Source organism: Erwinia sp. PsM31 (assembly GCF_030433775.1).
GTDB lineage: Bacteria > Pseudomonadota > Gammaproteobacteria > Enterobacterales > Enterobacteriaceae > Erwinia > Erwinia aeris.
In genome coordinates, this window is sequence record NZ_JARUWZ010000016.1 from 1 (window position 1) to 57671 (window position 57671).

The window sequence follows — 57671 nt, forward strand, 5'->3', positions numbered from 1 at the left end:
ACCTCTTGCTTGAGAGTTTACTCACTTAGTCGCGTGTCCACTATTGCTGGGTAAGCTCAGTGAGCTTCGCCAGCCATGCTTTGTGTACCTGCTTACGAAGTAAAACGACGACGGCCTCATCGCGCATCAGTATGACGTGCGGAGCAACATGGACTCGATCATAATGCCGTACGGACGGGTGCGAGCTGAGCTGCATGCGTTATGGCACCGGGCATATGCTACAGATGAACCTGAAGCACAACGGCAAACTTCAGGAAATCGCTGGTGTGAATCCTGAGACCGGCCGAAGCCAGAGCGTGCTGCATCAGGAAACGCACTACGACCTGACGGGACGCATTGTGATGTGGCTTAATGGCTTCAGCGGGCGCAACATCGTAGTTGTGTGAGCGCCATTACTGCTCAGATCGTCCCAATAAGGTGATGCGTCAGCTAGTGACGGACAGCAGCAGTGAGCAGCGAAAGTGACAGGACCAGCAGCCAGGTGACGCACGGGGTGCGGTCTTTTAAGGAAGGGCACTTCATGTGGGATGCGGCGGGTAACCAGACCGATGAACCGGGCGATATCATCTGGCACAATCTGTTGAAAAGCTGAAGGGCGCGTACTGGCGCTATGACGGCCTTGGCCTGATAAAGTGCGCAAGGCTGTTGAAGACATCTCCTAACATATGACTGATACACTGTGAAGTAGTGTGGCGCGGACGTTTCTCCACCTGGGGCGAAACGGAGCGCGAAAGCGTGACCGGCTTCCAGGCGGTACAGCGGAACCTCAGATTCCAGGGACAGTACCTGGATCGTGAAAGCGGGCTGTACTACAGTCTTTTCCGATATTATGACCCGGTCAGCGGACGATTTACCCAGCCCGACCCAATAGGTTTGGCTGGCGGGATTAATACTCATGCCTATGTGACGGATCCTATAACATTTGTAGATCCGTTTAGGTGGAAGGGTTGTAGTGTTCGTGAAGGTGACGGTATAACTCATGACATTCAGCTTGTACTAATGCATAAGCATTATAAACAGACATTTGTTCATATTAAAGATGTCATTATAAGTGTGCAGAAAAATATATTTACGATACAACGCACAATGGCGGCTGCCAACAATTATGGGCTTGCGAATTAGCTCATCTGAGCCAACAGCGCCTGCCGCCTGACCCGAGCAATCTCCCGCTTCTACTGTTCAGGCGCAGCCACCATCTATCGGCGCCTGCTTATTTAATTTGCGAGCCGTCTCGCAAGAAAGAGTATCAACTATTTTTATTTAATGCAGCGGCAGTAATATAGCCCTCAGGAATAGCAAGCATTGAGGGAACAATATGAAAGTAATCACAGCCGTTCATCCGGGGATTATCCTGCGGGAATATCTGGGCGAGATAACGGTTTCTGAAGCCGCCGCCGCGCTGGATATCACCTGCGAGACGCTTTCCAGCCTGCTAAGCGGGCGGTCAGGTATTAACGCCGATATGGCGCTGCGGCTGGAGGTCGCGTTGGGAACCAGCCCCGTTATGTGGTTAGCGATGCAGGCTGGATATGATTTGCTGATAGCGTCTCAGCAGCGCCGGCCCTATATTAAGCCCCTGATAAAACCCGTGCAGTGTCATTAGGATTGCCGAATTTTAATAATTGAATAAAGCCGGGGGATTTAAGGGGTAATTAAAGGTATAATTAAAGGGTAATTAAAGGGTAATTAAAGGTGTAATTAAAGGGTAATTAAAGGGTAATTAAAGGGTAATTAAAGGGTAATTAAAGGGTGGTTAAGGGGTAATTACAGGGCTGATTGCTAAGTGACTGCTCCGTTATAGCTGGTTTATCTTTATTATTTATTGTATTTTTTATTATTTTTAGCAGGTTAATATTTAAGTGTATTTGCGCCGTATACCTTATAGCGTTCCTGATAAGATCAATTAGTAAAAATATTTTTCAGGTTGCTAACTGCTAAATTATAGCCACGAAAAGATGCTTGCATATTAAAATAACGCGCTGACTGGTCATTGGCTGCAAAGCGACCCGTAGCGCTGTAATAATCTGCGCGCTACGGGCCTGGCCTGTTACTTCGCCAGCTTGTCTTCGGTACGCAATTCAAAATCAGAGGCATCGTGGCGCTCGTGCAGCTGTTCGGCTGGCTCGCCCCAGGTGCGGTTGACGATGCGGCCACGCTGAACGGCAGGGCGCTGTGCAATTTCATCGGCCCAGCGTTGCAGGTTCTTATACGATCCTACATCCAGGAACTCGGCTGCGTTGTACAGATCGCCCCGAACCAGCGCGCCATACCATGGCCAGATGGCGATATCAGCGATGGTGTAATTTTCACCCGCAATATAGCGGTTCTCCGCCAGCTGGCGATCCAGCAGATCGAGCTGACGTTTGGCTTCCATGGTAAAGCGGTCGATGGCGTATTCGATTTTTACCGGCGCGTAGTTATAAAAATGACCAAAGCCACCGCCCAGGTAAGGTGCAGAGCCCTGTAGCCAGAACAGCCAGTTCAGCGTTTCGGTACGGCCTGCCGGATCTTTTGGTAAAAAGTGGCCATATTTCTCTGCCAGATAAAGCAGGATGGCGCCGGATTCAAACACGCGGGTCGGTGGCGTGGTAGAGACATCCAGCAGCGCCGGGATTTTAGAGTTCGGGTTCACTTCTACAAAGCCGGAAGAGAACTGATCGCTGTCGCCAATGCGGATCAGATGCGCATCGTATTCGGCATCGTTAACGTTCAGCGCCAGCAGCTCTTCCAGCAGGATAGTAACCTTCTGGCCGTTAGGCGTACCCATAGAATAGAGCTGCAAAGGGTGTTTGCCGATTGGCAGAATAGCTTCGTGGCGCGAACCGGCGGTCGGGCGGTTAATGCTGCCCCAGGTGCCGCCTGCGTTTTTGTTCTCCGACCAGACTTTAGCCGGCTGATAATCGTTGCTGCTCATAAAATTTTCCCTTTTCACGGTTGGATGGCGTAGCGGGACTGACTTCTCGCTGTTAATGGTCTAAAAATAGCGTCGATTGCCGCACTGCACCAAAAGCGGTTGTTACAGCTGATGTCAGGTATAGCACCGCTACCGCGCAGACGTTTATCTGGAAAGAGCGATCGCTACGGTAATTCAGATACTTCCGTAAGGAGAGAGAATGAAGCACGACAAAGCCGCATTAAAACAGGCGGGGCTGACGCTGTCCGAGGATGGTCGCGTGTGCTGTTACTGGCAACCGTCAATGCCGGACTATCACGATAATGAATGGGGCAGGCCGGTTGTGGACGATCGTCGTCTTTTTGAAAAAGTCTGCCTTGAAGGCTTTCACTCGGGGATGTCGTGGCAGCTCATCTATAACAAACGGGAAAATTTTCGTCGGGCCTTTGCCGACTTCGATTTTCATCAGGTGGCGACGTTCACGGAAGACGACGTCGCCAGGCTGATGGCGGATAAAAGCATTGTGCGCAATCGGGCGAAAATTCTTTCCACTATTAACAACGCGCAGCGGGCTATTGAGCTGCTTAACGAGGCGGGATCGTTGGCGGAGTGGTTCTGGCAGTTTGCGCCCGGGCCTGATGCCCGACCGGAAATTATCGATCTGGCGTACTGGCAGCAAACCAAAACGTCGCCGGAAGCGACAAAGATGTCAAAAGCGTTAAAAAAGCGCGGCTGGACATGGGTCGGGCCGGTAACCGCCTATTCGCTAATGCAGGCGCTGGGCCTGGTGAACGACCATCTGACAGGTTGTGAATGCCGTAGGGCGGTAGAGGCGGCAAGGGAAAAGGCCTGCTTGCCTTGTGCTAACCAGCACGAGTTAACATCGTACTCTGAAAAAGAATAAAAGGTACGGACCGATCAGGAGAGTGAGAAAATTGTCTGGTAAGCCGCCATCGCCGCTAGACGTAAAAAGAGACTTCGTCCTTTAGCGCCGCTGGCTTCCGCTGACGGGCGCACTTTTACGCCGCGCTTTGCGGCCTTTCTTCCATTTACGCCAGGCATTCGCCGTTGTGGATTGTGTATAGCGTCCGAATCGGCGAAAATGCCGGCCATTGATGATTAATCGCCTGTGTCTTCCTGCGCAAACCGCGCAGCGGCGGCACAGCACCAAACAGAGTTTTTTCATGTCAAATGCACCTTTTATGCAAGAGGTGGCTCGTCGCCGCACTTTTGCCATTATCTCGCACCCGGATGCCGGTAAAACCACCATCACCGAAAAGGTGCTGCTGTTCGGACAGGCGATCCAGACCGCCGGTACGGTAAAGGGACGCGGCTCCAGCCAGCACGCGAAATCCGACTGGATGGAGATGGAAAAGCAGCGTGGTATTTCGATCACCACCTCCGTGATGCAGTTTCCCTATCGCGACAGCCTGGTCAACCTGCTGGATACGCCGGGACACGAAGACTTCTCGGAAGATACCTACCGCACGCTGACGGCGGTCGACTGCTGCCTGATGGTTATCGATGCCGCTAAAGGCGTTGAGGATCGTACCCGCAAGCTGATGGAAGTCACCCGCCTGCGCGATACGCCGATCCTGACCTTTATGAACAAGCTGGACCGTGATATCCGCGATCCGATGGAAGTGCTGGACGAGGTGGAAAGCGAGCTGAAGATTGCCTGCGCGCCGATCACCTGGCCAATCGGCTGCGGCAAGCTGTTCAAGGGCGTTTATCACCTCTATAAAAACGAAACCTATCTTTATCAGTCCGGTAAAGGCCACACCATTCAGGAAGTCCGTGTGGTGAAAGGGCTGGATAACCCGGAGCTGGACGCCGCCATTGGCGAAGAGCTGGCGGCACAGCTGCGCGAAGAGCTGGAGCTGGTCCAGGGCGCGTCGCACGAGTTTGAGAAAGAAGCGTTCCTGAACGGCCAGCTGACGCCGGTGTTCTTTGGTACCGCGCTGGGCAACTTCGGCGTGGATCATATGCTGGATGGCCTGGTGGAGTGGGCGCCGTCGCCTATGCCGCGCGCCACCGATACCCGTACCGTTACCGCCGCAGACGAGAAATTCACCGGCTTCGTGTTTAAGATCCAGGCGAATATGGATCCGAAACACCGTGACCGCGTGGCCTTCCTGCGCGTGGTTTCCGGCAAGTATGAAAAGGGCATGAAGCTGCGTCAGGTTCGTCTGGGCAAAGACGTGGTGATTGCCGACGCGCTCACCTTTATGGCGGGCGATCGCTCGCATGTTGAAGAGGCGTATCCGGGCGATATCATCGGCCTGCATAACCACGGCACCATTCAGATCGGCGATACCTTTACCCAGGGCGAGAACATGAAGTTCACCGGTATTCCGAACTTCGCGCCGGAACTGTTCCGTCGTATTCGCCTGCGCGACCCGCTCAAGCAAAAGCAGCTGCTGAAAGGGCTGGTGCAGCTGTCGGAAGAGGGCGCGGTACAGGTGTTCCGTCCCGTGCACAATAACGATCTGATTGTAGGCGCGGTCGGCGTGCTGCAGTTTGACGTGGTGGTGGCGCGACTGAAAAGCGAATACAACGTCGAAGCGATCTATGAGTCGGTCAACGTCTCTACCGCCCGCTGGGTGGAATGCAGCGATGCGAAGAAGTTCGACGAGTTCCAGCGTAAAAACGAGGTAAACCTGGCGCTGGACGGCGGCGATAACCTGACTTATATCGCGCCGACCATGGTCAACCTGAATATTACCCAGGAACGCTATCCTGACGTGGTGTTCCGCAAAACGCGCGAACACTAACAGGCAGCCTACATACGGTTACCCTGACAGGCGGCGCTTCGGCGCCGCTTTTTTTTGCCCGCTGTTGTTCAGATCCCACCTTACAGACTCATCTTAAAAAAATCCGCTTTTGCCCATTTATCCGCCATATCAACCACAAAGGGCAGCAGAATTCAGATCAGCGTCTATATTTATTTCAACAGGACGCAAAATATGTGGCGCGGTTGCTACAAAGCCTGACTACTGCAGTCACGCCGTTTGTGACTGAAAGCTCACAGTTGTGGGTGCATCAACCTAAGAAGGAAGAGATCGATGAACAAGACTAAGATTGCTAAAACTCTGATGGCTGCTCTGGTAGGTTCTGCACTGGTTAGTGGCGCTGCGATGGCAGAAGACACCACTACGCCAAAAGTACAGTCCACGACCGACAGCGCGGGTTCTAAAATCGATAGCTCTATGAAAAAAGTCGGTGGATACATGGATGACAGCGGCGTGACCGCCAAGGTGAAAGCTGCCCTGGTTGATAACGACGCTATTAAAAGTACGGATATCTCAGTCAAAACTCATGAAGGCGTCGTGACGCTGAGTGGTTTTGTCGCTTCTCAGGATCAGGCTGAACTGGCCGTTTCCGAAGCGAAAAAAATTGAGGGCGTAAAATCCGTCAGCGATAAACTACACGTTAAAGACAGCGCAAAAAGCAGCGTCAGCGGCTATGCCGGTGATGCAGCAACAACCAGCGAAATTAAAGCTAAACTGTTAGCGGATGACATCGTACCGTCCCGCAACGTGAAAGTTGAAACCACCAACGGTGTGGTTCAGCTTTCCGGTTCGGTAAAAACCCAGGCACAGTCAGATCGTGCTGAAGGCATTGCCAAAGCGATTGAAGGCGTCAAGAGCGTGAAAAACGATCTGGCGGTGAAATCGTAATACCGGCGCGGGCTGGCTATTACGGCCAGCCCGTGACGGCGCCGTCGTCAGGCAGAAATCAATAACAGATGATGTTCGATTTTAATATAGGGTAAGGAGAAGCTTATGTTTCGTTGGGGTATTATCTTTCTGGTTATCGCACTGATCGCCGCTGCATTAGGTTTCGGTGGTCTGGCAGGTACGGCAGCATGGGCAGCGAAAATTGTCTTCGTTGTCGGTATCATTATCTTCCTGATCAGCCTGTTTACCGGCCGCAAGAAGTTATAGCTTTAACGCTCTCCACGGCAGCGTCAGCGCTGCCGTGGGAAGAAACGTCTCGCCCGTCTGCACTTCCTCTCTTTTCCCCGTTTACTTCTCGCTGCATTTTTTTCCCACGTTCATGTCACGCTGCATTTTTTTCCACGTTCATGTCACGCTGCATTTCGTCACTTTTTACCTGCGTTCATTTCACGCTGCATTTCATTACCTTTTTGCCCCGCGTTCATTTCTCGCTACACTTCGTCACGCTTTTCACTCCCCGCATTAACACTCATAGCAATAAGCGCCAAACCGCCGCCACTACGTGAGCGTATCCTCACCGCATTAGCTATCAGAGGGAGGGAGAAAGGTGGGCAGACGCATTCCGATTACGCTCGGCAATATTACGCCGCTGGCGCTGGCACCTTTTCATCCGGGCAAGCTCGCTCTGGTCTGTGAAGGCGGCGGACAGCGCGGGATTTTTACCGCAGGCGTACTGGACGAGTTTCAGCGGGTTGGTTTTAATCCTTTTGACCTGATGATTGGTACTTCCGCAGGCGCGCAGAACCTCTCTGCATTTATCTGCGGTCAGCCTGGCTATGCCCGGCGGGTGATCACGCGCTATACCACCAGCAAACTTTTCTTCGATCCGCTGCGCTTTGTGCGCGGCGGCCATCTGATCGATCTGGACTGGCTGGTGGATATTACCGCCAAAGAGTTTCCGCTGGCGATGACGGCGGGCGAAGAGGCGTTTTCCCGGGGGCGCGAGTTTTACATGTGCGCCTGCCGCAGCGACGACTATTCGCCCGGCTACTTTGCCCCCACCGCAGCGAACTGGCTGAACATCATCAAAGCCTCCAGCGCCATTCCCGGCATGTACCGACCCGGCGTCGATCTGGAAGGCATCAGCTACCTGGACGGCGGCATCAGCGATGCGGTGCCGGTACGCGAAGCGGCGCGGCGCGGTGCCGACACCATAGTCGTCATCCGAACCGTGCCGTCGCAGATGACCTATACGCCGCAGTGGCTGAAGCGCGTCGAGCGCTGGCTGGACAAAGGCGCGCTACAGCCGCTGGTTAATATCATGCACCTGCATGAAGAGAGCTACCGCCAGACCCAGCAGTTCATTAACGAGCCGCCTGGCGATCTGAATATCATTGAAATTTTCCCACCGCGCGCGCTGGCAAGCATGGCGCTGGGCAGCCGCATCGCCTCGCTCAATCAGGACTATCATCTGGGCCGTCGCTGCGGCCGTTATTTTTTGGCTACAATAGGGCAGTGGTTGCAGGGTGAAGCACAGGCTACTGCGCCAGTGGTGCCGGACGTGCCGCCCGCCAATGAACCGGCGATCGTACCACCGGCGAGCAATGATGATGATTTTCCTGAAGGATCGCTGGCATGACTTTTGTCGATACGCACTGTCACTTTGATTTTCCGCCCTTCTGCGGCAACGAGGCGGAAAGCCTGCGGCTGGCGGCGGAAGCCGGGGTGGAAAAGATCATTGCGGTGGGCGTTTCGGCGGATCGTTTTGCCGGGGTGCTGGCGTTGGCGGAAAAGTATGCGCCTTTATACGCGGCGCTGGGTACGCATCCGATGGCGATTGCCGGCCATCAGGAAGCGCATCTGCAACAGCTGGAAGACTATCTACGGCAGGGGTCGTCGAAGCTGATAGCGATCGGCGAGATCGGGCTGGATCTTTATATTGAAAACCCGCAGTTCGACAAGCAGCAGGCGGTGCTGGAGGCGCAGCTGCGGTTGGCAAGGCGCTATGATTTACCGGTGATCCTGCATTCAAGGCGCACGCACGACAAGCTGGCGATGCAGCTGCGCAAGCTCGACTTGCCCGCGCGCGGCGTGGTGCACGGCTTTGCCGGTAGCGAGCAGCAGGCGTTAGCCTTTATCCGCGAAGGCTTTGCCATTGGCGTCGGCGGCACTATCACCTACGAGCGGGCCAGCAAAACCCGCAATGCTATTGCACGTTTGCCGCTGACCTCGCTGCTGTTAGAAACCGATTCGCCCGATATGCCGGTGCAGGGTTTTCAGGGCCAGCCAAACCGTCCCGAAAGAATCAAGCACGTCTGGCAGAGCCTGTGCGAGATCCGCGATGAATCGCCGCAGGAGATTGCCGACACGCTTCGCGAAAATACCCGCCGACTGTTTCGGATCTGACGCTGGTATGTACAGTAGGTCATTAACCGTCCATCCTGGCTAATGTACGGTTTCGAAACCTTTCCCGGCAGACCGGGCTGCTATCGCTGTGATACGTCAGGCCACCCTTTCACGGCACAATAATTGTGATTGCCATCATATTAATTCAGTTATTGCCGATCGTGTATTCCATATCCCACCTGATATCGCGCAAAATTAATCCCCAATCCTTTGTTTGATAATGTCTTTAGTCTTTATTTTTGACGAAAATTTCGCTGCTTGACGGTTTCCTGAATCAGGTGTAAAACTTTCTTTGCCTTGTTAAGACGTGAAAGGAAACTAATTATATTTCAGGTTGAAGTTAAAAGGATTTTATTATGGCTATTCGAGAAATTAGTGCTGAACTTTGAGGGCTATTTCAGGGGGTAATGAACATAGCAATTATGAGGCTGGTGGTGCAGGTAAAAAAAATTCACGGCAATCAACTATACAGCGGGGAGCTGGCGTAGATATTTACAAAGATGTTAATGTTGACTGCCTGGTAGACACAGGAATGGGTATAATTGGGGGAGTTAAAGAAGGCCCGGCGGGTATGACAGGCGGCATGTTGCTAACAGCTATAAATCATGTGTGAGGGAACCTAACCGAAACTCAAACGGAGGGGGGAGCATTTCCCCGGGGCAATGTACCTGGTAAAGAAAGAATCCTTAATAAAAATTGGGCATATAATTGTTATTATCGTGGGGTTTCAATTTGCATCAGCCATATTAAGTGGGATGGGCATTGTGTCCGCCTGGTGCCCGCTACCGCAAAGCTTTTCTCGCTGGGCAGTGATAATAATAACTTCTTTGGGCAGCATTCGGCTTTTAGATGATATCTTTGTTTTTCTTCTTAACAGATTAAATAAATCCGGTAGGGACAGTAATTATTGAAATGCCTGAATGAATCAGCCCATATCGCTCAAGGTCGCTTTGATTAGCGGCCTTATTTATTGAAAGGGCCATAAATAGCAGCACCATTAATGCTAACATTGATGCGGGCGGCGCGCAGTGTCATAACCTGTGACGTAGTTATTTCATAATTCGTGGATCCCATGCTGCTGGCAGAGAGGTTTATCAGGCAGGGCATCCATAATTATCGTCTGAAGAAATATGCCTGATGTTATTCTCCGCCAGTGAATAACGTCGTTTCTCAATGTTACTATCATAACATTTTGTGATGTCCGATCGGCGGGCCTGTACCCTGTATTCCGGCAGTCTGGTGTGATTTCTGTCCGGTTTGCGCTACAATTACGGCAACAGCAGCGGCCTCAATGTGAAAGCTATCACAGACGAAGCCCGGAACGAATGTTACTATCCTAACATTGTCCCTGTGCTGCGCCCACGCCAACCGCCTTTTCGGAGAAAACCATGACTGATTTAACCACCGCCGCCGTTCGCGCGCTGAAGCTGATGGATTTGACCACCCTGAACGACGACGATACGGACGCCAAAGTGGTTGCGCTGTGTCATCAGGCCAAAACGCCTGTTGGCGAGACGGCGGCCATCTGCATCTATCCCCGTTTTATTCCGATTGCGCGTAAAACGCTGCGCGAGCAGGGCACGCCGGATATTCGTATCGCTACCGTGACTAACTTCCCGCACGGCAACGACGACATCGAAATCGCACTGGCGGAAACGCATGCCGCTATCGCCTACGGCGCTGATGAAGTGGACGTAGTTTTCCCTTACCGCGCGCTGATTGCCGGTAACGAAGAAGTCGGCTACGACATGGTTTACGCCTGCAAAGAAGCCTGCGCCGACGCGGGCGTGCTGCTGAAGGTCATTATCGAAACCGGCGAGCTGAAAACAGAAGAGCTGATCCGTAAAGCGTCTGAAATCGCTATCGATGCCGGTGCAGACTTTATTAAAACCTCTACCGGCAAAGTCGCGGTTAACGCCACGCCGGAAGTGGCGGAAATCATGCTGCGGGTTATCGCCGAAAAAGGCGTAAAGCACCAGGTTGGCTTTAAGCCGGCGGGCGGCGTGAAAACTGCTGAAGACGCGGCTATCTACCTGAAGCTGGCGGACGATATCCTGGGCGAAGAGTGGGCCGACGCGCGGCATTTCCGCTTCGGCGCCTCCAGCCTGCTGGCCAGCCTGCTGAACGCGGCCGGTCACGCTGGCGCAAAAAGCGATTCCGCTTACTAATCCACCTTCATAAACGGGTCAGCCCGCCTGCCGAAATAAGCGGGCGCCCGTCAACCCAGCCCGGACGCGACGGCCGGGCCATCAAACCTCACCAGGGGGTAACGTGTTTCTGCCACAGGAAATTATTCGTAAAAAAAGAGATGGTCAGGCGCTGAGCGAGGAAGAAATTCGCTTCTTTATTAACGGTGTACGCGATAATGCGGTATCGGAAGGACAAATTGCCGCGCTGGCGATGACCATCTGGTTCCATGATATGACGCTGCCGGAGCGCGTGGCGCTGACGATGGCAATGCGCGATTCCGGCTCGGTGCTGAACTGGCAGAGCCTGGGGCTGAACGGGCCGGTAGTGGATAAGCACTCAACCGGCGGCGTGGGCGATGTCACCTCGCTGATGCTTGGCCCGATGGTGGCGGCCTGCGGCGGCTATGTGCCGATGATCTCCGGGCGCGGCCTTGGTCACACCGGCGGCACGCTGGATAAGCTGGAGGCGATCCCCGGCTTCGATATCTTCCCGGAAGATCACACCTTCCGTAATATTATCAAAGAGGTTGGCGTGGCAATTATCGGCCAGACCAACTCGCTGGCGCCGGCCGACAAGCGCTTCTACGCCACGCGCGATATCACGGCGACCGTTGATTCCATTCCGCTGATCACCGCCTCGATCCTGGCGAAAAAGCTCGCCGAAGGGCTGGATGCGCTGGTGATGGACGTTAAAGTCGGTTCAGGCGCTTTTATGCCGACTTTTGAGCAGTCTGAAAGCCTGGCACAGGCGATTGTCGGCGTGGCCAACGGTGCAGGCTGCAAAACTACCGCGCTGCTGACCGATATGAATCAGGTACTGGCCTCCAGCGCGGGCAACGCGCTGGAAGTGCGCGAGGCGGTGCGCTTCCTGACCGGCGAATACCGCAATCCGCGCCTGCTGGAAGTGACGATGGCGCTCAGCGCCGAAATGCTGCTGTCAGGCGGGCTGGCGGCCGATCGCGATGAAGCCATGCGTAAGCTTCAGGCGGTGCTGGATAACGGCCGCGCGGCGGAAGTGTTTGCGCGCATGGTGGCCGCGCAAAAAGGCCCAACCGACTTTATCGACAGGCTGGACAGCTACCTGCCCGCGCCGATGCTCAGCAAAGCGGTGTATGCCGACCGGCCCGGCATCGTCAGCGCAATGGATACCCGCGCGCTGGGGCTGGCCGTAGTGGCGATGGGCGGCGGTCGTCGTCGCGCCAGCGACAGTATCGACTACAGCGTAGGGCTGAGCGAGATGGCGCAGCTGGGCGACAGCGTGGACGGCCAGCGGCCGCTGGCGGTGATCCACGCCGCCAGCGAAGCGAGCTGGCAGGAGGCCGCCGCCGCAGTGAAACAGGCGATAACCCTGGCAGAAAAATCACCGCAGCCGACGCCAGTTATTTATCGCAGAGTGACGCAATAAACGGCATACTGTTCCGATCGATAAAATTTAGCTCATCGCGTTAACAACGCAGGAGACCACGATGAAACGTGCATTTATTATGGTGCTCGACTCTTTCGGCATTGGGTCAAGCAAAGACGCTCATAAGTTTGGCGATGAAGGTTCCGATACGCTGGGGCATATTGCCGAAGCCTGCTTTAAAGGCGAAGCGAATATCGGCCGCAAAGGGCCGCTGCATCTGCCCAATCTTACCGCGCTGGGCTTAGGCAAAGCGGCGGAGGCCTCTACCGGTAAGTTCCCATTGGGGCTGGATAAAGACGCTGAAATTATCGGCGCCTACGCCTATGCCAGCGAGCTGTCGTCGGGCAAAGATACGCCTTCCGGCCACTGGGAAATCGCCGGCGTGCCGGTGCTGTTTGACTGGGGCTACTTCACGGAAAAAGAGAACAGCTTCCCGCAGGCGCTGCTGGACGAGCTGGTAGAAAAAGCGGGCCTGCCTGGCTATCTGGGCAACTGCCACTCTTCCGGCACGGTGATCCTTGACCAGCTGGGCGAAGAGCATATGAAAACCGGCAAGCCGATTTTCTATACCTCTGCCGACTCGGTGTTCCAGATCGCCTGTCATGAAGAAACCTTTGGCTTACAGCGCCTGTACGATCTCTGTGAAATCGCCCGCGAAGCGCTGACCGAAGGCGGCTATAACATTGGCCGCGTGATCGCACGTCCGTTTGTGGGCGACAAAGCGGGGCACTTCGAACGTACCGGCAACCGTCACGATCTGGCCGTTGAACCGCCTTCGCCCACCATCCTGAAAAAGCTGGTGGAGGAAAAAGGCGGCGAAGTGGTCTCCGTGGGCAAAATCGCCGATATCTATGCGCACGTCGGCATCACCAAAAAAGTGAAGGCGACCGGGCTGGACGCGCTGTTTGACGCGACCGTGCAGGAGATGAAAACGGCGCCGGACAACAGCATCGTCTTTACCAACTTTGTGGATTTCGACTCCACCTGGGGCCACCGTCGCGACGTGGCTGGCTACGCGGGCGGCCTGGAGCTGTTTGACCGTCGTCTGCCGGAGCTGATGGCGCTGGTACAAGAGGGCGATATTCTGATCCTCACCGCCGACCACGGCTGCGATCCAACCTGGCAGGGCACGGAACATACCCGCGAGCACATTCCAATTTTGATTTACGGCCCGAACGTTAAGCCAGGCTCGCTGGGATACCGTGACACTTTTGCGGATATCGGTCAGACTGTCGCAACGTATTTTGGCCTGTCCGCAATGGAATATGGCAAAAGCATGCTGTAATCAGCGCAACGTAACACGCCGGTGCAAGCCGGCAAAAAGTAAATAAGGATAAAAGATGGCTACCCCTCATATTAACGCAGAAATGGGTGATTTCGCTGACGTGGTGCTGATGCCGGGCGATCCGCTGCGCGCAAAGCACATTGCGGAAACCTTTTTGCAGGATGCCGTGGAAGTCAATAACGTGCGTGGGATGCTGGGCTATACCGGCACTTACAAGGGCCGCAAAATCTCCGTGATGGGCCACGGCATGGGCATTCCTTCCTGCTCAATCTACGCCAAAGAGCTGATCACCGAATTCGGCGTGAAGAAGATTATTCGCGTAGGCTCCTGCGGCGCGGTTCGTGAAGACGTGAAGCTGCGCGATATCGTGATCGGTATGGGTGCCAGCACCGATTCCAAAGTGAACCGCATGCGCTTTAAGGATCACGATTTCGCGGCCATCGCCGATTTCGATATGGTGCGCGACGCGGTAGACGCGGCGAAAAACCTGGGCGTGGAAGCACGCGTCGGCAACATCTTCTCCGCCGATCTGTTCTATACGCCGGATCCGCAGATGTTCGACGTGATGGAAAAGTACGGCATCCTGGGCGTGGAAATGGAAGCAGCGGGCATCTATGGCGTGGCGGCGGAGTTCGGCGCGAAAGCGCTGGCTATCTGTACCGTTTCCGACCATATCCGCACCCATGAGCAGACCTCGGCGGCCGAGCGTCAGACCACGTTTAACGACATGGTTGAGATCGCGCTGGAATCCGTTCTGCTGGGCGATAAAGCCTGATTTAAGCGGCCGCTGCCCTCAGCGGCCGTTGGCTAAAACCGGTCGGAGAATCGACCGGTTTTCCCGTAAAAGTATCTATTCATCTTTCCCGCTCGTTTTTTGCTATTGTCCTTTATCCTCAGACAATTAAGTGATAAGTATCTATTCATGAATCTATTCATGGTGGGTCATTATGTCTGCAATAACGTCACTTTTGCTGCACGGCCCGCTTGATGCCGCCACGCTGATCCAGCGCTCAGGCGTCAGCCAGGCCACGCTGTCACGCACGCTTTCCGCTCAGCCGCAGGTGCTGAAGTTTGGCCGTGCGCGCGCCACGCGCTATGCGTTGCTGCGACCGGTGCGGGAAGAGTGCGTTTTTCCGCTCTGGCAGATTGATGAGCAGGGCCGTGCGCAGGAAGCCGGGCGGCTTTACAGTATCTGGCCCGCAGGAAGCTGCCTGATAGAAGATATGCAGGGAGACTGGCAGCAGTTCGACGGCCTGCCCTGGTATCTGAGCGATATGCGGCCACAGGGTTTTCTGGGACGCGCGTGGAGCAAAGAGTGTGCGTTACAGCTCGGATTGCCGGAAGACAGCCGACAGTGGAATGAAGACCATTGCCTGCTTGCGTTAACGAGACGCGGCAGCGATATTTCCGGCAACTGGCTGATCGGCACCCAAAGCTATCAGCAATGGTTACAGCAGCCCGTGCCGCAGCCCATCAGCCCGCAGGAAAAACGCTATCGCTATCCGCAGCTGGCGGAGAAAGTGCTGACCGGCGAAGATATCGGCTCCTCTGCGGGCGGCGAACAGCCGAAATTCGCCTGCTGCGTTGAACGGGCCGACGGTAGCGGCGTGCATCTGCTGGTAAAATTCACGCCGCCGCAGCGTAACCAGAACAGCCAGCGCTGGTGCGATCTGCTCAGAGCAGAGGCGCTGGCATTGCAGCTGCTGGCTGAAAATGGCCTGGCGGCGGCGCAGGGCAGCATCTTCAGGGCACCGGACGGCCAAACCTTTCTGGAAGTCGTGCGTTTTAATCGTATTGCCGATCGGGGCAGAAAAAGTCTTGTTTCGCTGGAGGCGGTACAGGCTGAATATCTCGGCAGCCAAACCCGCTGGCCGCAGGCGTTAGCCATGCTGGCAGAGCAACGGTTGATATCCCTGGAGGATGCAACGCGCGGTACGCTACAGTGGGCGTTTGGCCGACTGATCGCCAACGGTGATATGCACAGCGGCAACCTGTCGTTTTTCCGGCAGGCCGCCGGGCTTAGCCTGACGCCCGCTTACGACATGCTTCCCATGAGTTTTGCGCCGAACAGCAGCGGGCACATGCGTGATAAGCCGCCGCAGATTGCCCTCGATCCCGCCGTGCCGCGCGAGGTGTGGTTTCGGGCATTAGCTATGGCGCAGCGCTACTGGCAGATGATTGCCGCAGGCGCTGAATGGAGTAATGAGTTTTGCCGGATTGCGGCGGCTATGCAGCAGACGCTGAACGCGCTGCCGCCGCAGATTGAGCGAATGGCGTAAGAGGTGAAGGCCGCCCGGAAAAAAGCGGCCGCTAACTTTTTTCCGCAGGCGCGTCGTCGCCGTTATCTTCTTTTACCGGACGGTTAGCGGTAAGCAGAAAGGGCGACTGCTGCCAGCGCGTGCGGCGATCCCGCAGCAGCGTACGGGTAAGGATAATGCCGATAGCCAGCGCCAGCAGCATCATCAGGCGCAGGATATTGGTGGTGTTATCGACCTGACGCGAATCCGTCACCAGCACGTGGGTATCCAGCGTGACGCGTAGAAAACCGCGCGGCCCGTCAGCGCTGGCCAGCGGCTCCACCAGCTGATGGTTGAAGTAGCTGCCGGCCCGTTGTCCGTCCAGCGCCAGCCGGTCGCGCACGTTAATGGTTTCGCCGCTGCGCGCCAGCAGCGTGCCGCTGTCGTCATAGACCGATGCGTCCAGAATGCGGCTCTCTTTGGTCAGCTGTGCGAGAACATCGATAATCTTCTGATGGTTGTCATCGCTGTTTTCCATCAGCGGCGACAGGCTAAAGGCGACCTGGCGAGTCAGCGTGCGCGCCAGCTCCTCCACCTGCTCCGAGCGGGCCATCTGATGGCCCATGCTGAACCATGATGCGCCCTGCATCAGCACGACCAGCAGCGCCAGGCAGATCAGGACGATTACCGTGCGGTGCAGCCGAAATGTTAGTTTGGCTTTTGCCATTTTTGCCCTTCACCTATTGTCCGGAAACGGAACCGCATTTATGTTGCCAGAAGCGGGCGAGACAGGGTAGCCTCTTGCGTGATTAAACTGTCCCCTACAGGAGCTGTAATGCCAAATAGTCTGACCTGGTGCGACCTGCCTTCGGATGTCTCTCTCTGGCCGGGTTTACCTCTTTCCCTCAGCGGCGATGAAGTGATGCCGCTGGATTATCGCGCTGGCCGCACCGGCTGGCTTCTGTATGGGCGCGGCCTGAATAAAGATCGCCTGACGGCGCTACAGCACAGGCTGGGGGCGGCGATGGTTATCGTCAGCGCCTGGGCGGTGGAGGACTATCAGGTTATCCGGCTGGCGGGCTCGCTGACGCCGCGCGCGGCCAAACTGGCGCACGAAGCCGGGCTGGACGTGGCGCCGCTGGGCCGTATTCCGCACCTGAAAACGCCGGGTCTGCTGGTAATGGATATGGATTCCACCGCTATCCAGATTGAATGTATCGACGAGATCGCCAAACTGGCGGGCAGCGGCGAGCTGGTGGCGGAAGTGACCGAACGCGCGATGCGCGGCGAACTCGATTTTACCGCCAGCCTGCGCCAGCGCGTGGCTACACTTAAAGGCGCCGACGCCAATATTCTGGCACAGGTCAGGGCGGAAATGCCGCTGATGCCGGGTCTCAGTTCGCTGGTGCACAAGCTCCAGGCGCTGGGCTGGCAGGTGGCGATCGCTTCCGGCGGCTTTACCTATTTTGCGGAATACCTGCGCGATAAGCTGCGCCTTTCCGCGATTGTGGCGAACCAGCTGGAAATCCGCGACGGCAAGCTGACCGGCGAAGTGCTGGGCGATATCGTCGATGCGAAATACAAAGCCGAGACGCTGCGAAAGCTGGCGAAGCGCTTTGAGATCGCGCCGGAACAAACCGTGGCAATTGGCGACGGCGCCAACGATCTGCTGATGATCCAGGCGTCCGCGCTGGGCATCGCCTATCACGCCAAGCCGAAAGTTAACGAAAAAACAGAAGTTACCATCCGTCATGCTGACCTGTTAGGCGTGCTCTGCATCCTGACCGGCAGCCTGATCCATGAAGAACGCTAAGGGGTAGATTTGGCCAAAGCGGTAAAGCGCGCCTTTGTTTGTAATGAATGCGGCGCAGATTATCCACGCTGGCAGGGGCAATGCAGCGCCTGCCAGGCCTGGAACACCATCACCGAGGTGCGCCTGGCGGCGTCGCCAACGGTGGCGCGTAACGAACGTCTGACCGGCTATGCGGGCAGCGCCGGCCCAAGCCGCGTGCAAAAACTGTCGGAAATCAGCCTGGAGGCGCTGCCGCGCTTCAGCACCGGCTTTAAGGAGTTCGATCGCGTGCTGGGCGGCGGCGTGGTGCCGGGCAGCGCCATCCTGATCGGCGGCAGCCCCGGCGCGGGGAAAAGTACGCTGCTGCTGCAAACGCTCTGCAAGCTTTCCGAGAACATGAAAACGCTCTACGTCACCGGCGAGGAGTCGCTGCAGCAGGTGGCGATGCGCGCGCACCGGCTGGGTTTGCCGACCGCCAATCTGAATATGCTTTCGGAAACCAGCATTGAGCAGATCTGCCAGATCGCCGAGCAGGAAGAGCCGAAGCTGATGGTGATCGACTCCATTCAGGTGATGCATATGGCGGATATCCAGTCCTCGCCCGGCAGCGTGGCGCAGGTCAGGGAAACCGCCGCCTACCTGACCCGCTTTGCGAAAACACGCGGCGTGGCGATCGTGATGGTCGGCCACGTTACGAAAGACGGCTCGCTGGCGGGGCCAAAGGTTCTGGAACACTGCATCGACTGCTCGGTGCTGCTGGATGGCGATGCGGATTCGCGTTTTCGCACCCTGCGCAGCCATAAAAACCGCTTCGGCGCGGTGAACGAGCTGGGCGTGTTCGCCATGACCGAACAGGGGCTGCGGGAAGTCAGCAATCCTTCCGCCATCTTCCTCAGCCGCGGCGACGAGGTCACCTCCGGCAGTTCGGTAATGGTGCTGTGGGAAGGCACGCGGCCGCTGCTGGTTGAGATCCAGGCGCTGGTGGATCACTCGATGCTGGGGAATCCACGCCGCGTGGCGGTCGGCCTGGAGCAGAACCGTCTGGCGATCCTGCTGGCGGTGCTGCATCGTCACGGCGGTCTGCAAATGGCCGATCAGGACGTTTTCGTCAACGTGGTCGGCGGCGTGAAGGTCACGGAAACCAGCGCCGACTTAGCGTTAATGCTGTCGATGGTCTCCAGCCTGCGCGATCGCCCTTTACCGCAGGATCTGGTGGTGTTTGGCGAGGTCGGGCTGGCCGGAGAAATCCGTCCGGTGCCGAGCGGCCAGGAGCGTATTTCCGAAGCGGCCAAGCATGGCTTCCGTCGCGCCATTGTGCCCATTGCCAACGTGCCGAAGAAAACGCCGGAGAACATGAAGGTGTACGGCGTGAAAAAGCTGGCCGACGCGCTGGCGATCCTCGACGAGCTTTAACTTAAAAGCGGAGCGTGTTGCGCGCTCCGCATTTCAAAGCGGCGGAACGTACGCCCGTTATGCAGGAGGCACCCGGTGTCGTCATTTGATTATCTGAAAACGGCTATTCGCCAGCAGGGCTGTACGTTGCAGCAGGTGGCGGAAGCCAGCGGCATGACCAAGGGCTACCTCAGCCAGCTGCTCAACGCCAAGATCAAAAGCCCCAGCGCGCAAAAGCTGGAGGCGCTGCACCGCTATCTTGGCCTGGAGTTTCCGCGCCGTGAAAAAACCATCGGCGTGGTGTTCGGCAAATTCTATCCGCTGCATACCGGCCACATCTATCTGATCCAGCGCGCCTGTAGTCAGGTTGACGAGCTGCATATCATTATGGGCTACGACGAGTCGCGCGACCGCGAGCTGTTCGAGGCCAGCGCCATGTCGCAGCAGCCGACCGTCAGCGATCGCCTGCGCTGGCTGCTGCAAACTTTTAAGTACCAGAAAAATATCCGTATCCATTCGTTTAACGAAGAGGGCATGGAGCCTTATCCGCACGGCTGGGACGTCTGGAGCCGGGGCATCAATGACTTTATGGAAAACCACGGTATTGTCCCCAATCGGGTTTATACCAGCGAAGAGCCGGATGCGCCGCAGTATCAGCAGCATTTGGGCATTGAGGCGGTGCTGATCGATCCTAAACGATCCTTTATGAACATCAGCGGCGCGCAGATCCGCCAGGATCCTTTCCGCTACTGGGAATATATTCCGACGGAAGTAAAACCGTTCTTTGTGCGCACGGTGGCTATCCTGGGCGGCGAGTCGAGCGGTAAATCGACGCTGGTTAACAAGCTGGCAAATATTTTTAACACCACCAGCGCCTGGGAATTTGGGCGCGACTACGTGTTCTCACACCTGGGCGGCGACGAGATGGCGCTGCAATATTCTGACTACGATAAGATCGCGCTGGGCCAGGCACAGTACATCGATTTTGCGGTGAAATATGCGAACAAGGTCGCCTTTATCGATACCGACTTTGTGACGACCCAGGCCTTCTGTAAGAAGTATGAGGGGCGCGAGCATCCTTTTGTGCAGGCGCTGATTGATGAGTACCGCTTTGATTTGGTGATCCTGGTCGAGAACAACGTCCCCTGGGTAGCGGACGGGCTGCGTAGCCTCGGCAGCTCGGTGGATCGCAAAGAGTTCCAGGCGCTGCTGGTTTCCATGCTGGAGGCGAACAATATCGATTTTGTGCACGTCGAGCAGGATAGCTACGACGAGCGCTTTCTGCGCTGCGTGGAGCTGGTGCAGGAGATGCTGGGCGCGCGTTCAACCGGCGGCTGAGCGAATAGAATAAAGGGAGCGAAGGACGCTCCCTTCAGGCTGCTGACAAACCTGTACTCAGCCATCAGATAGCTACTAGTCTGGTGAATAGCAGCAGAGGCAGCTCGGAACACGGACGCGCACGTCTATGGAGGCTCGTTTCGCGCGTCCATGCGCGAAAACGGTCCGCTTATCCGCTCAGCCTCTGCCGCCGTGAAGCGATTGTGTTGCTGTAAAAAAACGGCGGTGTACCCGCAAGCTTTTAAGTTTGTCATCAATCTGAAGGGAGCAAAGGACGCTCCCTTTTTGCAGGCTAAGCCAGCGCCCGCAGCGCGTTGACGCTGCGCTCACGCACAAAGATACCCAGCAGCGCCATTCCGGTCAGCGCCAGTACGCTGGCCAGTAAAAAGGCCGACGAATAGCCGCCGCCATACTGGATCAGAAACCCGGTGATGCCCGGCGACAGGATGCCCGCCAGGTTCGCCAGCAGATGCACAAAGCCGCCGGCGGTACCGATGCGCTCGGCGGGCACGATATCCTGCAGCAGCGACCAGCACGCCTGTGGCGTCATATAGGCGAACACGCTGGCCAGCGTAATCAGCGAAACCGCCAGCGTGACGCTGCTGGCCCAGGCCGTTAGCATCACGCAGACGGCGGCTACCGCCAGCCCAAAGAAGATCACCAGCTTGCGCGACAGCAAAAAATTGCCGGTACGGCGGAACAGCGCATCGGAAATCATGCCGCCGCCGATAAAGCCGATGGTCGCGCCCAGCCACGGCAGAATGCCGATCAGGCTCATGCTTTTAATATCCAGATGCTGAAAGTCGGTCAGGTAGCTGGGCAGCCATGACAGAAAGAAAAACTGGATGTAGTTAAAGCAAAAGAAGGCTGCCGCGACGCCCAGTACCGGCAGCGACAGCACGTAGTGCCAGAGCGGCGTCTTAGCCTGGCCCGTCGGGGTAACGCGAGTGGCGGGGCGCTGAGCGGCGATCATCTGTCTTTCCGGCTCGCTGACGCGCGGATGGTGTTCCGGCCTGTCGCGAAACAGCCACAGCCAGAAAGCCAGCCAGACAAAGCCCAGCGCGGCAATCACGATAAAAGAAACGCGCCAGCCGAAGTGCAGCCCGACCAATCCTACCACGGGCGCGGCGATAGCGGCGCCCAGCGGCTGACCGGCATTGGTGAAGCCGACGGCGCGGCCGACTTCCTTGCGCGGGAACCAGTTGGAGATCGATTTATTGGTGGTGGTGCCCATCGGCCCTTCGCCGATGCCAAACAGCACGCGGACGATCAGCAGGTGCGTAAAGCTGCCCGCCAGCGCCGTCGCGCCGCAGAACAGCGACCAGACGGCCGCCGCCCAGCCAAATACCTTGCGCGGGCCGTAGCGATCGGCGCCCCAGCCGCCCAAAAAGCAGAACAGGCAGTAGCCGATAAAAAAGCAGCTGAACAGGATGCCCATCTGCGCGTCGTCAATCTGCAAATCCTTTTTCACCAGCGGCGCCATCACCGACAGCGCGGCGCGATCCAGATAGTTGAGCACGCCCGCGAAAAACAGCAGCAGCGCCACAACGCTGCGATAGTTTTTAAACATGACTGGCCTCCGCGCTTAAGGTGATATGGCTGACGGTATGAGCTTTCAGCACGGCCAAATCGGGCGAGAAACCCAGGCCTGGCGTAGTGGAGAGGGCAAGCGTCGGGGAAAAATCGAGCTGCGGATAGAGCTGCGGCGTGAAGCGGATCCAGGGCACTTCCAGCAGGATATCCTGCGGCAAGGCGGCCACCAGGTGCGCCGTCGCCAGCAAACCTGCGCCGTAGTAGAAACAGTGCGGCACCACTTTAATGCCGTGCCCGGCCGCCTGGGCCATCACGCGCAGCATGGCCGTGATGCCGCCTACTTTTGCCACGCTGGGCTGCAGCACGTCCACCGCCGCCGCAGAGTAAAACGGCTCGAATCCCCAGTCACCGCAAACATTTTCCCCGGCGGCTATCGGCGTACCCGCGCGGCGTACCGCCGCCAGGCCTGCAATATCATCCGGCGGCCAGATCGGCTCTTCCAGCCAGCCCAGCTTTAATTCCGCCAGCTGGCGAGCGCGGGCGGTGGCTTCCGCTACCGTCCACGGGCAGTTTACGTCCACCATCAGGGTCGCTTCCTGCGGCAGCGCGGCTCTGGCGGCGGCAATGGCGGCGTAATCGGTTTCATGCAGTTTCATCGTGCGAAAGCCCGCCTGCCAGGCGCGCCGTACCTGACGAGCGACCTCTTCCGGCTGGTTGTTGTAGCTGACCAGGCTGGCGTAGAGGCCGATCTCGCTGCGCGTCGCGCCCAGCAGCTGCCATAAAGGCTGCCCAAGATGCTGACCCAGCAGATCCCATAGCGCGATATCGATAGCCGACAGCGCATAGCGTACCGGCCCGCTGCGGCCAAAAGCGTGCAGCGCCTGCTCCGCCTCGCTAACCAGCGCCGTCAGCGCCTCGCGGCTTGCGGGCGCCGTTTTTCCCAGAAAAAGCGGGATGACCAGCGATTCCAGCGCCTGAAGCGTCACCGGATTGCATAAATGGCCGAAGCCTTCACCCCAGCCCTGGCGGCCATCGTCCGTGGTAATGCGCACCAGCAGCGTTTCCATTTTCTTTAACGCAGGCGAAGCGGCGTTCCAGGCCGTTGTCTGCTCCTCTGGCGTACTGCGATCGCTTTCAAAAGGAATAGCGAGGCGGATAGCCTCAATGTGACTGATTTTCATGCCATAAACCTCATCGGGTAGGGAGGGAGACAGCGGCTTGTAATCAGATTTATGAGCGCCGGCTGCCTGTTGCCGTTTCAGTATAAAAAAGCGTCCAGGCGGCGGCATCGTACAGCCGCACAAGGATGGCGGGGCAAGGCGAGGGAAATTTTGGCATCTGGCTAAGCGGCTGCGGGACAGCTCACAGAAGCGGCGGATAAAAAGATCGGAAAGGGCCGTCAGCGTTACCCGACGGCCCTGTAAAAGGCGCTTGCGGCATGCCAGCTTTCATCATCCCCCAAAAAGGCAGGGTTTCCCCTGCCTTCAGGCAGCTACTTGCCGGATTCGTAAGCCATGAGCGCCGCCACCTCCCTGTTACCGTCCCTGTAGCGGATCTCGCAGAGCGATTTCCTTACCAGGCCGGTGAATAGTAACAGCGTGAGACACACTATTAATATGCACAGAATAAGCGTGTTATGCGGTATTTTCATGGCTGCCTTCTCCTTGCCTTGCGGCGGGCAAGAGGCTATTCTGATGCTGTTGGTCATGCAGAACGCCTCGTTGGTTAATTGAAAAATGACCTTCGGGGCTTTCTTCTTTCTGCCACACTCTCCATCAGCATCGCTGCCAACGACATGAGGCAAAAAGCCTCAAGCGCCGACGCCATTATATCGTTTCTACCCTCGAAGGATTGCGAGCCGTCTCGGGAGTTCGATTAATAAACCATCACCACTTTACCGCGCATATGGCCTTCCAGCACCAGACGGTGCGCTTCCGTCAGCGTTTCCACGCTCAGTCCCTGCAGCGTTTTGCTCAGCGACGTGGTGACTTTTCCGTCGTCCAGCAGTTTCGCCGTGGCGTCCAGAATTTCACCCTGGCGAGCGATATCCGGCGTGTTATACATGCTGCGGGTATACATAAACTCCCAGTGCAGCGCGGCGCTTTTCAGCTTCAGCTGATCCATATTGAGCGGCTTTTCGTTTTCCACGATGGTGCAGATTTGCCCCTGCGGCGCGATCAGCTGTGCCAGCGTCTCCCAGTGGCCGTCGGTATCGTTCAGGCAGAAAATATAGTCGACCTGCTTCAGGCCATGTTTTTCCAGTTCCGCAGGCATATCTTTATAATCGATAACCAGATCCGCGCCGCGATCTTTACACCACTGCGCCGAGTCAGGACGGGAGGCGGTGGCGATGATGGTGACCTTGCTGTGCAGCTTAGCGAAAGGAATAGCCAGCGAGCCTACGCCGCCTGCGCCGCCAACAATCAGCAGCGTTTTGCCTTCTTCAGCCTTATCAATCAGCAGGCGGTCAAAGAGACCTTCCCAGGCGGTCAGGGCGGTCAGCGGGATCGCGGCGGCTTCGGCCCAGTTTAGCGAGGTGGGCTTGTGGCCGACGATGCGGGAATCGATCAGCTGCTGCGTGGCGTTGCTGCCCGGACGGGTGAGATCGCCCGCATAGTAGACTTCGTCGCCGACTTTAAAATTGCTGACCTTGCTGCCGACTTCCAGCACCACGCCGCTGGCGTCCCAGCCCAGAATGCGCGGCTCCTTAAGGCCGTTTTTCTGCGCGCCCTTATGGACTTTGGTATCCACCGGATTCACCGAGGCGGCTTTCACTTCGACCAGCAGGTCGTAACCCTCAGGGCCACGCTTATCTGTTTGTATTTCAATAAATTGATCCGGTTTTTCTGGATTAACGGCAATAGCTCTGATTGTCATAACACCTCTCCTTTGATTTATGCTATTGAGTGTAGAAGCTAAGCAGACTAATGATAAGTCGCACAATCACTAACTCAGCGTTCGTTTCAGGTGAACAATAATGTTTAAACAGCTGCAGGATATGGCTCTCTTTGCAATGGTAGCCGAGTGCGGCAGTTTTACCGGGGCAGCAAAGCGCGCAGGGTTGCCGAAATCCAGCGTCAGCCAACGTATCAGTCAACTTGAACAGGCGCTGGGATTGCGCCTGATTAACCGTACGACCCGCCAGCTTAATCTGACTTTTGCCGGCGAGCGTTATCTGGTGCACTGCCGCGAGATGCTACAGGCCAGCGAAAGGGCCAGCATGACCATCGATCGCCTGCGGGACAATCCAAGCGGACGCTTACGTATCACGTCGCCGGCCGGGATCGGGGCCACGCTGCTGGCGCGGTTTAACGCCGCTTTTCAGCAGGCCTGGCCGGATGTCATGCTGGAGGTGTCAGTATCGGATCGGATGCACGATATCGTGCAGGAAGGCTATGACATTGCGCTACGTACCGGCCAGCCGCAGGATTCTTCGCTCATCGGCAGGCGGGTTGGCTACACCAGGCGCTTACTGGTCGCTTCACCTGCCTATCTGGCGCGCTATGAAGCGCTTACCCATCCTCAGCAGCTGGCGGATCACCGCTGCATTGCCCATCAGGTATGGAACGAGTGGCCGTTAAGAAAAGAGGATGAGTATTATCGCTGGCAGCTGCCGCCGGTGCATACCGCCAATAATCTGCTGTACGCGCGGGAATGCGCCCTGGCCGATGCGGGTATTACGCTGCTGCCGGAAATGCTGGCTAAGGACATGCTGGCCGAAGGAAAGCTGGTAGAGGTGCTCCAGGACTGGAAAGCGTTGGGCAGCGAGCTGTGGCTGGTTTATCCCAGCCGTAAGCTGAACTCGCCCGCGCTGGTGCGCTTTGTCGATTTCGCGCTGGAGTCGGAGATTTTCCGGGAGTTTTATCGTTAGGGCTCGGTGTGCTCAGGCGAACTGCGGGGATTTTATCGTCAGGACCTGGCGCGCTCAGGCGAACTACGGGAATTTTATCGTCAGAGCGTGGTGCGTTCAGGCGAACTACGGGGATTTCAACGGCAGAAAAAGGTGACACGCCGTGCCGGCAGACAGCCGGGCACGGCGTAGCGAGATTACTTCGCCATACGCTTGTACTTGATGCGTTTCGGCTCCAGTGCTTCCGCACCCAGCGTACGCTTCTTGTACTCTTCGTATTCGGTAAAGTTACCCTCAAAGAACTCGATCTTGCCTTCATCCTGATAGTCCAGGATGTGCGTGGCAATACGGTCCAGGAACCAGCGGTCATGCGAGATAACCATTGCGCAGCCAGGGAACTCCAGCAGGGCGTTTTCCAGCGCGCGCAGGGTTTCGATGTCCAGGTCGTTGGTTGGCTCATCGAGCAGCAGCATATTGCCGCCGACCTGCAACAGCTTGGCCAGGTGAAGACGACCGCGCTCGCCGCCGGACAGTTCGCCTACGCGTTTGCCCTGATCGACGCCCTTAAAGTTAAAGCGGCCGACATAGGCGCGGCTTGGCATTTCGGTATTGCCGATGCGCATGATGTCCTGGCCGCCGGATACTTCTTCCCAGACGGTTTTCGAGTTATCCATGCTGTCGCGGAACTGATCGACCGAGGCCAGCTTGACGGTATCGCCCAGCACGATGCTGCCGGAATCCGGCTGTTCCTGACCGGACATCATGCGGAACAGCGTTGATTTACCCGCGCCGTTCGGGCCGATGATGCCGACAATGGCGCCTTTCGGCACGGAGAACGACAGATCGTCAATCAGCAGGCGGTCGCCATAGGATTTGCGCAGGTTGCTGACTTCCAGCACTTTATCGCCCAGGCGCGCGCCAGGTGGAATAAAGAGTTCGTTGGTTTCGTTACGCTTCTGGTAGTCGGTGCTGTTCAGCTCTTCAAAGCGGGCCAGACGCGCTTTGCCTTTAGACTGACGGCCTTTGGTACCGGCACGCACCCACTCCAGCTCTTTCTCGATCGATTTACGGCGGGCCGCTTCGCTGGAGGCTTCCTGCGCCAGGCGGGCATCTTTCTGCTCCAGCCAGGAGGAGTAGTTGCCTTCCCACGGAATACCTTCGCCACGGTCCAGCTCCAGGATCCAGCCCGCGACGTTGTCCAGGAAGTAACGGTCGTGGGTAATCGCCACTACGGTGCCTTCGAAGTCATGCAGGAAGCGCTCCAGCCAGGCCACGGATTCGGCATCCAGGTGGTTGGTCGGTTCGTCCAGCAGCAGCATGTCCGGCTTTTCCAGCAGCAGACGGCACAGCGCGACGCGGCGACGCTCACCACCGGAAAGATTAGCGACTTTCGCATCCCAGTCCGGCAGGCGCAGCGCGTCGGCGGCGCGTTCCAGCTGGGTATTCAGATTGTGGCCGTCGTGCGCCTGGATAATCTCTTCCAGACGACCCTGCTCGGCGGCCAGCTTATCGAAGTCCGCGTCTTCTTCCGCGTACAGCGCGTAAACTTCGTCCAGACGCTTCAGCGCGCCCACGACGTCGGCCAGCGCCTCTTCTACCGATTCACGAACGGTATGCTCCAGGTTGAGCTGCGGCTCCTGCGGCAGATAGCCGATCTTGATGCCGGGCTGCGGGCGAGCTTCCCCTTCGATATCTTTATCAATGCCGGCCATAATGCGCAGCAGCGTAGATTTACCCGCGCCGTTTAAGCCCAGGACGCCGATTTTTGCGCCGGGGAAAAAGCTCAGGGAAATATTTTTCAGGATATGACGCTTCGGCGGAACCACTTTGCCGACGCGATGCATGCTATAGACGAATTGAGCCACGTAGGATGAGCCTCTTGGTGTCTGTGTAATAATCGGGGCAGTCGCTGCCCACTCAGATAGCGAAGTTTAGCTGGTTTCACCCGGCAATCACAGACGCAGGCGGCAGATTATCCTGAGTACTGCGTCACGCCCGCCTGTTCCAGCCGCCGGGCCAGCGCTTCCGGCGCCGCTTTATCGCTGATTAGGGTATCGAACAGCGAGAGCTCGCCGATGCGCGCGGGCAGCACCTTGCCGAATTTGCTGCTGTCCGCCACCAGGATATTCTGGCTGGCGCGCTGTAGGGCCTGATGCTTCATCGGCAGTTCATTGAGGTTGAAGCAGGTCACGCCCTGATGCGCATCGATGCCCGCCGCAGAGATAAAGGCTTTGCCGGGACAAAGATTATCGATAACCGAGCCCTGGCCCAGCGGCGTGAAAATGGCGTTGTCGGCGTGAAACTCGCCGCCGTTGAGGATCACCTTACAGCGAGGTTTTTCTTTCAGCGCCAGGAAGGTGTTTACCGCGCAGCAGATGGCGATAAACTCCAGCTCGTTATCAATGGCGTCGATAATCCACGGCATGGTGGTGCCGCAGTCAAAAAACACCGTTTCGCCGGGCTGAATTAGCGTGGCCGCCAGCTGGCCCAGCCGCCGCTTCTTTTCCACGTTGTGCGCCTGCTGATCGGAAACGAAGTAGTGGCGCTGGGTAGCTTTAGGATCGCTGACGATATAGCCGCCAAGCAGCACCACGGAAGAGGGCTGCTCGCCAAGATCGCGTCGAATGGTCATTTCGGAAACGCCCAGCAGCAGCGCCGCTTCTTTCAGATGGATCTTGTCGGTACGCTTCAGCGCGTGGGCCAGTTTTTTTACTCGCTCGCTGCTACGGCTTTCCATAAACGGTTGTTCCTGTTCCGGGACGGGCGCTGCTTTTCCGTATAAATCGCTCTGATTTTAATAAGTTGCAGGGAAAGATGCAGGCAGAGGGATTATCTTACCCGCATCGGTAAAGCGCCGCAAACGCCAGTGTTTACGGCCCTGAAGGCAGCGGTTATGCGGTAGAGCTTTTCGTCGCGTGGTTGTCGGTTAGCGCCGCGATAATGTCCTGATGGCAAGAGATAATAGAGTGATGATCCGCTGCCAGCGGCACGATTTTAAGATGCTGACAAATTTGACCTAATCCATTATCGGTCATCGCCAGTATTTCGCGCCCGTCGTTTCGATCGATATTAATCAGGTTCACAAATTTTGTGGCCTTGAACAGCGTCACCCTGGTATGGCGAAGCGCTGAACTCAGCGGCTGATCGTTTAGCTTTAACTCCGTGTCTTCAATGCGAATAACGCGCCGGGCCGCTTCGCCTTCTAAGCCAATAGCCGCCAGCAGCGATCCCAGCATGCCTGGGGTAACGCGCTGCTGAACGGCCGTCTGGTAAAGGCTGTCCAGCACAAAAACGTGGATATGCCGATAACCGGCGCGTTCCAGCTGCGCGGCGATTTCCAGCGCAATAATGCCGCCCAACGACCAGCCGAGCAGATAAACCGGCCGATCCTGCGGCAGGCCGCGCTGTAGCATATGCTGCAAATAGTAAGCAGCCAGCGCGGGCAGGGCAGACACGGCAGGCTGATTAAAAAGGTTATAGTTATTAATCCCGATGACGTTCATTTTGCCTTCCAGGCTTAGCGCCAGATCCTGATAGATCTCGCAGCCGACAATGGCGGGATGCACCATCCACATTTCTCGGCTGGCCGTATGAACATTCAAAGGCTGAAGCAGACGAAACTCTGTCTGCGACCTGTTCATATGCTGAAGCAGTTTTTGCAGCGGCGGCGGCGAGGCGGCCGGGGTTTCGGCATGGTAACCGCTGCGAATAGCGTTGGCCTGTTGACGCAGCGTAGCGTGCGAGAGCAGCGTCTTCATCTCTATTGCGATCCCCTGGTTTTTCAACTTCATCATCAGCTGGATGGCATGAATTGAATGACCGCCAAGCTCGAAAAAATCATCGTCGCGGCCGATCCGGGAAACGCCCAGAAGATCGCTCCAGCACGCGGCCAGCAGATGCTCCTCGTTATCGATCGGCGGCAGAAAGGTTTTCTCTTCCCGTGCCTGTAAAACGGGCTGCGGCAGCGTTTTACGATCCAGCTTGCCGTTGGGCGAGAGCGGGAAGGCATCCAGCCGCACAATAGCGAACGGGATCATATAATCGGGCAGCGTTTCCTTCAGCTGTTCGCGAAGCCGCTGCTCAAGCCGGGCTTCCGGTTTAGCCACTACCCAGGCGACCAGCCGCTTATCGCCCCGATCGTCATCGCAGGCCTGCACCAGCGCACCTTCTACGCCAGCGCAGTGGCCAAGCTGCTGCTCAATTTCGCCCAGTTCGATACGCAAACCGTGAATTTTTACCTGAAAATCATTGCGCCCCAGATAGTCGATGCTGCCGTCGTCCAGCCAGCGGGCCAGGTCGCCGGTTTTGTAGAGCCGGCCTTCACCGCAGGCGCTGAAAGGATCGGCGATAAACCGTTCCCTGCTCAGTTCAGGACGGTTGAGATAGCCTCTTGCGACCTGAATGCCGCCAATATGCAGCTCGCCGCTGACGCCAGGCGGAACGGGTTGCATCTGCGCGTCAAGAATATAGAGGCGAGTATTGGCAATGGGTTTGCCGATAGGGATTAGCGGACGCGGATCCGCAGGCGAGCAGTGCCAGGCAGAAACATCCACGGCGGCTTCCGTCGGGCCGTAAAGATTGTGCAAAGCCGCCTGGGGCAACTGCTGGTGGCAGCGTTGCACGGTAGCCAGCGGCAACGCCTCACCGCTGCAAACGATGCGTTTAAGGCTGCCGCACTGGGCCATGTCGCCGTGGCGTAAAAAAAGTTGCAGCATGGAAGGAACAAAATGCAGCGTGGTAACCTGGTACTGCTGAATAACCTCGCTGAGGTAATCCGGCTCGCGATGACCGCCAGGCTTCGCTAGCGCCAGCCGCGCGCCTGTCATCAGCGGCCAGAAAAACTCCCAGACCGAGACGTCAAAACTGAACGGTGTTTTTTGTAACACCGTCTCTTCCGGCCGAAGCTGATAAGCCTGCTGCATCCATTTCAGCCTGTTCATAACGGCCAGGTGTTCATTCATTACGCCTTTCGGCTTACCGGTCGAGCCTGAAGTATAAATAACATAGGCCAGCGAGCGCTGTGGATGGTCGCAGGCAGCGGAAAGGTTGCCGGTTGGCGCTTCCCGCCAGTGCATTTTATCGTTCAGCAGATGCAGGCGGGGAACCGATCCCAACCCCCGCAGGGCTTTCTCCCCGGCGTCGTCAACCAGCAGCGCGACGGCGCCGCAGTCTTCAAGCATATGTTCCAGGCGCTCCTGCGGGTAATCGGGGTCAAGCGGCACATAGGCACCGCCGGCTTTCAGTATCGCCAGCAGCGCTACCACCATCTCGCGACTGCGCTCAACGCAAAGCGCCACGCGGTCGTCCGCCTTAACGCCCTGCCTGCGTAAATGCCAGGCCAGCTGATTAGCCTGGCGGTTGAGCGATTGATAGCTGGTTTGCTGGCTGTAGCCACAGAGCGCGATGGCGTCGGGACGGTCGGCGGCCTGCTGTTCAAAATAGCGGTGGATACCTTCGGGAAAAGACCAGGCTTGCTCCGTAGCGTTCCAGCGATGAAAAATATTTTTCTGCTCGTCGGGCAGCAGCAAAGGCAGCTGCGCCACGGGCAGATCCTGAGGGCCGTCCAGGATTGCCGTCATCATTTGCAGCAGGCGATCGGCGATACGCTGCGCTTCTTCTTCACTAAACCAGGCCAGATTGACGTTGCACTCAAGCAGCGGGTCGTCGCCGGGATGGTAGTGCCGTAAATACACGGCCAGCGGCATTTGTTCATGGTGATGGCGCATCGCCTCGACCTTGAGCGGCAGGCCGTTCAGCTCGATGTCGGTCGGAAACGTTTCCAGCGAAAAGCTCAGGTCAAACAGCTGGCGGCGGCCCTGCTGGCTAAGACGCAGATGGCGATTCAGCTCGGCGATGGGAAAACGCTGGTGACGGTAGCTTCGGCGCAGTTCGTCAGCGACCTGTTTAATCAAGGGGGCAAAAGGCTGGCTAACGTCGATAGCCAGCCTGGCCGGGATCATCGATGAAAACATGCCGGGTGTTTGCTTATAGCGTGCGCCGCTGCGGTTATGCACCGGCATGCCCAGGGTAAGCGAATCGGTCTGCCACTGACGAGCGAACCAGCAGGCGAGGAGCGCGCTAAAAAAATGCATAGCGGAGCCGCCGTGCTGCTCTGCAAAGTTTTTCAGCTGTTGATAGCGTGCCGCCGTAATACGCCGCACCGCGTGCGCGCTGGGCCAGGCTTTGTTTTCCTGAAAGCCCTGACGGCGCTCCAGCAATGAAGCGGGCGCTTCGGCAAAATGGTTAATCCAATATGCCCGATCGTGCTGATAGCGCTCGGAGCAGAGATATTGCTGGTCGCGGATAATAAAATCGCTATAGCCCGCAGAGAGAACGGGCATACAGGGCGCCTGCGCCTGTAATGATTTATAACCGGCCATAATCATTTTACTTAACAGCGAAACTGAGGTGCCGTCGGCAATGATATGATGCGTGCTGAACAGCCAGAGCGTGGTGACATCATTAACTTTAACCGTCATGCTGCGCCAGAGCAGTTCGCCATGTAATTTAAAAGGTTTAATAAACTGGCGGCGAATAAATGCTTTGGCTTCATTTAACGACAGAGACGCCTGACTGACATCATGGTATTCAAGGACGGGTTCTTTTTTATGGACGGTCGTCTGATTAATGCCGTGTTCATCTTCTTCAAGAATGATATTTAACGCCTCATGCTGCGCCATAACTTTCCTGATAGCGTCATGCAATAGATCTGCGGTAAATGTTGTATCGATGTGCCACAGCGCGCCCACGTTATAGCAGGGTGCTTCTGGGGTAAGAAGCTGATCGAGCCAGACGGCTTGCTGTACGGTAGTCAAAGGAAAAGTAGCCACGCAAATACCTCCGATGAGGGATAATTGGAAAAAATAAATCAGTAACAAGGTGGTTAAGTATATAAAGTTTACGAAAAGAAGATATGAAAAATTGGAGGAAACGTTATGAGTAAATTAACCTTAATTAATATGCCGTTAATTTTTTATGGGATAAAAATAATTAGTGTTTGATAAACAGTTAAATAAGGAAAAATAGAGATATTGGTCTTTTTTAGAGACGGTGGTACAGCGCTATTTAAAAAAGGTTTTACAGGATTGAACAGGCATGTGGTTATTGGGATGGCAATGTATTTTAGGGATGGGTGTATATTTATCGCTGCGAATAATGTTTAAAGTTAATTGTGCGAAAACTCCGAGAAATATAATTGAGATGGCAATATATTAATCGATAAATATTAAGTCCTGTCGGGAAATAAACAACGCCTGCGGCCTTTTTCAGCGCAGGCGTCGCCATTAAATAGCCACCAGCCCGCGTACGCCGTCCGCTTCCATGGTTTCACCCCGGCCGCGCCGCACGATTTCGCCGCGCGACATCACCAGATAGCTGTCGGCAAGCTCGGCGGCAAAATCGTAAAACTGCTCCACCAGCAGGATAGCCATATCGCCGCGCTGCGCCAGCTGGCGGATCACTGCGCCAATCTCCTTAATAACCGAAGGCTGGATGCCTTCCGTCGGCTCGTCCAGGATCAGCAGCTGCGGACTGGCGGCCAGCGCGCGGCCAATGGCCAGCTGCTGCTGCTGCCCGCCGGAAAGATCGCCGCCGCGCCGCAGCCGCATTTCCCGCAGCACCGGGAAAAGCTGATAAATCTCTTCCGGCACCCGTTTTGCCCGTGAGCCGGAAAAGCGCGACAGCCCCATCAGCAGGTTCTCTTCCACCGTCAGGCGCGGGAAAATCTCCCGTCCCTGCGGCACATAGGCCATCCCGGCCTGCACGCGCTGATGCGGCCTGCGGCCGTTGATGCGCTGTTCTTGCCAGCTGATGACGCCTGACTTAGCTGGCAGCAGGCCCATCAGGCACTTCAGCAGCGTGGTTTTCCCCACGCCGTTGCGCCCCAGCAGGCAGGTGATTTCGCCCGGACGGACCTCAAAAGAGAGGCCGCGTAAAATATGGCTGCCGCCATAATATTGATTCAGATCGGTGACTTTCAGCATCTCAGCGCCCCAGATAAACGTCGATAACCTGCTCATTCGCCTGCACCTCGCGCAGCGAGCCTTCCGCCAGCACCTGACCCTGATGCAGCACCGTTACGCGGTCGGCTATTGCTTCCACAAAGCCCATATCGTGCTCCACCACCATCAGCGAATGGCGGCCAGCCAGATCCTTAAACAGCCCGGCGGTGTATTCCGTTTCCGCATCGGTCATGCCCGCCGCAGGCTCGTCCAGCAGCAGCAGATGCGGATCCTGTACCAGCAGCATGCCAATCTCCAGAAACTGCTTTTGCCCGTGCGAGAGCAGGCCTGCCGGACGCCCGCGCTCCGCGCCCAGCCGCAGCAGCTTCAGGACGTCGTCGATACGATCCTGCTGCTCGCCGTTGAGTTTGCCGCGCAGGCAGGCCCACACCGATTTGTCGCCTTTGAGCGCGATTTCCAGATTTTCAAATACGGAAAGCGCCGCAAACACCGTGGGCTTCTGGAATTTACGGCCAATGCCCTGCCGCGCAATCTCTACCGGCGACAGCGTCGTCAGGTCGGTGGTCTGATCGTAAAAAACCCGCCCGCTGGTGGGGCGCGTTTTGCCGGTGATCACGTCCATCAGGGTGGTTTTCCCGGCGCCGTTCGGGCCAATAATGCAGCGCAGCTCGCCCACGCCAATCTGTAGCGACAGGTCGGTCAGCGCCTTAAAGCCGTCGAAAGCCACCGTAATGTTTTCCAGTTGCAGCACCGGATCGGTTTGCCCACGGTAGCGATCCGCAGGGTGCGGCTGGGTAAAAAGCGGTTCAGTCATGCTTCCTCCGGCGAAGCAGGCCAATCACGCCGTGCGGCAGAAACAGCGTGACCAGGATAAACATCAGCCCCAGAAAAAAGAGCCAGTATTCGGGAAAGGCGACGGTAAACCAGCTCTTCGCGCCGTTGACGATGCCCGCGCCGAGCAGCGGGCCGATCAGCGTGCCCCGGCCGCCGAGCGCCACCCAGATAGCCGCCTCGATAGAGTTGGTCGGCGACATTTCACCCGGATTGATAATGCCGACCTGCGGCACGTAGAGCGCGCCCGCCAGCCCGCACAGCACGGCGGAAAGCGTCCAGACAAACAGCTTGAAGCCCTGCGGATGGTAGCCGCAAAATATCAGGCGGTTTTCCGCATCGCGCACCGCCGTCAGCACGCGGCCAAATTTGCTGCGCGCCAGCGCAAAGCCGATAGCGAGCGTGGCCAGCAGCAGCAGCACCGTAACGATAAACAGGGCGATGCGGGTACCGGTCGCCGTGACCGGAAAGCCGAGCAGGGTAGTGAAGCCGGTAAAGCCGTTGTTGCCGCCAAAGCCGGTTTCGTTGCGGAAAAACAGCAGCATCCCGGCCCAGGTCAGCGCCTGGGTCATAATCGAAAAGTAGACGCCTTTGATTTTCGAGCGAAAGGTAAACCAGCCGAAGATCAGCGCCAGCAGGCCCGGCACCAGCACGATCAGGCAGAGCGCCCAGGCAAAGTGCTGCGTGCCCGCCCAGAACCACGGCATTTTCTGCCAGGAGAGAAAGGTCATAAAGGCGGGCAGGCTGTCGCCCGAGGCCTGGCGCATCAGGTACATGCCCATCGCATAGCCGCCGAGCGCAAAGAACAGCCCGTGGCCGAGCGACAGCAGTCCGGCATAGCCCCAGACCAGATCCAGCGCCACGGCGACGATCGCATAGCAAAGAATTTTGCCGATCAGCGTCAGCGTCCAGGTAGAGGTTGCCAGCGGATTGTCCGCCGGCAGCAGCGCGAGAAAAGGCAGGATCAGCAGCGCCGCCGTCACCAGCAGACCGGCGACGACGCTCAGGCGCGGCGCTTTTCGCGTCAGAGTCAGCGTAATAGGTTGCGTCATCAGTCAGTCACCCTTCCTTTGATGGCGAACAGGCCCTGCGGCCGCTTCTGGATAAACAGCACGATCAGCGCCAGCAGCAGGATTTTCCCCAGCACCGCGCCAATTTGCGGCTCCAGGATTTTGTTGAGGATACCTAAACCGAACGCGGCCAGCACCGTGCCCGCCAGCTGGCCGACGCCACCGGTCACCACCACCAGGAAAGAGTCGATAATGTAGCTCTGGCCCAGCTCCGGCCCGACGTTGCCCAGCTGCGACAGCGCCACGCCGCCCAGCCCCGCAATGCCGGAACCCAGCCCGAACGCCAGCATATCCACGCGTCCGGTCGGTACGCCGCAGCAGTCGGCCATGGCGCGGTTCTGCGTCACCGCCCGCACGTTCAGCCCAAGACGGGTTTTGTTCAGCAACAGCCAGGTCAGGATCAGCACAAACATCACAAACAAAATCACCGCGATACGGTTGTAAGGCAGCACCAGCCCCGGCAAAGCCTGCCAGCCGCCGGACAGCCACGGCGGGTTAGCGACCTCCAGGTTTTGCGTGCCGAACAGCACGCGCACCAGCTGGATCAGCATCAGGCTGATGCCCCAGGTCGCCAGCAGCGTCTCCAGCGGACGGCCATAAAGATGGCGCACGATGGTGCGCTCCAGCGCCATGCCGATGGCGGCGGTGACGAAAAAGGCCACTGGCAGCGCCAGCAGCGGATAGAAAGCGAGCCACTCCGGGGCGTAGCGCTGAAACAGCGTCTGCACCAGCCAGGTGGCGTAGGCGCCCAGCATCAGCATTTCGCCGTGGGCCATATTGATAACGCCCAGCAGGCCATAGGTGATCGCCAGGCCCAGCGCCGCCAGCAGCAGCACCGATCCCAGCGACAGGCCGGAGAACGCCTGGCCGAGCAGCTCGCCCAGCCGCAGACGTTGTTGGATCTGCTTCAGGCTGTCGGCAGCGGCGGTGCGCACCTGCGCATCCGGCTCGTTTTGCGCCAGGCGCGTCAGCGCGGCTTGGGTTTGCGGGTCGCTGGTTTCGCCCAGCAGCTTTACGGCCTTCAGGCGTATCTGAGGATCGGCGTCGGCAAGCTGTAATCCGGCCACGGCCTGAGCCAGCACGGCGCGTACGTCGTCGTCCTGTTCTGCGGCCAGGCGCCCGGTCAGCAGCGGCAGCTGATCGGCCTGCGCTTCGTTTTGCAGCTCGCGCGCGGCGGCCAGGCGCGTGGCGGCGCTGTCGCTGACCAGCTGATGGGCGGCCAGCGTGGTGGCGACCAGCACGCGCAGCCGGTTGTTCATAAAGAGTTTTTTGGTGCTGCCTTCGGGCGGCGCATCGCCATCAAGCGGCGTCAGCCTGCCGTCAACGCGGCTGAACGGCCGCCTGTTGGCGTCCAGCACCACGTTTTCCTGATGCAGCGCGGTCAGCAGCGCAAGACGCGAGGCGTCCGGCTGGGCTGCCCACTGCTGAAGCAGCGCGACCTGGCCCGGACGGCTGGCGGCGGCGAAATCCGCGGCTGGCCCGGCAAAGGCGGCTGGCAGCAGGCACAGCGTAATAAAGAGCGTTAGCAGTTGACGTAGAATCATCGCGATGCCCATTCAGTGAAAAAAAGATGACCGGGCGGCGGCTGCCGTCCCGGCCTCACGGTTACTGCGCTGTTTTTACCGGCCGATCGGACTTTTTATCGTTGCCGGGAAGATAAGGGCTCCACGGCTGCGCGCGCACCGGCTTGTCGGTCTGCCACACCACGTTGAACTGGCCGTTCTCTTCAATCTCGCCAATCATCACCGGCTTGTGCAGATGGTGGTTGGTGGCATCCATGGTCAGCGTAAAGCCGTCCGGCGCGTTAAAGGTTTGATTCGCCGTCGCTTCCCGCACCTTGTCCACATCGGTGGTTCCCGCTTTCTCGACCGCGTGCGCCCACATATGAATACCTACGTAGGTGGCCTCCATCGGATCGTTGGTGACGGCGGTCGCGGCGTTCGGCAGATTGTGCGCTTTGGCGTAAGCGCGATAGTCCGCGACAAACTTTTTATTGACCGGATTGTCCACCGACTGGAAGTAGTTCCAGGCGGCCAGGTTGCCGACCAGCGGTTTGGTATCAATGCCGCGCAGCTCCTCTTCGCCAACCGAGAACGCCACTACCGGCACGTCGGTGGCTTTAATGCCCTGATTCGCCAGCTCTTTATAGAAAGGCACGTTAGAGTCGCCGTTGATGGTGGAGATCACCGCCGTTTTTCCGCCCGCAGAGAACTTTTTAATGTTGGCGACGATGGTCTGGTAATCGCTGTAGCCAAACGGCGTATAGACCTCCTCTATATCGCTGTCCTTCACGCCCTTGACGTGCAGGAAAGCGCGCAGGATTTTATTGGTGGTGCGGGGATAGACATAGTCGGTGCCGAGCAGGAAAAAGCGTTTCGCGCCGCCGCCGTCTTCGCTCATCAGATACTCCACCGCCGGGATCGCCTGCTGGTTCGGCGCCGCGCCGGTGTAGAAGACGTTCGGCGACATCTCTTCGCCCTCGTACTGCACCGGATAAAACAGCAGGCCGTTCAGCTCTTCAAATACCGGCAGCACCGACTTGCGGGAAACGGAGGTCCAGCAGCCGAAGACCACGGCGGCTTTGTCCTGCGACAGCAGCTGGCGTGCTTTTTCGGCAAACAGCGGCCAGTTGGACGCCGGATCGACCACCACCGGCTGGAGCTTTTTACCCAGCACGCCGCCTTTGGCATTGATTTCGTCGATGGTCATCAGCGCCACGTCCTTCAGCGGCGTTTCGGAAATCGCCATTGTGCCGGACAGCGACGAGAGGATGCCGACTTTGATCGTCTCCGCCGCCTGCGCGCTCCATGCCGCGCCCATCGCGATGACCGAAGCCGAAAGCACAAAAGCTTTTAATAACGAACGTCTTTTCATCCGGTGAACCTCAAGAGTTAAGTGGATCGGGTAAAGTTCTGGCCTGCTGCAACCGATGCAGCGTTATTTTTCTGACCTCGGCCTTGCTGACGGCAATATGCGCCGTCAGGATGCGCCGGGCCGCTTCGCTTTGCTGCTGAAGTACCGCCAGCAAAATCTGTGCGTGTTCCTGATAAGTCGCGGCAATCCTGTCCTCACGGGTAAAATCGAGGCGGCGGATAATGCGGATTTTCTCGGTCAGCTCGGCATGGATAGCGGCCATTTCGCCGTTGCCCGCCGCCGCCACTATCGCCATATGAAACGCTTCGTCATGCAGCGACACCGCTTTACCGTCGGCCAGCTGCGGCGCCTCCAGCCAGAAGCGCCGCAGCGCGGCCAGCCGCTCGCCGGTCTGCGCCAGCGGCATCGCGCACAGGCGCTTAACGGCTTCGCACTCCAGCACGATGCGCAGATCGTACAGCTCCTCAAAACGGGTGAAGTCGAACTCGCATACCTGCCAGCCGCTGCGGAATTCGACCTCGACATAGCCTTCGCGCGCCAGCCGAAACAGCGCCTGGCGCACCGGCGTGCGGCTCACCGCCATCCGTCCGGCGATCTCGTTTTCGCTGAAGCGATCGCCGGGCATCAGGCGGAAATCGAAAATATCGTTTTTCAGCGTCTGATAGATTTTGTCCGCCAGCGGCAGGGGACGAGGCTTTGGTGTCTGCATCGCGCCGCGCCTTATTCCAGCCACAGCAGCGCGTCACCCGGCCTGACCGGCCGACCCGGCTGGCAGCCGATACGCCTGACGCGGCCCGCCTGCGGCGCGTTGACGGTCAGCTCCATCTTCATCGCCTCCACCACGATCAGCGGCTGGCCGACCACCACTTCGTCGCCCGGCTGCACCAGCACTTTCCAGATATTGCCGTTGAGATCGGCACTGACCAGCAGGCCATCCTCCTCTTCCTGCGGCAGCAGCGTCTCCTCGCTGGTCAGCGGCGCGCCTTCCTCTTCCTGCGCCCACAGCGCGACCTCGGTTTCGAAGGCGCTGGCCTGGCGCTGGCGGAAATCGGCGATATCGGCGGCGTTTTCCTGTAAAAAGCGCGTATGTTCGGCAAAATCAAAGAAGGTTTCTTCGATGGCGATGCGGCCCCGGCCTTCGCGGAAGTCTTCCCGCAGCCTGTCCAGCTCCGTCTCGCTGACCGGATAGAAACGCACCTGGTCGAAGAAGCGCAGCAGCCAGGGTTCATTCGCCGCAAACTGGTCGTTTTTCAGGAATTTGTTCCAGATCGGCAGCGTACGGCCCACCAGCTGATAGCCGCCGGGGGAATCCATGCCGTAGATGCACATATACATGCCGCCGATGCCGACGGTGCCTTCGGCGGTAAAAGTGCGGGCCGGGTTATATTTGGAGCTGAGCAGGCGATGACGCGGATCCACCGGCACGGCGCAGGGCGCGCCCAGATAGACATCGCCCAGCCCCAGGATCAGGTAGCTGGCGTCGAACAGCGTCTGGCGCACCGCCTCGCGCGTCGGTAGCCCGTTGATGCGTTGAATAAAATCAACGTTGTTCGGCAGCCACGGCGCGCTGGCGCGCACCGTTTCTTTGTAGCGTTCGACGGCGCCCAGCGTGGCGCTGTCCTCAAAGGCCATCGGCAGATGCACGATGCGGGAAGGCACCCGCAGCTGGCTGACGTCGCCCAGCTCTTTCTCCACGCGCAGCAGCAGCGCCAGCAGCTGTTTCTGGCTGAGGATGCGGCTGTCGTAGCGGATTTGCAGCGAGCGCACGCCCGGCGACAGCTCCTCCATGCCCGGCTGGCCGGTTTCGCGCAGGGCAATCATCAGCAGATGAACTCGCAGCCGCAGCGCCAGATCCAGCACGTTGTCGCCATACTCCAGCAGAATATAGTTATCGCCCGCCTGCCGATAAACGGCGGCTGGCGTGCTGGTTGTGGCTTCAAGCGCGGCCAGGGTAGTGCCCGAACCGTGCGCGGTTTCCGCCAGCGACGGCACGGCAAAGGCGGGCGTGGTTATGTTATGTAGCGTGTTAATCCGCGCCTCCTGCGCTTTCTCCAGCGCCAGCGCCTCGTCAAAACTAATCGGATGGAAACGGATGCGGTCGCCCGGCTTGACCTGACCGACTTTCCACAGCTCCGCTTTCGCAATGGTCACCGGGCAGACGAAGCCGCCGAGGCTTGGCCCATCGCGCGTCAGGATCACCGGAAAGTCGCCGGTAAAATTCACCGCGCCGATAGCGTATTCACAGTCGTGCACGTTAGAAGGATGCAGGCCCGCTTCGCCGCCGTTGGGGCGCGCCCAGTCCGGTTTTGGCCCAGCCAGCCGCACGCCAAGCCGGTTGGAGTTGTAGTGAACCTGCCACGACTGCGCGAAGAACTCATCAATGGATCGCTGGGTAAAAAAGTCCGGCGCGCCGTGCGGGCCATAGAGCACGCCGATGCGCCATTCGTCGCCGTAGGTGGGGATCAGCGCGGCGTCAACGGCCTGCGGCTCGCCGACCGGCGCTGGCGTGGTACAGGCGGCAAGCTGCGGCTGCGAAACGGGCAGCATATCAGCCACGCGCAGCGTGCGTCCGGCATGGCCGCCAAACTGGCCAAGGGCAAAGGTCGAACGGCTGCCGAGATAGTCCGGCACGTCAAAACCGTTGCGTACCGCCAGGTAGGTGCGGCAGCCCGTCTGCGCGCGGCCCAGCGTCAGCGTCTGTCCGGCTTTGACCGTCACCGGCTGCCAGTAGCCAACCGGCGCGTCGTCCAGCTTCGCCGGGCAATCCGCGCCGGTTAAGGCGATCACGGCGTCGGTGTGGAAGCGCAGCGTCGGGCCTTGCAGGGTAAACTCCAGGCCCGCCGCTTCTTCTGCGTTGCCAACGATGCGGTTCGCCAGCCGAAAAGCGAAGTCGTCCATCGGGCCGGACGGCGGCACGCCGATGTCCCAGTAGCCGGGACGGCCAGGGTAATCCTGAATGCTGCTCCAGGTGCCGGGTTGGATCACTTCAATGACGTGGGCCACAGGCGTAAAGCTGTCCAGCTGGCGCGTCCACACCTGGCCGCTGCGGAACTCGTCGGTGGCGATAACCTGACGCAGATAGTCAAGATTGGTAGCAATGCCGTGCAGCCGCGTTTCATTCAGCGCCTCGCGCATTTTTGCCAGCGCCGCGTCGCGGTTTTCCGCGTGAACGATCAGCTTGGCGATCATCGGATCGTAAAAGGCGGAAACTTCTGAACCCGTCGTTACACCGCTGTCCACGCGCACCCCTTCCGGGAAGCAGACGTCCGTCAGCACACCGGGGCTAGGCTGAAAGTTTTTTACCGGATCTTCGGCATAGAGCCGCACTTCTATCGCTGCGCCCTGCGGGGCCTGCGCCATACGCGCCCAGTCCGGCTCCACGCCCGCCGCCACCTGCAACATGCACTCGACCAGATCCAGCCCGGTCACGCATTCGGTGACCGGATGCTCGACCTGTAAACGGGTATTCACTTCCAGAAAGAAGAATTCGTCGCGCTGCGCGTCGTAGATATATTCCACCGTGCCCGCGCTGCGATAGTTGACGCGCTCGCCCAGCCGGACAGCTGATTCCAACAGGGCGCGACGCGTTGCTTCCGGCAGATTGGGCGCGGGCGTCTCTTCCACCACTTTCTGATTACGGCGCTGTAGCGAGCAGTCGCGTTCGCCCAGGGCGACGACTTTGCCTTTGCCGTCGCCAAAAATCTGTACTTCCACGTGGCGCGCACGATCGATGCAGCGTTCCAGAAAGACGCCCGCATCGCTGAAGAACTGCTCGCCCAGGCGGCGGACGCTTTCCCAGGCGTCGCGTAGCGCCTGTGCGTCGCCGCAGCGGGTTAAGCCGATGCCGCCGCCGCCCGCAGTACTTTTAAGCATCACCGGATAGCCGATGGCGTCCGCGGCGGTTAAGGCTTCCGCCAGCGAGTTCAGCAGCGGCGTGCCCGGCGTCATCGGCACGCCAGCCTCGGCGGCCAGCTCGCGGGCGCGGTGCTTGAGGCCGAATTCGCCGATTTGCTGCGCCGTGGGGCCGACGAAAACGATGTTCGCAGCTTCACAGGCCGCCGCAAACGGCAGGCTTTCGGAAAGAAAACCGTAGCCGGGCCAGATCGCCTGGGCGCCGCTCTGCTGCGCCGCTGCCAGGATCCTGTCGATACGCAGATAGCTGTCGGCGGCTTTTTCGCCGCCCAGCGCGATGGCGATATCCGCCTCTTTGACATGCTGCGCGTTTTTATCCGCGTCGGAATAGACCGCCACGCCGGTAATGCCCAGCTTTTTCAGCGTGCGCAGGGCGCGGCAGGCGATTTCGCCCCGGTTGGCGACAAGAACGGTATTAAACATGGGAAGCCTCCTTGCGCGCCAGCCAGTTGCGCCAGCCGCCAAACTCGGTGATGTCCCGGGCGTCGGCCAGCGCCGCCGGTTCGCAAATAAAGCCTTTTACCTGACGACCATCCTCCAGCGTCAGCGTGCCGATGCCGAGCGGCGCAGGGATTTCCGCTACGAATTCGCCAAAGCGCGCCAACGGAATGTCCCACAGCTCGATGGTAATGGCTTTGCCGCCGGTCGCTTTCGCCAGCCCCGGCTTGGGCGGCTGGGTGTTGGCCAACGCATAAAGGCGATAGGCGTCGGCGGTGCGGGTTTCTTCCACCAGCACCGCATTGCGGCGGGTTAACTGATGATTCAACGGCATTCCAGTCAGGTGCGCGCCAACGACCGCGACACGAACGTGGTGTGGCGAAGCGGGCAAAGCGGACGGCGCGGCGCAGGCTTTTCCGGTCGCGCCCAGGTCGAGCGCCAGGCTCTGCTGCCAGCGCTGCCCAAAGGTCGCCAGCGCGCGATCGTGCCACGCGGGCGCAATCAGCGTGATCCCGGCGGGCAGGCCGTCCTCACGGAATGGTGCAGGCAGGGCGAGCGCCGAGAGATCGGCCAGGTTAGTAAAGTTGGTATAGGTGCCAAACTGCGAGTTATAGCGCACCGGCTCCTGCCGCATCTCTTCCAGCGTGTGGATGGTCGGCGACGTTGGCACCACCAGCGCGTCAAACTGGGCAAGCGTCTGCTGGATCTGACGGCTCAGCTCCGCGCGCAGGTATTCCGCCTGATAAGCGTCAACCGCGCTGTAGTGCTGGCCGCTGGCGATAATGCCGTACACGGTCGCATCCATCTGTTCCGGATGGTGCAGTATCTCGCCGACGGCCGCGGTACGTTCGGCTACCCAGGGCCCCGAGTAAAGCTGTTCGGCCAGCTGGTGAAACGGCGCAAAATCGACAGGATGCAGCGTGGCGCCGCACGCCTGCAGCGCGGCCAGCGCTTTTTCCCAGGCGGCTTCGGCCTGTGCATCGTCAAAAAAGGTGGGATGAGAAGGAACAGCCAGGCGCGGCGCGGCAGGCAGGGCGGCGGGCGCCAGCGCCGGATTGTCGCGTGAATAGGCGTCGCTGGCGTCATAGCCGCCCGCACAGGTCGCGACCTGGAAAGCATCTTCCACCGTCAGCGCAAACACGGAAAGCGTATCGTTCAGGCGGCAGGCTGGCAGCACGCCGGTGGCCGACAGCCAGCCTTTGGTCGGCTTCAGGCCGACGATATTGTTAAAGCCGGCCGGGACGCGCCCTGAGCCAGCGGTATCGGTGCCCAGCGCGAAGCAGACCAGGCCACGAGCCGTCACGGAAGCCGAACCGGAGCTGGAGCCGCCGCTGACGTAATCCGCATTAAAGCTGTTTTTCACCGCGCCATAGGGCGACCGCGTGCCGACCAGGCCGGTAGCGAACTGATCGAGATTGGTTTTGCCGATGACCACGGCGCCCGCCGCCTTCAGCCTGGCGACCGCAACGGCATCGGTTGCGGCTTCGTGAGCGAAAGCAGGGCAGGCGGCGGTGGTCGGCCAGCCCGCCACGTCGATATTGTCTTTCACCGCAAAGGGCACGCCGAACAGCGGCAGCGACTGCGGATCCTTCTGCCAGGCCGCCAGCAGCGGTTCCGTCTGCGCCCGCAGCTGAGAAGGGGTGGCAAGATAAAGCCAGGCGTTATCTTCCAGGCTCAGCTCCGCCAGCAAAGAGGAAAGGGTAGCGAACAGCTCCTGCGGCTGCTGCTGATGGTAACGCCGCCAGTCATTCAGGGTAAAACCGGTGAAAGCCATAGGTTGAATTCCATCTGGTATACAAGATGGAATAAACAGAGCAAAAGCCGTGCCATACGGATAACTTGCTGATTATTAACTATTTAAGTAAATAATCAGGCGAGGGTGCACGTTATTTGGGCAGCGAATGAACAAAAAAGGGGCGATAAGGAAGCCGGCCGTGCGGGAACGTACAGCACCCGGGGCCGCAGCGAGCGGCGCCCAGGCCGTGCGCTATTATTCTGCCGGATGCCACTGTTTGATGGCGGACTGCTGTCGGCGCCGCGTCAGCATTTTTTCCAGCTCGAATACGGCAAACAGCAGCGCGCCGACGGCCAGCGTAAGCAGCCGGATTTCCTGCGGCAGCGGCACGGTGGCAAACAGGCTTTGCATCACCGGCAGGCCGAACAGAGCCAGCTGCAACAGCGCGAGCAGAGCGCTCGCCAGCCAGAAACCATAATCTTTCAGCAGGCCGGTATTGAGCGAAGATCGCGCCGGTTCGCGGCAGTTCAGCAGCCAGACCCATTGCGCCACGATCAGCGTTTGCAGCAGCACGGCGTGAATAAATTTTGGTTCGTAGCCGCGTGATTGCAGCCACAGCTCGGTTACGAAAGCGCTCAGCATAATGGTTACGCCTGTAAAGCCGAGGTGCCAGAACCGGCAGCCTTGTGCCGACCGGCTCGCTTCGCGCGGCCGGAAACAGACAGGCGTGGACGCTGTTTTTCCGCTGATAAGGCTAACGGCAAGCGTGACCGACGCCGCGACATTTATCCATAAAACCTGAAGAGGCGCGATCGGAATAAATTTTCCTGCCAGCAGGGCGGCGATAAACAGCAGCGTCTGCGCCAGGCAGATTGGCAGCATAAAGCGTCCCGCTTTTTTCAGGCCGTCACGAAGGCGCTGGCCTTCCTGTACGGCGCTGATAAGCGCGGCGAAATGATTATCGGGCAGCACGAGATCGGCGATCGCTTTTGTCGCGCTGCCGTTTGCAGCCTGTGTCGCTATTCCGACATCGGCCTGTTTGAGCGCGGGGATATCCTGAGCGCCGTTGCCGGTGATGCCGACCACTTCGCCCTGGCTTTGCAGCGCGGCGACCAGCCGTTGCCTGTGCGCGGGCGTCATGCCCACAAAGATGTCATAGCGATCCACCACCCGGGCCAGCTCAATATCGCTCATTCGCTCCAGCTGGCGGCCGGTCAACTCGCTATGGCTGCCGCCAATGCCTGTCATTCGACCAATGGCCAGCGCCGTTGCCACAGGGTCGTCGGCCAGCATTTTTACCCGGATCCCGGCACGCTGGCAGTCGGCAATCGCTCTGGCTGCTTCAGGACGCGGCGGATCTATCATGGCCGCTATGCCGCAGAAAATCAGGCCGTTTTGCAAATCGTCGTGGCAAAGCGCGGCCTGGTTTTTATCGGCCGGACGGCAGGCGCTGGCAATAAGGTGCAGGCCTTCTGCAGCGTGGTGCGCTATTTGCTGCTGCCACCAGGCAACATCCAGCGCTTCCAGACCCTGTCCGGTCTGCTGGAAGTCGCATATCCGCAGCAGCGCTTCCGGCTCGCCGAGCGCCAGAATATAGCTTTCGCCGTCAACCAGATGGCGCGTTGCCTGATACTTTCTGAGCTCATCAAACGGCAGCTTATCCAGCAGCAGCGCCGCCCGTTCAGGCAGGTGCGCTTTGGCAGCCGCCACCTTAAGCGCGGCCTGCGTCGGCTCGCCGGTGATGCGCCAGTTTTTTCCCTCATCTTTTAACAGCGTGCTGTCGCTGCACAGATCCATATTTCTTAGCAGGTCGCGGAGCCGGGCGTGTACGGCTGGCGCTATGACGCTACAGTCTTTGTCCTGTAAAAAGCGGCCTGTCGGCTGGTAGCCGTTGCCCTCTACGCGGATCGTTTCTTCGTGCAGGATCAGCGCCCTGACCGTCATTTCGTTCATCGTCAGCGAGTGGGTTTTATCGCAGCAGACGACGCTCAGCGCGCCCAGCGTTTCCGCCGTGGAGAGATGGCGGACGGCAATATTCATTTTCCTCAGGCGCCATATGCTCAACGCCAGCGCCAGCACGATAATCATCGGCAGCCCTGCCGGCACGGCGGCAACCGCCAGACCGGCCAGCGTCTGCATCAGTCCCTGCATCGGCAGGCTGTGCCGCAGCAGCGCATAGAAGAACAGAAAAGCGATCAGCGTGACCATCAGCAGCCAGAAGCCGTTGCCGAGCCTGTCGAACGATCTTAGCTGCGGCGTCCGGCGCGGTCTGACAGAGCACAGGGCCGCCTCGATGCGACCCAGCTGCGTTTTTGCTCCGGTGGCTACCGCAATACCGGTGGCGCAGCCTGAAACCAGCGTGGAGCCGCAAAAAAGCATATTGCTGCGGACTTCCGCAGGCCGTTCGCCTTCGGTCGCGGCCGTTTGTTTGGCAACGGCGGTTGCTTCTCCCGTTAACATGCTTTCATCCACCCGCAGATTTTGCGCCTCGATCAGGCGAAGATCGGCAGGGACTTTATCGCCCGCGCCCAGCATAATGATGTCGCCCGGCACCAGGCTGCGGGTATCCACCTGCAGAATATTACCCTCGCGCCTGACGCTTGCGCGATCGGGAAAGCCGTCTGCAAGATCTGGCGAGCTTTGCGTGGCGTTTTGCTGTAGCCAGTTAGCCAGCAGGTTAAGCAGAATAACGACAAGGATGACGCCGGTATCCAGCCAATGTTCGGTAACGGCGGTTAACACCGAAGCCAACAGCAGAACGCAGATTGGCGCGGTCAGCAGGCGCATCAGCGGGCACCGACGCCTGCGCGGCGGCAGCGTATTGGGGCCGAGGCCGACCAGACGTTTCTGCGCCTCTTCTGCGGAAAGCCCCGATTCATGACTCTGCATTCTTTTTATTACGCCAGCCGCATCATAACGATACCAGGCAGGCGGCGATTTTAATTTTTGCATCACAGGTAATCCTTGCGGGGAGTGGATAACAGAACCCGCTACCAACGTCATAACATCAGTGAGTCAGATGGCTGTTCTCCGCCAGTCAGGCTAAAGGCGGGTAGCGTTGAGGCGAGCAAGGAAGGCTATGCTGAAGGAAAGCAGGGCAAGGATTGTTGATCGCAATTAACCTTTAGCCAGCCAAAATAGCCTGACGAAGCCCTGTTGACCCGGCGTTTAAAGAAGTCAGGTTAAGTAAATTTGCCGATGCGGCATAGCGGGAGTCGCCAGGCCTGGTTAGCATGTTAAGAGCTTTAATGGTAAGCACAGGACAAAGAGAGGCGTTAACGTGGGAAAAGTCATGGCGGACAAGTGGCGGTTTTGGGCGGCAGGCGTTTGCCTGGCGATAGTAACAGGCACGGCGCACGCGGATTCGCTGGATGCGCAGCGCACGCGCTACCTGCAAATCAAGCAGGCCTGGGACAATAAACAGATGGATCAGGTTGCGCAGCTGATGCCCACGCTGCGCGATTACCCGCTTTATCCCTATCTTGAATATCGCGAGCTGGCGCAAAGCCTCGATCAGCAGAGCAGCTTCGTTATCAACGATTTTATTAAAAAAAACCCGACGCTGCCGCCGGTTCGCGCGCTTTCCTCAAGCTTTATCAACGAGCTGGCGCGACGCGAAGACTGGCGCGGCCTGCTGGTGTTCAGCCCGACCGAACCTAAACCTGTTGCCGCACGCTGCAACTGGTACTACGCCAAATGGGCCACTGGCGAGGAGCAGGTGGCCTGGAAAGGCGCTAAAACGATCTGGCTACGCGGCACCTCGCTGCCGCCGGGCTGCGACAGGCTGTTCAGCGCCTGGCAGGCGGCAGGTGAACAGACGCCGATTACCACGCTGGAGCGTATTCGTCTGGCTATGGTGGCCGGCAACAGCAACCTGGTGAATTTCCTGGCGGATCAGCTTCCTGAGGATTATCAGACCATCGCCAGCGCGGTGAAAGATTTGCAAAACAATCCGCAAAACGTGGAGGCCTTCGCCCGTATCGCCGGCCCGACCGATTTTACCCGCCAGGCCACCGCCATCGCTTTCGCGCGCGTGGCGCGTGAAGATGCCGAAAACGCCCGCGCGATGATCCCGACGCTGGTGCGGCTGCAAAAGATGAGCGAGCAGGAAGAGCAGAGCCTGAAAGAGGCGGTCGCGTGGCGATTAATGGGCAGCGACGTGACGACGGAACAGGCGCGCTGGCGCGATGACGTGGTGATGCGCAGCGATTCCGATGCGCTAATCGAGCGCCGCGTCAGGATGTCGCTGGGCAACAACGATCGTCGCGGGCTGAACACCTGGATCGCCCGACTGCCGGTAGAAACCAAGCAGAAAGATGAATGGCAGTACTGGCAGGCCGATCTGCTGCTGGAGCAGGGCCGCAAAGAGGAAGCCGATAAAATTCTGCGCGGCCTGATGCAGGAGCGCGGCTTCTATCCGATGGTCGCCGCCCAGCGTCTTGGCGTTGCCTATCCCCTACAGATTGACGAGGCGCCGTCGGTAGAGCGCAGCCTGACTCAGGGGCCGGAAATCGCCCGCGTGCGTGAACTGATGTACTGGAATATGGATAACCTGGCGCGAACCGAATGGAGCTACCTGGTCGGCAGCAAAAGCCGCAGCCAGCAGCAGCAGCTGGCGCGCTACGCCTACGAGCAGAACTGGTGGGTGCTCAGCGTGCAGGCGACCATTTCCGGCAAACTGTGGAACAGCCTGAAGGAGCGCTTCCCGCTGGCCTATCAGGAACAGTTTAAGCGCTATACGGAAGGCAAAGCGATCCCTGTCAGCTACGCGATGGCGATTGCCCGCCAGGAGAGCGCCTGGAATCCGAAAGCCCGCTCGCCGGTTGGCGCATCCGGGCTGATGCAGGTCATGCCCGCGACCGCGCAGCATACGGTGAAGGTCTATAGCCTGCCGGGCTACAGCAACAGCAGCCAGCTGCTGGATGCGGAAACCAATATCCAGATCGGCACCCAGTATCTGGAATCGGTTTATCAACAGTTCGGCCAGAACCGCATTTTTTCTTCGGCGGCCTATAACGCCGGGCCGTCACGGGTCAGAACGTGGCTGGGGAACAGCGCTGGCCGCCTGGACGCGGTCGCTTTTATCGAAACCATTCCTTTTTCGGAAACGCGTAACTATGTAAAAAACGTGCTGGCTTACGATGCCTACTATCGTCACTTTATGCGGCAGTCGGACAATATTCTCTCTGACGGCGAGTGGCAGCGACGCTATTGATCCCGCCCGGCCTGTGCTAGACTGCTGTACTAGTTAAAGAGTATGGGCCACCTATGACTGAACCTTCCATTCCCGTAACGATGGAACCGCACAACGAAGAGTGGCAGCGCTTTGTTGTGCTGCTCCAGCACGCTTTTGACAACGGACTGCACCTGCCGCTACTTCAGCTGATGATGACGCCGGACGAACGCGAGGCGCTGGGCACGCGCCTGCGTATTATCGAAGAGCTGATGCGCGGCGAGATGAGCCAGCGCGAGCTGAAAAACGATCTGGGCGTCGGCATCGCTACTATCACCCGTGGCTCGAACAGCCTGAAAAGCGCGCCGCCTGCCCTGAAAACCTGGCTGGAGGCGCAGCTGCTGAACGGTTCAGATAAGATCTGATCCGTCGGCGCTTTGCTGGTATACCGCGTTATGGAAAGGGCAGAGCGCCAGGATCAGCGCCTGATGATAGACGCTGGTGCGGCTGAGCTGCCCGGCGGTAAAGGCGCCGATCGCGCCGCCCTTATGCTTGATGTTTTCAATGCCGGTCAGGCTCGCCATCACTTCGCCCAGTTCGCGTCCGGCCGCAATGCCTTTCAGCACCACCGGCGGCAGCGTAAAGCTGGCGGAGCGTGACTCGCCGCGCTGCTGACGGTTTTCAATCACCATCCAGGCAAACGCGCTTTCGCCTTCAATACCGGCTTCAATCGCCACCCAAAAATCCGCCTGCGGACGCAGCTGACGGGCATTTTGCACGCGCTGGCGTGCGCCAGTTCTCGTTTCTGCATCGGTAAGGGGCTGCAGGGCCACGCCGCTGTCGACCTCGACGCCCTCCATATGGCAGGATCCCTCACCGAAAATATCGCTGAAAGCCTGAGAAATTGCCTTAATTTTTGCCGGATTAATGGTTGCAGCGACAACATGGTACATAATTGTTTGAACCCCTTACGCAAATTTGCCGCAGTATAACGGAAAACAGCAATGTTACAGGTCTATCTTGTTCGCCACGGAGAAACGCTTTGGAATGCAGCGAGACGCATTCAGGGACAGTCGGACAGCGCGCTGACGGCTAAAGGAGAGCAGCAGGCGCAGCAGGTGGGTGAACGGATGAAACATCTGGGCATTACTCACGTCATCGCCAGCGACCTGGGCCGCACCAAACGCACGGCTGAAATCATCGCGGACGCCTGCGGCTGTGAAGTGACGCTGGAGCCGCGTCTGCGCGAGCTGAATATGGGCGTGCTGGAAAAGCGCCCGCTGGATTCGCTGACGCCGGAAGAAGAGAGCTGGCGCGCCACGCTGATCAACGGCACCGAAAACGGTCGTATCCCGAACGGCGAGTCGATGACGGAGCTGGCCGCGCGAATGCACGAGGCGCTGAACGCCTGTCTGAACCTGCCCGCCGGCAGCCGTCCGCTGCTGGTCAGCCACGGTATGGCGCTGGGCGTGCTGGTGAGTACGCTGCTGGGGCTGCCTGCGTGGGCCGAGCGTCGGCTACGGCTGCGCAACTGCTCCATTTCCCGCGTCGATTACCAAAAGAGCGCCTGGCTGGCGTCCGGTTGGGTAGTGGAAACGGCGGGAGACGTGTCGCATCTGGATGCGCCCGCGCTGGACGAGCTGCAACGCTAACGAAGACGCGAAGCCGGGCTGAACCGGCTTACTCCTCAGCCTGGCGGCGGATCGGGATCAGATATTCGCAGCGGATATCTTGTGGCGGTTCCGGCTGCCTTTTGCCGCCGTGCGTGTGGAAACGCTCAATATCCTGCCCGTGGCGGCGCGTCAGCTGTAGCGTCGGCATACAGGTACCGTAAAGCAGCAGGATAAACTCCTGCAGGCTGGTTCTCGGCCCTTCGTAGGTAAACTGCACGTACTCGCCGCCTTCCAGCAGCACCGTTTGCGTTGCCGGGACGGGATGGAAAAGCTTATCGGACGGCACGGCGGTGGTGTAGAGAATTTCCTGCTCGTCATCTTTTTCCACGCTGGGCCGCGACTGGTGCAGGCCGTACAGCACGGGCGGGATGGTGTCCGTTTCCGTCAGGAACTGCCGCCAGAAATGCAGGCGCATCTCATCGCGATAGCTGGAAATCTGCTCCAGCGTGCAGGTATAGCTTTGCGTTTGTCCCACCAGCACCGTTTCCGGCAGGGTGACGTAAGTGGCTTCGGGCAGCTGAAAGTCATCCAGCCGGATCGGCGGACGCAGGCCGAAGGAGTGCCAGTCGGAGGCGCGACGATACCAGGCCGGCGTCTGGTTAAACTGTTTTTTAAACGCGCGCGTAAAGGTCTGCTGCGAGTCGAAGCGATACTGCAGGGCAATATCCAGAATAGGGCGGCTGGTCAGGCGCAGCGCGACCGCGGCTTTTGACAGCCGACGTGCACGAATATAGGCGCCGATAGCATGACCGGTAACTTCTTTAAACATCCTTTGCAAATGCCATTTTGAATAGCCTGCTCTGGCTGCGACGTGATCCAGAGACAGCGGCTGGTCAAGGTGGCCTTCAAGCCAGACTAGCAAGTCGCGAATGATACCGGCTTGATCCATAAAACGTCCTCATCCTGGTTAATATTGGTGCAGCAGCAGTTCTGGGATTGCTGAGAGTGAACTTTCGTTTTGTTAGTCCGGTATGCTATACCGGGGCACGCCAGGTCCGCCAGCGTAAAAGCGCTAAGCGAGGTAACTTACAATGTCATCTATTTTCTATGCAATGGTAACGTTATGACAATGAAAAAAATGTTAATGGTCACGGCAATAATGCTCACCCCTCTTGCGGTGCGCGCCGAAGTGGTCGGCTCGGTCGATACCACCTTTAAAGTGTTTGGGCCCGATCATAAGATTATGGTCGAAGCCTTTGACGATCCCGATGTACAAAACGTGACCTGCTACCTCAGCCGGGCAAAAACCGGCGGGATCAAAGGCGGGTTAGGTCTGGCGGAAGATACGTCGGATGCCGCTATTTCCTGCCAGCAGGTTGGGCCGATAACGCTCAGCGACAAGATTGCCCAAGGGAAAGCAGAAGGTGAAGTGGTGTTTCGTAAGCGCACCTCGCTGGTGTTCAAAAAGCTACAGGTAGTCCGCTTTTACGACCGCAAACGTAACGCGCTTATTTACCTTAGCTATTCCGACAAGGTGGTGGAAGGCTCGCCTAAAAATGCGTTAAGCGCCGTTCCCATCATGCCCTGGAGCCGCTAAGGCAAGCGAGAGGGGGCCGCGAAAAACGACCCCTCAACGCAGCACCGGCTTACTCCTGCAGGTCGCCGCAGAAACGGTAACCTTCACCATGAATAGTGGCGATAATTTCCGGCGTGTCCGGCGTGGACTCAAAATGTTTACGAATGCGGCGGATGGTGACGTCCACGGTGCGATCGTGCGGCTTCAGCTCGCGGCCGGTCATTTTTTTCAGCAGATCGGCGCGGGTCTGGATTTTGCCCGGATTCTCGCAGAAGTGCAGCATCGCGCGGAATTCGCTACGCGGCAGCTTGTACTGTTCGCCCTGCGGGCCAATCAGCGAGCGGCTGTTGATATCCAGCTCCCAGCCGTTAAAGCGATAGCTTTCAACCAGCTTGCGCTCCTCGCTGTGCGGCGCCAGATTCATGGTGCGCGACAGCAGATTACGGGCGCGGATAGTTAGCTCACGCGGGTTGAAAGGCTTGGTGATATAGTCATCCGCCCCGATCTCAAGGCCGAGGATCTTATCGACTTCGTTGTCCCTGCCGGTCAGGAACATCAGCGCCACGTTGGCCTGTTCACGCAGTTCGCGCGCCAGCAGCAGGCCGTTTTTGCCGGGAAGGTTTATATCCATGATGACCAGGTTGACGTCGTTCTCTGTCAAAACCTGATGCATTTCTGCACCGTCCGTAGCTTCATAAACCATGTAGCCTTCGGCCTCAAAAATACTTTTGAGAGTATTGCGAGTAACTAATTCGTCTTCAACGATAAGTATGTGCGGGGTCTGCATGTGTTCGCTACCTAAAATTGCCAAAAAACGATATGGGCATACAGCATTTACCGTATGGGTAATACGCGGGCGCCGATTGACGCGTAACGCGGGCTGTACGGAATATGTTCACAAGCCATTCATGGACCGGAAAATACCAGATAAAAAAGTATATTCCCTGTCTCGGCAAGGTCAAAAATGGCGTATATCCTAACCTCATTAACAGCAACATAACAGCACAAGCCACGACCAACAGCCAATAAATAAAGCTTAATTGACTTATATCAATCCAATTGTAGCACGTTGAGGTGCCGTTGAAAAACGCCCCGCCAAAGGGCGATTTAGCTGGATAAGCGCCGCGCAAAGATGAAAAAATAAACGGCTTTCTTTGCAAAGAGTATAGATAAAATTTAACAATTCTTAATTGCCTGAACTACATGAGATTATCGTCAGATAAATGTTTTTATCGCTAAAATCAGCGGAAAAAAGCCGTAGTTTATAATTATAGCTGGTCAGACAGGTCGTTAGTATGTTGTTGATTTGTTAAAATGATAGCAGAGGTTTCCCGTCCATCTTATGCCACGGGACCCTCAGGATATGTCCACACTGAACTTAAGAAGGCCCTTATGCGTTTTCCCCTGATACTTGTTTCACCTGCCCGACCTGAAAATGTGGGGGCGGCGGCCCGCGCCATGAAAACCATGGGATTTGATGAATTACGGATCGTAAACAGTCAGGCGCATCTGGAAGCGGGCGCACGACGGGTCGCGCATGGCGCAGGCGAGATCCTGGAACAGGCTACGCACTGGCCTTCGCTGGCTGCCGCGCTGGCGGATATCGACTTCAGCATCGCTACCACCGCGCGAAGCCGGGCAAAATTCCGCTATTACGCCACGCCGCAGCAGGTAGAAAGCCAGCTGGCGGAAAAGCAGCAGTGGATCGGCAGCGCGGCGCTGGTGTTTGGGCGTGAGGATACCGGCCTGACGAATGAGGAGTTAGACCAGGTGGATTTGCTGACCGGCATTCCGATGGCGGCGGACTATCCTTCGCTGAATCTTGGGCAGGCGGTGATGGTGTACTGCTATCAGCTGTCGGCGCTGCGTCAGGTCGCCGCCGTGCCGGCCGTCACGGCTGACGGTCAGCAGCTGAAGGCGCTGCGCCAGCGGCTCAGCCAGCTGGTTGAGCGGCTTGAGGTCAGCGACGATCGCAAACTGGTCGACTGGCTGGATCAGCGTCTGGGCACGCTGCAACAGCGCGACACCGCTATGCTGCACCGGCTGCTGCACGACATAGAAAAAAATCTTATAGATAAAAAAACTGGTTAACGCTTTATACATAGCAAGACATGCTACGGGTAAGCGGCTTTCGCCTTGGTTAAGATCTGTTTTCAGGCCAAATCCCTGGCGGGCGTTTTGTCAGCCGATTTGCGCCTGCGGATAAAAAAATTGACTTAGCCAGGGCTTTGCTTTACTTCTGAAAGCGGACAAATTCAAGACAGACAGTAAAATCTAAAATGCGTACTTACAGCCTGATGACAACAATCATTATTACCACCACCACCATTACCACAGGTAACGGTGCGGGCTGACGCATACAGGAAAAAATAAAAAAAGCCCGCACCTTAAACAGTGCGGGCTTTTTTTTCGGCAAAAATTCAGGAGATGATTATGCGAGTGCTGAAATTCGGTGGAACCTCAGTCGCCAACGCGGAAAGATTTTTGCGCGTGGCGGATATTCTGGAGAGCAATGCTAAGCAGGGACAGGTCGCTACCGTATTGTCCGCGCCGGCCAAAATCACCAACCATCTGGTGGCGATGATTGAAAAAACCATCAGCGGGCAGGATGCGCAGGTAAACCTGCTCGATGCCGAAAAGATTTTTGACGTTTTGCTGCAAGGGCTGGCGGAAGCGGAGCCGAAATTTCCCTACGCCCGTCTGAAAGCCGTGGTGGATGCGGAGTTCGCTCAGCTGAAGCAGGTGCTGCACGGTATCGGCCTGCTCGGCCAGTGCCCGGACAGCGTCAATGCCGCCATTATCTGTCGCGGCGAGAAGCTGTCGATCGCCATTATGGAAGGGCTGCTCCAGGCGCGCGGCTACGGCGTCAGCGTGATCGATCCTGTTGAAAAGCTGCTGGCGGTTGGCCACTATCTTGAGTCCACCGTGGATATTCCTGAATCCACTCGCCGTATCGCCGCCGCGCAGATCCCTGCCGAAAATATGATCCTGATGGCGGGCTTTACTGCCGGAAACGAAAAGGGCGAGCTGGTGGTGCTGGGCCGTAACGGCTCCGACTACTCCGCCGCCGTGCTGGCTGCCTGTCTGCGCGCCGACTGCTGCGAAATCTGGACCGATGTCGATGGCGTTTACACCTGCGATCCGCGTCAGGTGCCGGACGCCCGCCTGCTGAAAACCATGTCCTATCAGGAGGCGATGGAGCTTTCCTACTTCGGCGCTAAAGTGCTGCATCCGCGCACCATCACGCCGATCGCCCAGTTTCAAATTCCCTGCCTGATTAAAAATACCGCCAACCCGCAGGCGCCCGGCACGCTGATCGGCGGCGACAGCGCCAGCGACGATAACCCGGTAAAAGGCATCACCAACCTGAATAACATGGCGATGTTTAACGTCTCCGGGCCCGGCATGAAAGGGATGATCGGCATGGCCGCGCGCGTGTTCGCCGCCATGTCCCGCAGCGGCATTTCCGTGGTGCTGATCACCCAGTCTTCTTCCGAATACAGCATCAGCTTCTGCGTGCCGCAAAGCGATCAGCTGCGCGCCCGTCGCGTGCTGGAAGACGAGTTCTTCCTGGAGCTGAAAGACGGGCTACTGGAGCCGCTGGACGTAATGGAAAATCTGGCCGTGATTTCGGTGGTGGGCGACGGAATGCGTACGCTGCGCGGTATCTCCGCGAAGTTCTTCTCGGCGCTGGCGCGGGCCAATATCAATATCGTAGCCATTGCGCAGGGCTCTTCAGAGCGCTCTATTTCCGTGGTGGTGCATAACGACGACGCCACGACCGGCGTGCGCGTGGTGCATCAGATGCTGTTCGCCACCGACCAGGTGATCGAAGTGTTTGTGATCGGCATCGGCGGCGTGGGCGCCGCGCTGATCGAACAGCTTTCCCGCCAGCAGGCGTGGCTGAAGAACAAGCATATCGATCTGCGCGTCTGCGGCATCGCCAACTCCAAAGCGCTGCTGACCAACGTGCACGGCATTCCGCTGGACAACTGGCAGGCCGCGCTCCAGGAAGCCAAAGAGCCTTTTAACCTGGCGCGCCTGAACCGTCTGGTGAAAGAGTATCATTTGCTTAACCCGGTGATTGTCGACTGTACCTCCAGCCAGGCCGTAGCCGATCAGTATGCGGATTTTCTGGCCGATGGTTTTCACGTGGTCACGCCTAACAAAAAGGCCAATACCTCGTCCTGGCAGTACTATCAGCAGATGCGCGCGGCGGCGGCTAAATCGCGCCGCAAGTTCCTGTACGATACCAACGTGGGCGCGGGCCTGCCGGTGATTGAAAATCTGCAAAACCTGCTTAACGCCGGTGATGAGCTGCTGCGTTTCTCCGGCATTCTGTCCGGATCGCTCTCTTATATCTTCGGCAAGCTGGACGAGGGCGTGTCGCTGTCGGAAGCGACCCGTACGGCGCGCGAAATGGGCTTTACCGAGCCGGATCCGCGCGACGATCTCTCCGGGATGGACGTGGCGCGCAAGTTACTGATT

The 57671-nt window shown here is 58.0% G+C and carries 46 protein-coding genes, 1 pseudogene and 1 other annotated feature (1 of these 48 running past the window's edge); of the genes and pseudogenes, 26 read left to right on the plus strand and 21 right to left on the minus strand.

Annotated elements, in window-relative coordinates; genetic code table 11:
* The first annotated feature begins 194 nt into the window (after positions 1–194).
* The 4 genes and pseudogenes from QCD69_RS13535 (at position 195) to QCD69_RS13550 (ending at position 1603) form a co-directional block, all read left to right on the plus strand.
* On the plus strand, positions 195–386 hold the full coding sequence (locus QCD69_RS13535; protein WP_301252406.1) for a hypothetical protein: 192 nt from the start codon (positions 195–197) through the stop codon (positions 384–386).
* Between the two features lie 62 nt (positions 387–448).
* Positions 449–592, plus strand: a complete 144-nt coding sequence (locus QCD69_RS13540) for a hypothetical protein (protein ID WP_301252408.1) — start codon at positions 449–451, stop codon at positions 590–592.
* A gap of 89 nt (positions 593–681) precedes the next feature.
* Positions 682–948: pseudogene (locus QCD69_RS22975) on the plus strand (RHS repeat-associated core domain-containing protein); the annotation flags it as partial.
* 367 nt (positions 949–1315) lie between these two features.
* Positions 1316–1603, plus strand: coding sequence for a HigA family addiction module antitoxin (locus QCD69_RS13550; RefSeq protein WP_253455458.1), 288 nt, complete (start codon positions 1316–1318; stop codon positions 1601–1603).
* A 444-nt stretch (positions 1604–2047) separates the two neighbouring features.
* Here the strand turns inward: QCD69_RS13550 and yghU are convergent, their stop codons facing one another.
* Positions 2048–2914 carry a glutathione-dependent disulfide-bond oxidoreductase gene (yghU, locus tag QCD69_RS13555; protein WP_253455456.1) on the minus strand — a complete coding sequence of 289 codons (867 nt, stop codon included), beginning with the start codon at positions 2912–2914 and terminating at the stop codon, positions 2048–2050.
* A 199-nt stretch (positions 2915–3113) separates the two neighbouring features.
* Here yghU and QCD69_RS13560 point away from each other — a divergent pair, with 199 nt between their 5' ends.
* From QCD69_RS13560 to yjjJ, 11 genes are all read left to right on the plus strand, one after another.
* Positions 3114–3797 (plus strand): DNA-3-methyladenine glycosylase I, encoded by a 684-nt coding sequence (locus QCD69_RS13560; protein ID WP_301252410.1) that lies wholly within the window; start codon positions 3114–3116, stop codon positions 3795–3797.
* A 280-nt stretch (positions 3798–4077) separates the two neighbouring features.
* On the plus strand, positions 4078–5667 hold the full coding sequence (prfC, locus tag QCD69_RS13565) for a peptide chain release factor 3 (protein WP_253455451.1): 1590 nt from the start codon (positions 4078–4080) through the stop codon (positions 5665–5667).
* Positions 5668–5958: 291 nt separating this feature from the next.
* Entirely contained in the window at positions 5959–6573 is a 615-nt protein-coding gene (osmY, locus tag QCD69_RS13570; RefSeq protein WP_125290474.1) for a molecular chaperone OsmY, read from the plus strand.
* 105 nt (positions 6574–6678) lie between these two features.
* Complete coding sequence (locus QCD69_RS13575) at positions 6679–6840, plus strand: DUF1328 domain-containing protein (RefSeq protein WP_071995405.1); 162 nt, start codon at positions 6679–6681, stop codon at positions 6838–6840.
* 340 nt (positions 6841–7180) lie between these two features.
* On the plus strand, positions 7181–8212 hold the full coding sequence (locus tag QCD69_RS13580; protein WP_253455449.1) for a patatin-like phospholipase family protein: 1032 nt from the start codon (positions 7181–7183) through the stop codon (positions 8210–8212).
* Positions 8209–8979 (plus strand): TatD family hydrolase, encoded by a 771-nt coding sequence (locus QCD69_RS13585; protein WP_253455447.1) that lies wholly within the window; start codon positions 8209–8211, stop codon positions 8977–8979. Before QCD69_RS13580 ends, QCD69_RS13585 begins: the two co-directional genes overlap by 4 nt.
* 1388 nt (positions 8980–10367) lie before the next feature.
* Positions 10368–11147: a deoxyribose-phosphate aldolase gene (deoC, locus tag QCD69_RS13590; RefSeq protein ID WP_301252412.1), complete on the plus strand. Its 780-nt coding sequence runs from the start codon at positions 10368–10370 to the stop codon at positions 11145–11147.
* Between the two features lie 103 nt (positions 11148–11250).
* Entirely contained in the window at positions 11251–12573 is a 1323-nt protein-coding gene (deoA, locus tag QCD69_RS13595; RefSeq protein ID WP_253455443.1) for a thymidine phosphorylase, read from the plus strand.
* Between the two features lie 61 nt (positions 12574–12634).
* Entirely contained in the window at positions 12635–13858 is a 1224-nt protein-coding gene (gene deoB / locus QCD69_RS13600; RefSeq protein WP_301252413.1) for a phosphopentomutase, read from the plus strand.
* Positions 13859–13913: 55 nt separating this feature from the next.
* Positions 13914–14633 (plus strand): purine-nucleoside phosphorylase, encoded by a 720-nt coding sequence (deoD, locus tag QCD69_RS13605; protein ID WP_125290481.1) that lies wholly within the window; start codon positions 13914–13916, stop codon positions 14631–14633.
* A 172-nt stretch (positions 14634–14805) separates the two neighbouring features.
* On the plus strand, positions 14806–16137 hold the full coding sequence (gene yjjJ, locus QCD69_RS13610; protein ID WP_301252415.1) for a type II toxin-antitoxin system HipA family toxin YjjJ: 1332 nt from the start codon (positions 14806–14808) through the stop codon (positions 16135–16137).
* Between the two features lie 31 nt (positions 16138–16168).
* Here yjjJ and QCD69_RS13615 read toward each other — a convergent pair whose 3' ends face one another.
* The gene (locus QCD69_RS13615; RefSeq protein ID WP_301252416.1) at positions 16169–16822 is read right to left on the minus strand and encodes a YtjB family periplasmic protein; all 654 of its coding nucleotides are present in this window, start codon (positions 16820–16822) and stop codon (positions 16169–16171) included.
* Between the two features lie 108 nt (positions 16823–16930).
* Here QCD69_RS13615 and serB point away from each other — a divergent pair, with 108 nt between their 5' ends.
* The 3 genes from serB (at position 16931) to nadR (ending at position 20617) form a co-directional block, all read left to right on the plus strand.
* Complete coding sequence (gene serB / locus QCD69_RS13620) at positions 16931–17908, plus strand: phosphoserine phosphatase (RefSeq protein WP_125290483.1); 978 nt, start codon at positions 16931–16933, stop codon at positions 17906–17908.
* Between the two features lie 9 nt (positions 17909–17917).
* Positions 17918–19300, plus strand: coding sequence for a DNA repair protein RadA (gene radA / locus QCD69_RS13625; protein ID WP_253455435.1), 1383 nt, complete (start codon positions 17918–17920; stop codon positions 19298–19300).
* A 75-nt stretch (positions 19301–19375) separates the two neighbouring features.
* Positions 19376–20617, plus strand: coding sequence for a multifunctional transcriptional regulator/nicotinamide-nucleotide adenylyltransferase/ribosylnicotinamide kinase NadR (gene nadR, locus QCD69_RS13630; RefSeq protein ID WP_125290485.1), 1242 nt, complete (start codon positions 19376–19378; stop codon positions 20615–20617).
* 292 nt (positions 20618–20909) lie between these two features.
* On the opposite strand, the gene QCD69_RS13635 is transcribed toward nadR, so the two are convergent.
* From QCD69_RS13635 to QCD69_RS13650, 4 genes are all read right to left on the minus strand, one after another.
* Positions 20910–22187: an MFS transporter gene (locus QCD69_RS13635; RefSeq protein WP_301252418.1), complete on the minus strand. Its 1278-nt coding sequence runs from the start codon at positions 22185–22187 to the stop codon at positions 20910–20912.
* Positions 22180–23331: a mandelate racemase/muconate lactonizing enzyme family protein gene (locus QCD69_RS13640; RefSeq protein ID WP_301252419.1), complete on the minus strand. Its 1152-nt coding sequence runs from the start codon at positions 23329–23331 to the stop codon at positions 22180–22182. Before QCD69_RS13640 ends, QCD69_RS13635 begins: the two co-directional genes overlap by 8 nt.
* A gap of 311 nt (positions 23332–23642) precedes the next feature.
* Positions 23643–23801 carry a type I toxin-antitoxin system Hok family toxin gene (locus tag QCD69_RS13645; protein ID WP_253461128.1) on the minus strand — a complete coding sequence of 53 codons (159 nt, stop codon included), beginning with the start codon at positions 23799–23801 and terminating at the stop codon, positions 23643–23645.
* A gap of 224 nt (positions 23802–24025) precedes the next feature.
* Positions 24026–25027 carry a zinc-binding alcohol dehydrogenase family protein gene (locus tag QCD69_RS13650; RefSeq protein ID WP_253455423.1) on the minus strand — a complete coding sequence of 334 codons (1002 nt, stop codon included), beginning with the start codon at positions 25025–25027 and terminating at the stop codon, positions 24026–24028.
* Positions 25028–25124: 97 nt separating this feature from the next.
* Here QCD69_RS13650 and QCD69_RS13655 point away from each other — a divergent pair, with 97 nt between their 5' ends.
* Positions 25125–26021 (plus strand): LysR family transcriptional regulator, encoded by an 897-nt coding sequence (locus QCD69_RS13655; protein ID WP_253461126.1) that lies wholly within the window; start codon positions 25125–25127, stop codon positions 26019–26021.
* A gap of 176 nt (positions 26022–26197) precedes the next feature.
* Here QCD69_RS13655 and ettA read toward each other — a convergent pair whose 3' ends face one another.
* The 12 genes from ettA to QCD69_RS13715 all read right to left on the minus strand — a co-directional run bounded on the left by ettA (position 26198) and on the right by QCD69_RS13715 (position 47773).
* Positions 26198–27865, minus strand: coding sequence for an energy-dependent translational throttle protein EttA (gene ettA / locus QCD69_RS13660; RefSeq protein WP_125290490.1), 1668 nt, complete (start codon positions 27863–27865; stop codon positions 26198–26200).
* A gap of 107 nt (positions 27866–27972) precedes the next feature.
* Positions 27973–28737 carry a DNA-binding transcriptional repressor DeoR gene (gene deoR, locus QCD69_RS13665; protein WP_301252421.1) on the minus strand — a complete coding sequence of 255 codons (765 nt, stop codon included), beginning with the start codon at positions 28735–28737 and terminating at the stop codon, positions 27973–27975.
* 154 nt (positions 28738–28891) lie between these two features.
* Positions 28892–32830: a non-ribosomal peptide synthetase gene (locus QCD69_RS13670; RefSeq protein WP_301252422.1), complete on the minus strand. Its 3939-nt coding sequence runs from the start codon at positions 32828–32830 to the stop codon at positions 28892–28894.
* 453 nt (positions 32831–33283) lie between these two features.
* A complete protein-coding gene (urtE, locus tag QCD69_RS13675) occupies positions 33284–33982 on the minus strand; it encodes an urea ABC transporter ATP-binding subunit UrtE (RefSeq protein ID WP_301252453.1) in 699 nt (232 codons plus the stop codon).
* A 1-nt stretch (position 33983) separates the two neighbouring features.
* Positions 33984–34775 carry an urea ABC transporter ATP-binding protein UrtD gene (gene urtD / locus QCD69_RS13680; protein ID WP_253455417.1) on the minus strand — a complete coding sequence of 264 codons (792 nt, stop codon included), beginning with the start codon at positions 34773–34775 and terminating at the stop codon, positions 33984–33986.
* Positions 34768–35844, minus strand: coding sequence for an urea ABC transporter permease subunit UrtC (gene urtC / locus QCD69_RS13685; RefSeq protein WP_301252424.1), 1077 nt, complete (start codon positions 35842–35844; stop codon positions 34768–34770). The genes urtD and urtC overlap by 8 nt, the downstream gene beginning before the upstream one ends.
* Positions 35844–37406, minus strand: a complete 1563-nt coding sequence (gene urtB / locus QCD69_RS13690) for an urea ABC transporter permease subunit UrtB (protein ID WP_301252425.1) — start codon at positions 37404–37406, stop codon at positions 35844–35846. The genes urtC and urtB overlap by 1 nt, the downstream gene beginning before the upstream one ends.
* A 61-nt stretch (positions 37407–37467) precedes the next feature.
* Complete coding sequence (urtA, locus tag QCD69_RS13695; RefSeq protein WP_301252426.1) at positions 37468–38736, minus strand: urea ABC transporter substrate-binding protein; 1269 nt, start codon at positions 38734–38736, stop codon at positions 37468–37470.
* 10 nt (positions 38737–38746) lie between these two features.
* Complete coding sequence (locus tag QCD69_RS13700; protein WP_253455409.1) at positions 38747–39445, minus strand: GntR family transcriptional regulator; 699 nt, start codon at positions 39443–39445, stop codon at positions 38747–38749.
* Between the two features lie 11 nt (positions 39446–39456).
* Positions 39457–43071 (minus strand): urea carboxylase, encoded by a 3615-nt coding sequence (uca, locus tag QCD69_RS13705; RefSeq protein ID WP_301252427.1) that lies wholly within the window; start codon positions 43069–43071, stop codon positions 39457–39459.
* On the minus strand, positions 43064–44860 hold the full coding sequence (gene atzF, locus QCD69_RS13710; RefSeq protein WP_301252429.1) for an allophanate hydrolase: 1797 nt from the start codon (positions 44858–44860) through the stop codon (positions 43064–43066). The genes uca and atzF overlap by 8 nt, the downstream gene beginning before the upstream one ends.
* Before the next feature lie 216 nt (positions 44861–45076).
* Complete coding sequence (locus tag QCD69_RS13715; protein WP_301252431.1) at positions 45077–47773, minus strand: P-type ATPase; 2697 nt, start codon at positions 47771–47773, stop codon at positions 45077–45079.
* Positions 47774–48113: 340 nt separating this feature from the next.
* On the opposite strand from QCD69_RS13715, the gene sltY reads away from it, so the two are divergent.
* Entirely contained in the window at positions 48114–50036 is a 1923-nt protein-coding gene (sltY, locus tag QCD69_RS13720; RefSeq protein WP_301252454.1) for a murein transglycosylase, read from the plus strand.
* Positions 50037–50089: 53 nt separating this feature from the next.
* Positions 50090–50419, plus strand: coding sequence for a trp operon repressor (gene trpR / locus QCD69_RS13725; protein ID WP_125290501.1), 330 nt, complete (start codon positions 50090–50092; stop codon positions 50417–50419).
* On the opposite strand, the gene yjjX is transcribed toward trpR, so the two are convergent.
* Positions 50405–50947 carry an inosine/xanthosine triphosphatase gene (gene yjjX, locus QCD69_RS13730; RefSeq protein WP_253455401.1) on the minus strand — a complete coding sequence of 181 codons (543 nt, stop codon included), beginning with the start codon at positions 50945–50947 and terminating at the stop codon, positions 50405–50407. The genes trpR and yjjX overlap by 15 nt on opposite strands.
* A 51-nt stretch (positions 50948–50998) precedes the next feature.
* Here yjjX and gpmB point away from each other — a divergent pair, with 51 nt between their 5' ends.
* The gene (gpmB, locus tag QCD69_RS13735; RefSeq protein WP_253455399.1) at positions 50999–51646 is read left to right on the plus strand and encodes a 2,3-diphosphoglycerate-dependent phosphoglycerate mutase GpmB; all 648 of its coding nucleotides are present in this window, start codon (positions 50999–51001) and stop codon (positions 51644–51646) included.
* A gap of 28 nt (positions 51647–51674) precedes the next feature.
* On the opposite strand, the gene robA is transcribed toward gpmB, so the two are convergent.
* Entirely contained in the window at positions 51675–52556 is an 882-nt protein-coding gene (gene robA, locus QCD69_RS13740) for an MDR efflux pump AcrAB transcriptional activator RobA (RefSeq protein ID WP_253455397.1), read from the minus strand.
* A gap of 174 nt (positions 52557–52730) precedes the next feature.
* Here robA and creA point away from each other — a divergent pair, with 174 nt between their 5' ends.
* Entirely contained in the window at positions 52731–53204 is a 474-nt protein-coding gene (creA, locus tag QCD69_RS13745) for a protein CreA (RefSeq protein ID WP_253455395.1), read from the plus strand.
* A gap of 49 nt (positions 53205–53253) precedes the next feature.
* Here creA and arcA read toward each other — a convergent pair whose 3' ends face one another.
* A complete protein-coding gene (gene arcA, locus QCD69_RS13750) occupies positions 53254–53970 on the minus strand; it encodes a two-component system response regulator ArcA (RefSeq protein WP_125290506.1) in 717 nt (238 codons plus the stop codon).
* A gap of 605 nt (positions 53971–54575) precedes the next feature.
* Here arcA and QCD69_RS13755 point away from each other — a divergent pair.
* The 3 genes from QCD69_RS13755 to thrA form a co-directional block, all read left to right on the plus strand.
* Complete coding sequence (locus QCD69_RS13755) at positions 54576–55274, plus strand: tRNA/rRNA methyltransferase (protein ID WP_253455393.1); 699 nt, start codon at positions 54576–54578, stop codon at positions 55272–55274.
* 188 nt (positions 55275–55462) lie between these two features.
* Positions 55463–55537, plus strand: a complete 75-nt coding sequence (thrL, locus tag QCD69_RS13760; protein WP_301252455.1) for a thr operon leader peptide — start codon at positions 55463–55465, stop codon at positions 55535–55537.
* Positions 55470–55594, plus strand: a sequence feature (Thr leader region). (Overlaps the previous gene by 68 nt.)
* A gap of 22 nt (positions 55595–55616) precedes the next feature.
* Positions 55617–57671, plus strand: the 5' portion of a protein-coding gene (gene thrA / locus QCD69_RS13765) for a bifunctional aspartate kinase/homoserine dehydrogenase I (protein ID WP_253455391.1). The gene runs 405 nt beyond the window's last position; the window shows 2055 of its 2460 coding nt (coding positions 1–2055); its start codon is at positions 55617–55619; its stop codon lies beyond the right edge, outside the window.

Bases quoted from the DNA above. Each gene is read 5' to 3' on its own strand.
- QCD69_RS13535 (WP_301252406.1), top strand. From the start codon at position 195: ATGCGTTATGGCACCGGGCATATGCTACAGATGAACCTGAAGCACAAC.
- QCD69_RS13550 (WP_253455458.1), top strand. From the start codon at position 1,316: ATGAAAGTAATCACAGCCGTTCATCCGGGGATTATCCTGCGGGAATAT.
- yghU (WP_253455456.1), bottom strand. From the start codon at position 2,914: ATGAGCAGCAACGATTATCAGCCGGCTAAAGTCTGGTCGGAGAACAAA.
- QCD69_RS13560 (WP_301252410.1), top strand. From the start codon at position 3,114: ATGAAGCACGACAAAGCCGCATTAAAACAGGCGGGGCTGACGCTGTCC.
- prfC (WP_253455451.1), top strand. From the start codon at position 4,078: ATGTCAAATGCACCTTTTATGCAAGAGGTGGCTCGTCGCCGCACTTTT.
- osmY (WP_125290474.1), top strand. From the start codon at position 5,959: ATGAACAAGACTAAGATTGCTAAAACTCTGATGGCTGCTCTGGTAGGT.
- QCD69_RS13575 (WP_071995405.1), top strand. From the start codon at position 6,679: ATGTTTCGTTGGGGTATTATCTTTCTGGTTATCGCACTGATCGCCGCT.
- QCD69_RS13585 (WP_253455447.1), top strand. From the start codon at position 8,209: ATGACTTTTGTCGATACGCACTGTCACTTTGATTTTCCGCCCTTCTGC.
- deoC (WP_301252412.1), top strand. From the start codon at position 10,368: ATGACTGATTTAACCACCGCCGCCGTTCGCGCGCTGAAGCTGATGGAT.
- deoB (WP_301252413.1), top strand. From the start codon at position 12,635: ATGAAACGTGCATTTATTATGGTGCTCGACTCTTTCGGCATTGGGTCA.
- deoD (WP_125290481.1), top strand. From the start codon at position 13,914: ATGGCTACCCCTCATATTAACGCAGAAATGGGTGATTTCGCTGACGTG.
- yjjJ (WP_301252415.1), top strand. From the start codon at position 14,806: ATGTCTGCAATAACGTCACTTTTGCTGCACGGCCCGCTTGATGCCGCC.
- QCD69_RS13615 (WP_301252416.1), bottom strand. From the start codon at position 16,822: ATGGCAAAAGCCAAACTAACATTTCGGCTGCACCGCACGGTAATCGTC.
- serB (WP_125290483.1), top strand. From the start codon at position 16,931: ATGCCAAATAGTCTGACCTGGTGCGACCTGCCTTCGGATGTCTCTCTC.
- QCD69_RS13635 (WP_301252418.1), bottom strand. From the start codon at position 22,187: ATGTTTAAAAACTATCGCAGCGTTGTGGCGCTGCTGCTGTTTTTCGCG.
- QCD69_RS13640 (WP_301252419.1), bottom strand. From the start codon at position 23,331: ATGAAAATCAGTCACATTGAGGCTATCCGCCTCGCTATTCCTTTTGAA.
- QCD69_RS13645 (WP_253461128.1), bottom strand. From the start codon at position 23,801: ATGAAAATACCGCATAACACGCTTATTCTGTGCATATTAATAGTGTGT.
- QCD69_RS13650 (WP_253455423.1), bottom strand. From the start codon at position 25,027: ATGACAATCAGAGCTATTGCCGTTAATCCAGAAAAACCGGATCAATTT.
- deoR (WP_301252421.1), bottom strand. From the start codon at position 28,737: ATGGAAAGCCGTAGCAGCGAGCGAGTAAAAAAACTGGCCCACGCGCTG.
- urtE (WP_301252453.1), bottom strand. From the start codon at position 33,982: ATGCTGAAAGTCACCGATCTGAATCAATATTATGGCGGCAGCCATATT.
- urtD (WP_253455417.1), bottom strand. From the start codon at position 34,775: ATGACTGAACCGCTTTTTACCCAGCCGCACCCTGCGGATCGCTACCGT.
- urtC (WP_301252424.1), bottom strand. From the start codon at position 35,844: ATGACGCAACCTATTACGCTGACTCTGACGCGAAAAGCGCCGCGCCTG.
- urtB (WP_301252425.1), bottom strand. From the start codon at position 37,406: ATGATTCTACGTCAACTGCTAACGCTCTTTATTACGCTGTGCCTGCTG.
- urtA (WP_301252426.1), bottom strand. From the start codon at position 38,736: ATGAAAAGACGTTCGTTATTAAAAGCTTTTGTGCTTTCGGCTTCGGTC.
- QCD69_RS13700 (WP_253455409.1), bottom strand. From the start codon at position 39,445: ATGCAGACACCAAAGCCTCGTCCCCTGCCGCTGGCGGACAAAATCTAT.
- uca (WP_301252427.1), bottom strand. From the start codon at position 43,071: ATGTTTAATACCGTTCTTGTCGCCAACCGGGGCGAAATCGCCTGCCGC.
- atzF (WP_301252429.1), bottom strand. From the start codon at position 44,860: ATGGCTTTCACCGGTTTTACCCTGAATGACTGGCGGCGTTACCATCAG.
- QCD69_RS13715 (WP_301252431.1), bottom strand. From the start codon at position 47,773: ATGCAAAAATTAAAATCGCCGCCTGCCTGGTATCGTTATGATGCGGCT.
- sltY (WP_301252454.1), top strand. From the start codon at position 48,114: ATGGCGGACAAGTGGCGGTTTTGGGCGGCAGGCGTTTGCCTGGCGATA.
- trpR (WP_125290501.1), top strand. From the start codon at position 50,090: ATGACTGAACCTTCCATTCCCGTAACGATGGAACCGCACAACGAAGAG.
- yjjX (WP_253455401.1), bottom strand. From the start codon at position 50,947: ATGTACCATGTTGTCGCTGCAACCATTAATCCGGCAAAAATTAAGGCA.
- gpmB (WP_253455399.1), top strand. From the start codon at position 50,999: ATGTTACAGGTCTATCTTGTTCGCCACGGAGAAACGCTTTGGAATGCA.
- robA (WP_253455397.1), bottom strand. From the start codon at position 52,556: ATGGATCAAGCCGGTATCATTCGCGACTTGCTAGTCTGGCTTGAAGGC.
- creA (WP_253455395.1), top strand. From the start codon at position 52,731: ATGACAATGAAAAAAATGTTAATGGTCACGGCAATAATGCTCACCCCT.
- arcA (WP_125290506.1), bottom strand. From the start codon at position 53,970: ATGCAGACCCCGCACATACTTATCGTTGAAGACGAATTAGTTACTCGC.
- QCD69_RS13755 (WP_253455393.1), top strand. From the start codon at position 54,576: ATGCGTTTTCCCCTGATACTTGTTTCACCTGCCCGACCTGAAAATGTG.